This is a genomic window from Lysinibacillus canaveralius, assembly GCF_047301505.1.
In the GTDB taxonomy this organism is placed as follows: domain Bacteria; phylum Bacillota; class Bacilli; order Bacillales_A; family Planococcaceae; genus Lysinibacillus_B.
Genome location: NZ_CP154840.1, coordinates 729,217 through 786,215, shown reverse-complemented (window position 1 = coordinate 786,215; position 56,999 = coordinate 729,217). Strand labels below are relative to the sequence as shown.

67 protein-coding genes and 5 pseudogenes (2 of these 72 only partly in view) are annotated in these 56,999 nt (G+C 38.4%); 9 read left to right on the top strand and 63 right to left on the bottom strand.

The window, feature by feature from the left end; translation table 11 throughout:
- A protein-coding gene (locus AA0Y26_RS03850) for a COX15/CtaA family protein (protein WP_413365273.1) crosses the window boundary here: on the top strand, positions 1-362 show its final stretch. Its footprint begins 556 nt before the window's first position; the window shows 362 of its 918 coding nt (coding positions 557-918); its start codon lies beyond the left edge, outside the window; the stop codon is at positions 360-362.
- Positions 363-390: 28 nt separating this feature from the next.
- Here the strand turns inward: AA0Y26_RS03850 and pyc are convergent, their stop codons facing one another.
- From pyc to AA0Y26_RS03835, 3 genes are read right to left on the bottom strand one after another with little or no spacing between them, the layout of a single operon-like run.
- Positions 391-3,825: a pyruvate carboxylase gene (gene pyc / locus AA0Y26_RS03845; RefSeq protein ID WP_413365271.1), complete on the bottom strand. Its 3,435-nt coding sequence runs from the start codon at positions 3,823-3,825 to the stop codon at positions 391-393.
- Between the two features lie 14 nt (positions 3,826-3,839).
- Positions 3,840-5,021 (bottom strand): FtsW/RodA/SpoVE family cell cycle protein, encoded by a 1,182-nt coding sequence (locus AA0Y26_RS03840; protein ID WP_413365270.1) that lies wholly within the window; start codon positions 5,019-5,021, stop codon positions 3,840-3,842.
- A 58-nt stretch (positions 5,022-5,079) separates the two neighbouring features.
- Positions 5,080-5,361 (bottom strand): DUF1507 family protein, encoded by a 282-nt coding sequence (locus AA0Y26_RS03835; protein WP_413365268.1) that lies wholly within the window; start codon positions 5,359-5,361, stop codon positions 5,080-5,082.
- 172 nt (positions 5,362-5,533) lie between these two features.
- Here AA0Y26_RS03835 and AA0Y26_RS03830 point away from each other — a divergent pair, with 172 nt between their 5' ends.
- Both AA0Y26_RS03830 and AA0Y26_RS03825 read left to right on the top strand, forming a co-directional pair.
- Positions 5,534-6,034, top strand: a complete 501-nt coding sequence (locus AA0Y26_RS03830; RefSeq protein ID WP_413365266.1) for a peptidyl-prolyl cis-trans isomerase — start codon at positions 5,534-5,536, stop codon at positions 6,032-6,034.
- A gap of 11 nt (positions 6,035-6,045) precedes the next feature.
- The gene (locus tag AA0Y26_RS03825; RefSeq protein ID WP_413365264.1) at positions 6,046-6,249 is read left to right on the top strand and encodes a YlaI family protein; all 204 of its coding nucleotides are present in this window, start codon (positions 6,046-6,048) and stop codon (positions 6,247-6,249) included.
- Between the two features lie 173 nt (positions 6,250-6,422).
- Here AA0Y26_RS03825 and AA0Y26_RS03820 read toward each other — a convergent pair whose 3' ends face one another.
- The 3 genes from AA0Y26_RS03820 to AA0Y26_RS03810 are packed head-to-tail and all read right to left on the bottom strand — an operon-like array spanning position 6,423 to position 8,929.
- On the bottom strand, positions 6,423-7,217 hold the full coding sequence (locus AA0Y26_RS03820; RefSeq protein WP_413365262.1) for an ABC transporter permease: 795 nt from the start codon (positions 7,215-7,217) through the stop codon (positions 6,423-6,425).
- The gene (locus AA0Y26_RS03815) at positions 7,195-7,977 is read right to left on the bottom strand and encodes an ABC transporter ATP-binding protein (RefSeq protein ID WP_413365260.1); all 783 of its coding nucleotides are present in this window, start codon (positions 7,975-7,977) and stop codon (positions 7,195-7,197) included. The genes AA0Y26_RS03820 and AA0Y26_RS03815 overlap by 23 nt, the downstream gene beginning before the upstream one ends.
- Before the next feature lies 1 nt (position 7,978).
- Positions 7,979-8,929, bottom strand: coding sequence for an ABC transporter substrate-binding protein (locus AA0Y26_RS03810; protein ID WP_413368035.1), 951 nt, complete (start codon positions 8,927-8,929; stop codon positions 7,979-7,981).
- Positions 8,930-9,535: 606 nt separating this feature from the next.
- On the opposite strand from AA0Y26_RS03810, the gene AA0Y26_RS03805 reads away from it, so the two are divergent.
- Positions 9,536-9,907: a hypothetical protein gene (locus AA0Y26_RS03805; RefSeq protein ID WP_413365258.1), complete on the top strand. Its 372-nt coding sequence runs from the start codon at positions 9,536-9,538 to the stop codon at positions 9,905-9,907.
- Between the two features lie 571 nt (positions 9,908-10,478).
- On the opposite strand, the gene AA0Y26_RS03800 is transcribed toward AA0Y26_RS03805, so the two are convergent.
- Positions 10,479-10,832: a YlaH-like family protein gene (locus AA0Y26_RS03800; RefSeq protein ID WP_413365257.1), complete on the bottom strand. Its 354-nt coding sequence runs from the start codon at positions 10,830-10,832 to the stop codon at positions 10,479-10,481.
- A 40-nt stretch (positions 10,833-10,872) separates the two neighbouring features.
- On the bottom strand, positions 10,873-12,723 hold the full coding sequence (gene typA, locus AA0Y26_RS03795; protein WP_413365255.1) for a translational GTPase TypA: 1,851 nt from the start codon (positions 12,721-12,723) through the stop codon (positions 10,873-10,875).
- Positions 12,724-12,848: 125 nt separating this feature from the next.
- On the opposite strand from typA, the gene AA0Y26_RS03790 reads away from it, so the two are divergent.
- Positions 12,849-13,067, top strand: coding sequence for a hypothetical protein (locus tag AA0Y26_RS03790; protein ID WP_413365253.1), 219 nt, complete (start codon positions 12,849-12,851; stop codon positions 13,065-13,067).
- 51 nt (positions 13,068-13,118) lie between these two features.
- Here the strand turns inward: AA0Y26_RS03790 and AA0Y26_RS03785 are convergent, their stop codons facing one another.
- Positions 13,119-13,916: an inositol monophosphatase family protein gene (locus AA0Y26_RS03785; RefSeq protein ID WP_413365251.1), complete on the bottom strand. Its 798-nt coding sequence runs from the start codon at positions 13,914-13,916 to the stop codon at positions 13,119-13,121.
- Positions 13,917-14,054: 138 nt separating this feature from the next.
- A complete protein-coding gene (locus tag AA0Y26_RS03780; RefSeq protein WP_413365250.1) occupies positions 14,055-14,252 on the bottom strand; it encodes a hypothetical protein in 198 nt (65 codons plus the stop codon).
- Positions 14,253-14,373: 121 nt separating this feature from the next.
- Between AA0Y26_RS03780 and AA0Y26_RS03775 the strand changes: the two genes are divergently transcribed.
- Together AA0Y26_RS03775 and AA0Y26_RS03770 are read left to right on the top strand one after the other, a co-directional pair.
- Positions 14,374-15,000, top strand: a complete 627-nt coding sequence (locus AA0Y26_RS03775; RefSeq protein WP_413365248.1) for a YktB family protein — start codon at positions 14,374-14,376, stop codon at positions 14,998-15,000.
- Positions 15,001-15,134: 134 nt separating this feature from the next.
- Positions 15,135-16,043 carry a ferrochelatase gene (locus AA0Y26_RS03770; RefSeq protein ID WP_413365246.1) on the top strand — a complete coding sequence of 303 codons (909 nt, stop codon included), beginning with the start codon at positions 15,135-15,137 and terminating at the stop codon, positions 16,041-16,043.
- Positions 16,044-16,113: 70 nt separating this feature from the next.
- On the opposite strand, the gene AA0Y26_RS03765 is transcribed toward AA0Y26_RS03770, so the two are convergent.
- Complete coding sequence (locus tag AA0Y26_RS03765) at positions 16,114-16,383, bottom strand: UPF0223 family protein (RefSeq protein WP_413368033.1); 270 nt, start codon at positions 16,381-16,383, stop codon at positions 16,114-16,116.
- A 61-nt stretch (positions 16,384-16,444) separates the two neighbouring features.
- Complete coding sequence (locus AA0Y26_RS03760; protein WP_413365245.1) at positions 16,445-17,404, bottom strand: NAD(P)H-dependent flavin oxidoreductase; 960 nt, start codon at positions 17,402-17,404, stop codon at positions 16,445-16,447.
- Between the two features lie 138 nt (positions 17,405-17,542).
- Here AA0Y26_RS03760 and AA0Y26_RS03755 point away from each other — a divergent pair, with 138 nt between their 5' ends.
- Positions 17,543-19,012, top strand: coding sequence for an aminotransferase class I/II-fold pyridoxal phosphate-dependent enzyme (locus AA0Y26_RS03755; RefSeq protein WP_413365243.1), 1,470 nt, complete (start codon positions 17,543-17,545; stop codon positions 19,010-19,012).
- 27 nt (positions 19,013-19,039) lie between these two features.
- Here AA0Y26_RS03755 and AA0Y26_RS03750 read toward each other — a convergent pair whose 3' ends face one another.
- Both AA0Y26_RS03750 and AA0Y26_RS03745 read right to left on the bottom strand, forming a co-directional pair.
- A complete protein-coding gene (locus AA0Y26_RS03750) occupies positions 19,040-19,717 on the bottom strand; it encodes an LrgB family protein (RefSeq protein WP_413365241.1) in 678 nt (225 codons plus the stop codon).
- Entirely contained in the window at positions 19,692-20,093 is a 402-nt protein-coding gene (locus tag AA0Y26_RS03745; RefSeq protein WP_413365240.1) for a CidA/LrgA family protein, read from the bottom strand. The genes AA0Y26_RS03750 and AA0Y26_RS03745 overlap by 26 nt, the downstream gene beginning before the upstream one ends.
- A 614-nt stretch (positions 20,094-20,707) precedes the next feature.
- Between AA0Y26_RS03745 and AA0Y26_RS03740 the strand changes: the two genes are divergently transcribed.
- Positions 20,708-22,141: a carbon starvation protein A gene (locus AA0Y26_RS03740; protein WP_413365238.1), complete on the top strand. Its 1,434-nt coding sequence runs from the start codon at positions 20,708-20,710 to the stop codon at positions 22,139-22,141.
- A gap of 35 nt (positions 22,142-22,176) precedes the next feature.
- On the opposite strand, the gene AA0Y26_RS03735 is transcribed toward AA0Y26_RS03740, so the two are convergent.
- The 49 genes and pseudogenes from AA0Y26_RS03735 to essC form a co-directional block, all read right to left on the bottom strand.
- The gene (locus AA0Y26_RS03735) at positions 22,177-22,959 is read right to left on the bottom strand and encodes an SDR family NAD(P)-dependent oxidoreductase (protein WP_413365236.1); all 783 of its coding nucleotides are present in this window, start codon (positions 22,957-22,959) and stop codon (positions 22,177-22,179) included.
- 345 nt (positions 22,960-23,304) lie between these two features.
- Positions 23,305-24,006 (bottom strand): endonuclease V, encoded by a 702-nt coding sequence (locus AA0Y26_RS03730; RefSeq protein ID WP_413365234.1) that lies wholly within the window; start codon positions 24,004-24,006, stop codon positions 23,305-23,307.
- A 42-nt stretch (positions 24,007-24,048) separates the two neighbouring features.
- Complete coding sequence (locus AA0Y26_RS03725) at positions 24,049-24,183, bottom strand: hypothetical protein (RefSeq protein WP_413365233.1); 135 nt, start codon at positions 24,181-24,183, stop codon at positions 24,049-24,051.
- A gap of 265 nt (positions 24,184-24,448) precedes the next feature.
- Positions 24,449-24,940: an SMI1/KNR4 family protein gene (locus AA0Y26_RS03720; protein WP_413365231.1), complete on the bottom strand. Its 492-nt coding sequence runs from the start codon at positions 24,938-24,940 to the stop codon at positions 24,449-24,451.
- A gap of 38 nt (positions 24,941-24,978) precedes the next feature.
- Complete coding sequence (locus AA0Y26_RS03715; protein WP_413365229.1) at positions 24,979-25,491, bottom strand: Imm6 family immunity protein; 513 nt, start codon at positions 25,489-25,491, stop codon at positions 24,979-24,981.
- 154 nt (positions 25,492-25,645) lie between these two features.
- Positions 25,646-26,200 carry an SUKH-4 family immunity protein gene (locus AA0Y26_RS03710; protein ID WP_413368031.1) on the bottom strand — a complete coding sequence of 185 codons (555 nt, stop codon included), beginning with the start codon at positions 26,198-26,200 and terminating at the stop codon, positions 25,646-25,648.
- A gap of 105 nt (positions 26,201-26,305) precedes the next feature.
- Positions 26,306-26,671: a hypothetical protein gene (locus tag AA0Y26_RS03705; RefSeq protein ID WP_413365228.1), complete on the bottom strand. Its 366-nt coding sequence runs from the start codon at positions 26,669-26,671 to the stop codon at positions 26,306-26,308.
- A 295-nt stretch (positions 26,672-26,966) separates the two neighbouring features.
- Complete coding sequence (locus tag AA0Y26_RS03700; RefSeq protein WP_413365226.1) at positions 26,967-27,428, bottom strand: SUKH-3 domain-containing protein; 462 nt, start codon at positions 27,426-27,428, stop codon at positions 26,967-26,969.
- A gap of 31 nt (positions 27,429-27,459) precedes the next feature.
- Entirely contained in the window at positions 27,460-27,822 is a 363-nt protein-coding gene (locus AA0Y26_RS03695; RefSeq protein ID WP_413365225.1) for an Imm3 family immunity protein, read from the bottom strand.
- Positions 27,823-28,016: 194 nt separating this feature from the next.
- A complete protein-coding gene (locus AA0Y26_RS03690) occupies positions 28,017-28,658 on the bottom strand; it encodes a hypothetical protein (RefSeq protein ID WP_413365223.1) in 642 nt (213 codons plus the stop codon).
- Between the two features lie 49 nt (positions 28,659-28,707).
- Positions 28,708-29,049, bottom strand: coding sequence for a hypothetical protein (locus AA0Y26_RS03685; protein WP_413365221.1), 342 nt, complete (start codon positions 29,047-29,049; stop codon positions 28,708-28,710).
- 517 nt (positions 29,050-29,566) lie between these two features.
- A complete protein-coding gene (locus AA0Y26_RS03680) occupies positions 29,567-29,824 on the bottom strand; it encodes a hypothetical protein (protein WP_413365220.1) in 258 nt (85 codons plus the stop codon).
- 179 nt (positions 29,825-30,003) lie between these two features.
- On the bottom strand, positions 30,004-30,540 hold the full coding sequence (locus tag AA0Y26_RS03675; RefSeq protein WP_413365218.1) for a SecY-interacting protein Syd: 537 nt from the start codon (positions 30,538-30,540) through the stop codon (positions 30,004-30,006).
- A 268-nt stretch (positions 30,541-30,808) separates the two neighbouring features.
- Positions 30,809-31,312 (bottom strand): Imm6 family immunity protein, encoded by a 504-nt coding sequence (locus AA0Y26_RS03670; RefSeq protein WP_052124899.1) that lies wholly within the window; start codon positions 31,310-31,312, stop codon positions 30,809-30,811.
- Positions 31,313-31,595: 283 nt separating this feature from the next.
- Positions 31,596-32,072: pseudogene (locus AA0Y26_RS03665) on the bottom strand (SMI1/KNR4 family protein).
- 107 nt (positions 32,073-32,179) lie between these two features.
- Positions 32,180-32,338: pseudogene (gene cdiI / locus AA0Y26_RS03660) on the bottom strand (ribonuclease toxin immunity protein CdiI); the annotation flags it as partial.
- 61 nt (positions 32,339-32,399) lie between these two features.
- Positions 32,400-32,953 (bottom strand): annotated as a pseudogene (locus AA0Y26_RS03655) (SUKH-4 family immunity protein).
- 148 nt (positions 32,954-33,101) lie between these two features.
- Positions 33,102-33,569 carry a DUF2004 domain-containing protein gene (locus tag AA0Y26_RS03650; protein WP_413365216.1) on the bottom strand — a complete coding sequence of 156 codons (468 nt, stop codon included), beginning with the start codon at positions 33,567-33,569 and terminating at the stop codon, positions 33,102-33,104.
- A gap of 113 nt (positions 33,570-33,682) precedes the next feature.
- A pseudogene (gene cdiI, locus AA0Y26_RS03645) lies at positions 33,683-33,847 on the bottom strand (ribonuclease toxin immunity protein CdiI); the annotation flags it as partial.
- A 21-nt stretch (positions 33,848-33,868) separates the two neighbouring features.
- Entirely contained in the window at positions 33,869-34,345 is a 477-nt protein-coding gene (locus tag AA0Y26_RS03640) for a DUF6985 domain-containing protein (RefSeq protein ID WP_413365214.1), read from the bottom strand.
- 592 nt (positions 34,346-34,937) lie between these two features.
- Positions 34,938-35,315: a hypothetical protein gene (locus AA0Y26_RS03635; protein ID WP_413365212.1), complete on the bottom strand. Its 378-nt coding sequence runs from the start codon at positions 35,313-35,315 to the stop codon at positions 34,938-34,940.
- A gap of 64 nt (positions 35,316-35,379) precedes the next feature.
- Positions 35,380-35,547 (bottom strand): hypothetical protein, encoded by a 168-nt coding sequence (locus AA0Y26_RS03630; RefSeq protein ID WP_413365210.1) that lies wholly within the window; start codon positions 35,545-35,547, stop codon positions 35,380-35,382.
- A 276-nt stretch (positions 35,548-35,823) separates the two neighbouring features.
- Positions 35,824-36,207 (bottom strand): ribonuclease toxin immunity protein CdiI, encoded by a 384-nt coding sequence (gene cdiI, locus AA0Y26_RS03625; protein WP_413365208.1) that lies wholly within the window; start codon positions 36,205-36,207, stop codon positions 35,824-35,826.
- A 332-nt stretch (positions 36,208-36,539) separates the two neighbouring features.
- Complete coding sequence (locus tag AA0Y26_RS03620) at positions 36,540-36,809, bottom strand: hypothetical protein (protein WP_413365206.1); 270 nt, start codon at positions 36,807-36,809, stop codon at positions 36,540-36,542.
- A gap of 36 nt (positions 36,810-36,845) precedes the next feature.
- On the bottom strand, positions 36,846-37,058 hold the full coding sequence (locus tag AA0Y26_RS03615; protein WP_413365204.1) for a hypothetical protein: 213 nt from the start codon (positions 37,056-37,058) through the stop codon (positions 36,846-36,848).
- 193 nt (positions 37,059-37,251) lie between these two features.
- Positions 37,252-37,608 (bottom strand): ribonuclease toxin immunity protein CdiI, encoded by a 357-nt coding sequence (cdiI, locus tag AA0Y26_RS03610; protein ID WP_413365203.1) that lies wholly within the window; start codon positions 37,606-37,608, stop codon positions 37,252-37,254.
- A 78-nt stretch (positions 37,609-37,686) separates the two neighbouring features.
- Positions 37,687-37,845, bottom strand: a complete 159-nt coding sequence (locus AA0Y26_RS03605) for a hypothetical protein (RefSeq protein WP_413365201.1) — start codon at positions 37,843-37,845, stop codon at positions 37,687-37,689.
- The gene (locus AA0Y26_RS03600; RefSeq protein WP_413365200.1) at positions 37,835-38,137 is read right to left on the bottom strand and encodes a hypothetical protein; all 303 of its coding nucleotides are present in this window, start codon (positions 38,135-38,137) and stop codon (positions 37,835-37,837) included. The genes AA0Y26_RS03605 and AA0Y26_RS03600 overlap by 11 nt, the downstream gene beginning before the upstream one ends.
- A gap of 608 nt (positions 38,138-38,745) precedes the next feature.
- Positions 38,746-39,213, bottom strand: a complete 468-nt coding sequence (locus AA0Y26_RS03595; RefSeq protein ID WP_413365198.1) for a DUF6985 domain-containing protein — start codon at positions 39,211-39,213, stop codon at positions 38,746-38,748.
- Positions 39,214-39,454: 241 nt separating this feature from the next.
- Positions 39,455-39,676: a hypothetical protein gene (locus AA0Y26_RS03590; protein WP_413365196.1), complete on the bottom strand. Its 222-nt coding sequence runs from the start codon at positions 39,674-39,676 to the stop codon at positions 39,455-39,457.
- A gap of 253 nt (positions 39,677-39,929) precedes the next feature.
- Positions 39,930-40,271: a hypothetical protein gene (locus AA0Y26_RS03585; protein WP_413365194.1), complete on the bottom strand. Its 342-nt coding sequence runs from the start codon at positions 40,269-40,271 to the stop codon at positions 39,930-39,932.
- Positions 40,272-40,706: 435 nt separating this feature from the next.
- On the bottom strand, positions 40,707-41,051 hold the full coding sequence (locus AA0Y26_RS03580) for a hypothetical protein (RefSeq protein WP_413365192.1): 345 nt from the start codon (positions 41,049-41,051) through the stop codon (positions 40,707-40,709).
- A 526-nt stretch (positions 41,052-41,577) separates the two neighbouring features.
- Positions 41,578-41,949, bottom strand: a complete 372-nt coding sequence (locus tag AA0Y26_RS03575) for an Imm3 family immunity protein (protein ID WP_413365190.1) — start codon at positions 41,947-41,949, stop codon at positions 41,578-41,580.
- 196 nt (positions 41,950-42,145) lie between these two features.
- The gene (locus AA0Y26_RS03570; protein WP_413365188.1) at positions 42,146-42,550 is read right to left on the bottom strand and encodes a hypothetical protein; all 405 of its coding nucleotides are present in this window, start codon (positions 42,548-42,550) and stop codon (positions 42,146-42,148) included.
- 20 nt (positions 42,551-42,570) lie between these two features.
- Positions 42,571-42,696 carry a deaminase domain-containing protein gene (locus AA0Y26_RS03565; protein ID WP_413365187.1) on the bottom strand — a complete coding sequence of 42 codons (126 nt, stop codon included), beginning with the start codon at positions 42,694-42,696 and terminating at the stop codon, positions 42,571-42,573.
- A gap of 36 nt (positions 42,697-42,732) precedes the next feature.
- Positions 42,733-43,874 (bottom strand): annotated as a pseudogene (locus AA0Y26_RS03560) (IS3 family transposase).
- Positions 43,875-43,977: 103 nt separating this feature from the next.
- A complete protein-coding gene (locus AA0Y26_RS03555) occupies positions 43,978-44,283 on the bottom strand; it encodes a hypothetical protein (protein WP_413365185.1) in 306 nt (101 codons plus the stop codon).
- 257 nt (positions 44,284-44,540) lie between these two features.
- Complete coding sequence (locus AA0Y26_RS03550; protein ID WP_413365183.1) at positions 44,541-45,311, bottom strand: hypothetical protein; 771 nt, start codon at positions 45,309-45,311, stop codon at positions 44,541-44,543.
- A gap of 459 nt (positions 45,312-45,770) precedes the next feature.
- Complete coding sequence (locus AA0Y26_RS03545; RefSeq protein ID WP_413365181.1) at positions 45,771-46,325, bottom strand: SUKH-4 family immunity protein; 555 nt, start codon at positions 46,323-46,325, stop codon at positions 45,771-45,773.
- A 565-nt stretch (positions 46,326-46,890) separates the two neighbouring features.
- Entirely contained in the window at positions 46,891-47,436 is a 546-nt protein-coding gene (locus tag AA0Y26_RS03540) for a SecY-interacting protein Syd (RefSeq protein WP_413365180.1), read from the bottom strand.
- Positions 47,437-47,454: 18 nt separating this feature from the next.
- Positions 47,455-47,757: a hypothetical protein gene (locus AA0Y26_RS03535; protein WP_413365179.1), complete on the bottom strand. Its 303-nt coding sequence runs from the start codon at positions 47,755-47,757 to the stop codon at positions 47,455-47,457.
- A 300-nt stretch (positions 47,758-48,057) separates the two neighbouring features.
- Entirely contained in the window at positions 48,058-48,414 is a 357-nt protein-coding gene (gene cdiI, locus AA0Y26_RS03530; protein WP_413365178.1) for a ribonuclease toxin immunity protein CdiI, read from the bottom strand.
- Between the two features lie 12 nt (positions 48,415-48,426).
- Entirely contained in the window at positions 48,427-49,404 is a 978-nt protein-coding gene (locus tag AA0Y26_RS03525; protein WP_413365176.1) for a CdiA family toxin C-terminal domain-containing protein, read from the bottom strand.
- A 184-nt stretch (positions 49,405-49,588) separates the two neighbouring features.
- Positions 49,589-50,023, bottom strand: coding sequence for an SMI1/KNR4 family protein (locus tag AA0Y26_RS03520; RefSeq protein ID WP_413365175.1), 435 nt, complete (start codon positions 50,021-50,023; stop codon positions 49,589-49,591).
- 11 nt (positions 50,024-50,034) lie between these two features.
- Complete coding sequence (locus AA0Y26_RS03515) at positions 50,035-52,038, bottom strand: T7SS effector LXG polymorphic toxin (protein WP_413365174.1); 2,004 nt, start codon at positions 52,036-52,038, stop codon at positions 50,035-50,037.
- 214 nt (positions 52,039-52,252) lie between these two features.
- Positions 52,253-52,558: a DUF5344 family protein gene (locus AA0Y26_RS03510; RefSeq protein WP_413365172.1), complete on the bottom strand. Its 306-nt coding sequence runs from the start codon at positions 52,556-52,558 to the stop codon at positions 52,253-52,255.
- A gap of 145 nt (positions 52,559-52,703) precedes the next feature.
- Positions 52,704-53,195, bottom strand: a complete 492-nt coding sequence (gene essA, locus AA0Y26_RS03505; RefSeq protein WP_413365170.1) for a type VII secretion protein EssA — start codon at positions 53,193-53,195, stop codon at positions 52,704-52,706.
- Positions 53,170-55,944 (bottom strand): type VII secretion protein EsaA, encoded by a 2,775-nt coding sequence (esaA, locus tag AA0Y26_RS03500; RefSeq protein ID WP_413365168.1) that lies wholly within the window; start codon positions 55,942-55,944, stop codon positions 53,170-53,172. Before esaA ends, essA begins: the two co-directional genes overlap by 26 nt.
- Positions 55,941-56,999, bottom strand: partial view of a type VII secretion protein EssC gene (essC, locus tag AA0Y26_RS03495; RefSeq protein WP_413365166.1) — the 3' end only. 3,420 nt of this gene lie beyond the right edge of the window; 1,059 of the gene's 4,479 nt are visible here — the last part of the coding sequence; its start codon lies beyond the right edge, outside the window — the gene reads right to left on this strand; its stop codon occupies positions 55,941-55,943. Before essC ends, esaA begins: the two co-directional genes overlap by 4 nt.

Sequence of the window (56,999 nt, the reverse complement as noted above, 5' to 3'; positions counted from 1 at the left end):
ATGCGAGCCTTGTTTGTCCCGACTGGCCGTTCTGTCGAAATAATGAACCGTTCGCGCTTCCATACAATATGTATGAATGGGTGCAAATGGGACATCGATTAGCAGTATTGGTCATTTTCCTTTGGATTGCTGCTATTACTTGGCATGTTGTGAAAAACTATAAAGAGCAACGCGTCATTTACTGGGGCTGGATTATTGCCTTTATCATTGTCATCCTGCAAGTATTAGCAGGTATGTTAGTCGTTTTGACAAAGCTGAATTTAGTCGTGGCGCTACTGCACTCTTTATTAATTTCTTTATTGTTCGGCTTATTCTGCTATATGATCTTACTTGTATATCGAAGCAATCAAAATCAAAAATAGAGTGCGAGGGTTTCCTCGCACTCTATTTTTATGTTAATTCAATTAATAGATCACCTGTTGAGATAGCATCGCCTGCTGAAGCATAAACTTCCTTAACAATTCCGTCTTTTGGTGCCTGGACAGTTGTTTCCATCTTCATTGCCTCTGTGATCAATAAATGATCCCCACGTTTAACTGGGCTGCCTTTTGATACGACTACTTTCAGCACAGTACCCGGCATTGTCGCCCCAATTTGATTTGGGTTGGAAGGATCAGCCTTCAATGATAGACTGCCGTCTACTTCTACTGTCATATCCTGAATGACTAGTTCCCTAGATTGTCCGTTGAGTTCAAAGTACATGACACGTGTGCCATCATGCTGCGGCTCACCAATTGATACAAGCTTGACGATCAACGTCTTCCCTTTCTCGATTTCCACTTCAATTTCCTCACCAAGTTTCAGGCCATATAAGAATGTCGGTGTATCGAGAACAGAGATGTCACCAAACTGATTGGCTGTTCTTGAATATTCTTCAAACACCTTTGGGTAAAGTGCATAAGCAAGTAAATCCTGCTTTGTTGGCTGGCATTCTAGCTTCTCTTCTAGTTCCGCTGCTAACTTTTCAAAATTAACCGGCTCTAATAATTCTCCCGGGCGAACTGAAATGGCTTCTCGGTCCTTCAGTACTACTTGCTGCAATTTCTCCGGGAACCCACCATGCGGCTGTCCTAAATAGCCTTGGAAAAATTCAATTACTGATTCAGGAAAATCGATGGACAGTCCGCGCTCGTAAATGTTTTCCTCGTCTAAATCATTTTGTACCATGAATAATGCCATATCCCCAACAACTTTTGAAGATGGTGTCACTTTTACAATATCTCCAAACAGCATATTTACACGGGAATACATTGCCTTTACTTCATCCCAGCGATCTCCAAGTCCTACTGCCTTTGCTTGCTGCTGCAGGTTGCTGTACTGCCCCCCAGGCATTTCATGAACATAGATTTCTGAATGTGGCGCATTCATACCGCTTTCAAAATCCATATAGTATTTACGTACATCCTCCCAATAGTAGGAAAGCTTTTCTAATGAATCGATGTCTGCACGAACCTCGCGCTTACTACCTTTCATCGCATAATAAAGGGAATTTGCACTCGGCTGTGAAGTCAGCCCTGCCATTGAACCAAGCGCTGTATCAATGATATCTACGCCCGCCTCAATTGCTTTGGCATATAAATAAATGCCATTTCCGCTCGTATCATGTGTATGAAGGTGGACTGGCAGATTCGTTGCATCCTTCAGCTCCGAAATTAGCCGGTATGCTGCTTCTGGTTTAAGAAGCCCTGCCATATCTTTAATTGCCAGGATATGTGCGCCGGCCTTTTCCAGCTCTCGAGCCATTTCTTTATAATAATTCACTGTATATTTTGCTCTTGTATCATCTAAAATATCACCTGTATAGCAAATAGCAGCCTCTGCAATTTTCCCGGTATTGCGTGCCTCATCAATCGCCACTTCCATTCCCTTAATCCAGTTAAGGCTATCAAAGATACGGAATACATCAATGCCTGATGCTGCAGACTCTTTAATGAACTCTCGTATTAAATTATCCGGATAGTTCGTATAGCCAACTGCATTCGCCCCGCGAAGAAGCATTTGGAACAATACATTCGGTACTTGCTTACGCAGTTTTTCAAGACGCGCCCACGGATCTTCTTTCAGGAATCGATACGCAACATCGAATGTTGCCCCGCCCCACATTTCCAGTGAGAAATAATTGTGCATTAGACGGCTTGTTGCATCTGCAATTTCAAACATATCATGAGAGCGAACGCGTGTCGCTAAAAGTGACTGATGGGCATCTCGGAATGTTGTATCTGTTAGGAGAACATCTTCCTGGTTCCTGATCCATTCGATTAATCCCTCTGCTCCGCGCTCATCCAAAATTTGCTTTGTTCCAGAAGGAGAAGGTGTCAGCAAATCAACTTTGGGCTGTTCCGGCTGGACAAAGATTGGCTTCGTGCGTTTTTCCACTCCTGGGAATCCATTTAAAGTGACATTCCCGATATAGCTGAGCAGCTTCGTCCCTCGGTCTTTGCGTTCAGGGAACTCAAATAACTCTGGCGTTGTATCAATGAAGCTCGTATCAAATTCCCCTGTTAGAAACTTCTCATGAAGCACGACATTTTCTAAAAATGGAATATTTGTTTTAACACCGCGGATACGGAACTCACGCAGGTTACGGTTCATTTTTGCTGCTGCTTCGTTAAACGTCATACCCCACGTCGAAATTTTTACGAGCAGAGAATCGTAGTAAGGTGTAACGACAGCTCCTTGGAATCCATTTCCAGCATCTAGACGGACACCAAACCCGCCGCTTGAACGGTATACCATAAGTTTTCCTGTATCTGGCATAAAGTCGTTCTTTGGATCTTCCGTCGTAACACGTGATTGGATGGCATATCCGAATAGTGGGATTTTATCTTGAGCAGGAATATTAATCTCCGGTGAGTGCAGGGTATGTCCAGCTGCTACTTTTATTTGTGCATGAACGATATCTATCCCTGTAATCATCTCTGTAATAGTATGTTCTACTTGGATACGCGGATTCACTTCAATGAAATAGAAGTCATCACCTGCAACAAGGAATTCTACTGTTCCGGCATTCATATAGCCTACATTTTTCATCAATTTTACAGCCGCATCACAAATTCGGTTGCGTAAATCGTTCGAAATTGAATTGGACGGTGCAATTTCTACAACTTTTTGATGTCTGCGTTGGATTGAGCAGTCTCTCTCGTATAAATGCACAATATTCCCTGCAGCATCACCGATAATTTGTACTTCAATATGCTTTGGCTTCACAATACATTTTTCTACATATACTTCATCCGAACCAAATGCTGCCTTCGCTTCTGACTTTGCACGCTCATAAGCCGATGCCAATTCCTCTTTTGACTGGACCATACGCATGCCTCGTCCACCGCCGCCAAGTGCAGCTTTGATCATAATTGGGTATCCATAATTTTCTCCGAATGCTTCTACCTCTTGCAGGCTGCTAACGGGACCATCTGTACCCGGGATGACAGGTATACTCGCGACAATTGCCTGTTCACGCGCTTTTACCTTGTCTCCAAACATATCTAAATGCTTCGATGTCGGTCCGATGAATATAATACCTTCTTCTTCACAACGGCGAGCAAATTCTACATTCTCGGATAAAAAACCATAACCGGGATGGATGGCATCTACACCGGCATCCTTAGCAATATCCAAGATGCCTTCGATGTCTAGGTATGCATCAATCGGCTTTTTTCCTTCTCCGACAAGGTACGCCTCATCCGCCTTATAGCGATGGAACGCCCCGCTGTCTTCACGCGAATAGATAGCCACCGTTTCCAAGTGTAATTCCGTACAAGCCCGGAAGATACGAATGGCGATCTCTCCCCTGTTTGCTACTAATACTTTCTTGATTTCTTTCATTTCTCCTCAACCCCTTATGAAAGCTTTTTCTTGTCCCTCTTATAGTACATGGAAACATTGATTAGAATGCCCATCGCTAAAGAAAGCATCATTATAGAAGTACCGCCATAGCTAATGAAAGGTAGCGTTACTCCGGTTAACGGGATTAATCCCGATACACCCCCAAGATTGATAAATGTCTGGAATCCAATCCAACTGCCGATTCCCCCCGCGATCATACGTGCAAGCGGATCTTTTGTTGTCATCGCAATATAGAAACTGCGCAGAACGATGAGACCAATACCGATGAGAACAATCACCACACCCATGATCCCTAATTCTTCCGCAATAATTGCCATTATGAAGTCATTTTGCGGTTCCGGTAAATACCCAAGCTTTTGAATCGATTGGCCGAGTCCTTTCCCTTCAAGACCGCCCTGGCCGATTGCTAAATAGCCGTTAATGATTTGATAGCCTGAGCCTTCCGCATATTCAAACGGGTTCGACCATACCTTCAGTCGTCCGGCTCGGCTTTCGTTAAAAATCGTATCGTACTTAAATAACAGCAGAACAGCGGATAAAAGGCCCCCTACACCGCCTAGCACAACAAAGAATTTACCTAGCGATTTTCCTTGAATTCCACTCAGCCACGCAACAGAAATGGCAATAAAGAAAATAATAATAAATGCCCCTAAATCGGTTTCCGTCCCAACCCCAGCTAAAATAAGCAGCCAAATAAGAATCGGGTTAAGAATGTCATTAGGCGTCACATGTTGAATCGATGAATATTTAAGGCTCTTTTTATAAAAGGAGCCGCCAAGATATAAAATTATAAATAGTTTCGCAAATTCAGACGGCTGAAATGACATACCAAACAGCCTGATCCAGCTTTGGGAACCTGTTTCTTCGAGACCCGTCCCGCCTACCTTTACCCAGACTAGCAAGATGATCATGATGAACATACCGAACATCATTACCGGTTTACTGCTATAGTGCTTGTATGGGAAAAAGGCCCCGAGACAGAACACAGCTGCCCCAACGGTCAGATTCATTACCTGTTTACGGTAGAAGTAATCCGGAGTCCCATCTTCATACATGATACCGACCATCATACCTGCACTATAAATCATCACTAGTCCAAACAAACATAGAAATATGTATGTAAAGAATAGTAGATAGTCGAAGTTTCGTAAATATGTTACAAAATATTTTTTCATACTAAAACCTCATCTTAGAAAAAAAACTCAAACGCACTCGGCGGTTTGAGTTTTTCTATTATTTGTCTGTATAAGCATCGTGCAGTAAGGATAACTCTTTTTCTAAAGCATCCAGAATTTCCTTGCCCCGCTCGCGCTCAATCAAGCCCAGCTTCACAGCGAAATCAATTTCGCGTGATAAACCGAACATTTGTGTATCCAGCACTTCCTCATATAGAGGACATTGTGGCATTGTTAAATTGTCCATTTGCACCTTGATCAATTGAGCAATTTTATCAGCATCTGTTTGTAACAGTTCTATTGCTTTCTCCTGGAAGGAAGCTTGTGATTTCGTATCCATGAGGACGCCCCCATCATCTGATATTTCTTCGATTCTATCTTAATAAAGTTTATCTTTTCGAAAGTAAAATTGCAAGTGTCTTTCCATAGAGAGTCGAATTTCATTTAAATGTTTCTTATTTTATAGAAAAGGCGGTATACTGTATTAGGATATTAGTAAAGGAGGATTCTTGATGAACTCAATTATTCCTATTAAAGGTGCAGTTACGTATACTCTCACACTCGATCCAACTGTTTGGATTTTTGATGACCGACGTTTGGACTTAACTACTTATTTTTCAACAGAGAAAGCCCCTGATGATTCAGAGGAAAAATATTTAGCCGACATGGGCGCCCATTGGTCACGTGAAATTATGGAAGGTGCGGTATTCCCTCCGACATTAAAGACGGAGCGTAAATTTGACCGAAAAGGCATGATGACAGGAACATTCGGGATGGAGTTAGGCCCATTCCTGAAAAATGCTGAAATCAAACCTGAAGCGACTGAAGCAGTATTTGAATGTGAAAATGGCGATGAGCATGTCTTCCCGCTTGAAGAGGCCAAAAACCTCGTCTTTAAATTCAGCCAGGATGGCAAGCCAATTACGGAAGGCGGACCTGTCCATCTTTTATTCGCGGACGGTTCTAATGTAGACAACCCAATTAAAGGGGTACTGGCAATCCGCATTCAATAAGGAGGTATAGCATGCGCGTCAAATGTGTTATTTGTGATGCAATCCACCAACTACCTGACGATCTGCCGTTAGCTAAAAAATTGCGCAATCGTCCTATTCACACGTATATGTGCGATACTTGCAATGAGCGAATTGCAGAAAAGACAGAGGAGCGTATTGCAACAGGCCACTTTAAGTTTTACCGTACATCTTCACAGATTGATGAAGATTTTTAGCAGTTATATGATTTTCATAAAAAGAGTGCTGCTGGAAAGTTATTTAGAGACATGCTCTTTATACCGAAAATGGCGGCATTTTGGTGCACCACTGCAGGAGCAATATTTTATAACGAATATTTATAAAAAAAGAGCTGCTCGGAAAGTTTCCACTTTCTGAACAGCTCCTTTTTTTATCCATTTTTCAGCAATGCCTTCTCAAGCAGCTCTACCAGCTGATACATAATCGTCGCGAAAACCGCGATAATCACAAGTGATAAAAGGACGAGGTTGAAATTGAATACTTGGAATCCATAGATGATTAGATAACCGAGTCCCTGTGATGATACAAGGAATTCTCCAACAATTACCCCTACCCACGATAAACCGACATTTACCTTTAGTGTCGAAATGATCGTTGGTATACACGCCGGTAAAATGGCCTCCTTGAACATTTGAAGCCGGGTAGCATTGAATGTCTGCAATACCTTCAAATAATTCGGGTCCACACCTTTAAACGCTGTGTAGATAACAATGGTCGAGATAATGACCGAAATGATTGCCCCCATCGTAATGATAGAAGTCATTCCAGGCCCCATTATGACAATCAAAATTGGTCCCAGCGCTACTTTTGGCATCGCATTTAAAATGACAAGATACGGATCGAGTATCCTTGATAAAAAAGGTGACCACCAAAGGATGGCAGCAAGGATCGTACCGGCCAAAGTTCCGAGAATGAACCCTAAAACTGTTTCAAACAGCGTATAGCCGATATGTGTCAAGAGTGTACCGTCATTAATCTTTTCAATGAATAGCACTGCAATTTTTGACGGGGCACTAAAAATAAGCTCATCGATCCAGTGAAATTGAGAGGCTGCCTCCCATAAGGAGATAAAACTGAGTAAGATCAATAGTTGAAAAAAACGAGTCCATCGTTTTTCTTTTACTAATGATTTTTTATATTCCTCATGTAGTTTTTGTATGTTCAAGGCTCTCAAGCTCCTTCCAAATCATTTGGAATAGAGTGGAATACTGTGGATGAGCACGTGCTTCGAACGGTGTCAGCTTCCTTATTTCGTCCGGCACCTCGAATGTTTTATACAGCTTCCCTGGGAGCGGGGAAAATAAGAAAATCCGATCGCTCATAGCAATTGCTTCTCCCAGATCATGGGTAACAAGGATAGCAGTCTTGCCAAACTCCTTCAACATTTGAGAAACAAGGTCCTCAAGCTTCAATTTAGACTGATAATCCAGCGCAGAAAACGGTTCATCCAGCAATAGAATAGTCGGATCAACTGCAAGCGTCCTTGCGAGCGCTACCCGCTGCCGCATCCCTCCGGAAAGTTCCTTTGGATACTTTCTCTCTATATTAGGCAGCCCGACAGCACTAAGAAGTCTCGAGGTAACCTCCTGCCCCTGCTCCCGATCTTTATTTAAAATATTCAATCCAAGTGTAATATTCTCCTCAATCGTTTTCCAAGGGAATAAATAGTCCTGCTGAAGCATGTAGCCGATCGATAGATGCTCATTTCCGAAAACCGACTGCCCTTCAATCGAGACTGTTCCAACTGTTGGGGGGAATAGTCCAGCAATAATGGATAAAAGTGTTGTCTTTCCACAGCCACTCGGCCCGATAAATGATATGAACTCACCTTTGTCGATGGATAGATGGATATCCTGCAAAGCTTCAGTTGCCGTCTCTTTTGAAAAATACGTGTGATGGACGTTGCTGACTGTTAAAAATCCCATATCACTTCGTTACTTTCTCTGCAAAAGAAGTGTCAACAAGCTCCCCATAATCCATCCGTTTCGGCAATTCGCCCGCTTCTTCCATCACATCCTGCAGGTTATTCCATTCTTCCTCATCCAATATCGGGTCCTTAGCAAAGGATTCCTGTTGCTTATAACGATCTATTACCGTAGCAATGAGCTCTGCTTCCGTGTCTTCGAAGAAAGGCTGAATCACTTTAGCCACATCCTCCGCGCTGTTGGCATAGACCCAGTCCTGTGCTTTTTTGATAGCTCTCGTAAACTTTTCCACAGTTTCAGGATCACTGTCGATAAAGCTTTCCTTCGTCATGAACGTCGTATACGGCAAGTGCCCCGACTCCGTCCCAAAGGAAGCCACAATATGACCTACTCCCTCTGCTTCAAACACGCTGGCTGTCGGCTCGAACAGCTGAACATAGTCTCCTGTACCCGATGCAAAGGCTGTCGAGATATTGGCAAACTCAATATTTTGTATAAGGTTTAAATCATTATGAGGATCAATACCGTGCTTTTTCAATACAAATTCCCCTGCCATTTGCGGCATACCGCCCTTCCGCTGGCCAAGGAAGGTAGAACCCTTTAGCATTTCCCAGGAAAAGTTATCAATCTGTTCACGTGCTACCAAAAAAGTACCATCCGTCTGTGTCAACTGTGCGAAATTCTTAATCGGATCATTCGCCCCCTGAGCAGTTACATAAATGGACGTCTCAGAACCGACGAGCGCTACATCTATACCGCCGGATAATAGGGCAGTCATTGTCTTATCGCCCCCAGCGATTGTCTTTAAATCCACTTTTAACCCCTCTTCCTCAAAAAAGCCCTTTTCAATGGCTACATATTGCGGGGCATAAAAGATGGAACGTGTTACTTCTCCCACTTTAACTTCCTGAAGCTCTTCCTTGCCGCAAGATGCAAGAACGAGGAGTGTCATAAATGCTACTGCAACGAGAAAGCTCGATCTTACCAATCTTTTCAACGCTATCCTCCTCTGACATATATTCTATTATCTAGAATAGGGTATGCAGCATTGCCTAAAATGTGCTTCAGCAGGAGACCGGCGTTTACTTATGAAGTGTGAAAAATTTGTTGTCTCATTGCGCTTAACAGATGATTTTTAAAACGCCAATAATATTAGCCTTTTATAGATACACACTAGCTATTATCATTTAGACTCTTTCTCTGTAGTTAAAAACACACCTTATATATCTGAGTGAATTTCCGGAAAATACAGAATAATATATCCAATGGCAATTTTGTAACTTCCTACACTTAAAATAAAGAGGTTTTGTGATAGAGAATTCCTAAAATTGCGGGACTAACATTTATGAGAATAGAGTGATTCTATCTTTATATATAATATTGGATAATATTATTTGAAAGATAATTATTGAGTTTATTAAACCCTGTTATTGCAAGAGGAATATTGACAGTCGACAATTAAGGGGGAATTTTCATACCGGGGCAGACAATTCAAAAAGGTGCATAATTTAAAAACTCAATACTTTTAAAACAAAAGCTGTTAAAGGAGAGAATCTAAGTGAAAAAAGCATTAAAGTATCTAGTCCCATTCTTGCTTATGATTTCTATTTGGGGTTATAACCAAGGAAGCGCATCAGCTACAACATCTGAATCTGTTCTTTTAGGATCAAATGGTTTTGCTCAATCAAAGTATATTAATGCTTCCTCAAAAGTTTTGGTAATGCTTAAGAATCACGGCTCAGTACCTATCACATGGATTGTTGTTGGTCCGAATAATTACGCAGAAATGGATACCGCTCAAACACTTCAACCAGGTGCTGCCAAGGCTGTATGGGTAACAACAAGAAGCAATACAAAACACGCTTTAAATTTATATTGCGCTGGTGATGTAAACAAATGTAGTGCGACAGGAAATATTTCATTAAATTAACCTTCTACTTTCTAGGGCTTTCAATCTGCTCCGTAAATTTATAAACCAATGATCATCTTTAGTACTATATATTTATCAAAAATAATTACATGTCCGTATTTTTTTCTATGACCTGAGTAAACTTACTTACTTGGGTCATTCTCCTCTACTAATCTTCTTTTTAAATATATATCTTCTGAAAATAAAAAAAGCACCCATGATAGGAACAGTCGCAGAAAGAATAGTATTCAACCATTCTCCATATTTAGGTTTCCCCATCTTTTTTGAAAATGGGGTCATTTATTCTTAAGAAAAGGTCAAGTGTTCAAAAATCATTTTTTCCATCCAGGAATGAAAGGATTCCTAAAGTATTTGATCATTTAATCAAAACCTCATACGCATTGAATAACAATGACAATAAATGTATGGAAGAAAAATAAAAACGAGTCCGGGACAACACCGGACTCGTTTTAACCAAACTGCCTATTCAGTTGAGTAGCTAACTCGCCAGGGGAAATTCATCTTGAGATTTTTCGTAGGTCTCCTACAGCCCCTGTATTTCCTGCTCATTATTCGTTATTAACTATTTAAGCTATTCCGCTTGCTTTTCACGTGATAAGCGAAGTTTATAAATCCCTAAAAACAATGCTGCTACGATTAGCCCCTCTATCATTGGCAAAGATAGCGCAAAGAATGTCAGAACAATACATCCTAAAAACAAAAAGCAATATATAATAACGTTTTGCCATAGCTTCAATTTTCTTGCAAAGCCTAATTGATAAACAATGGCACATAAAATAAATACAGAAAAGAACACTATATATCCTGCGGTTGTATAGTTAGGAGCATTTTCATAAATAAAGTGGCTAATGCCTGTTAAATCATTTAATACTTCTGCTTCTGTACCTACTCTGACCTCAGATGCTTGAACAAAGTTAAGTGCCAAACTCAGCAACACCCTTCATCCTTTCTCCCTTACGTGAAACTTACTTTTCTGTTTCAGCGTATTTTTTCTTTTTCGCAATTCGTTCGCGCTCATTTTTATCTAGAATTTGCTTACGCAGACGAATTGATTCCGGCGTTACTTCTAAATATTCATCGTCACTTAAATATTCTAATGATTCTTCAAGCGTCATAATACGCGGCTTTTTAATAACGTTCGTTTGATCTTTATTAGCTGAACGAATATTTGTTTTTTGCTTCATTTTTGTGATGTTAACTGTAATATCGTTTTCACGTGTGTTCTCACCAACGATCATGCCTTCATAAACTTCTGTACCCGGCTCTACAAAGAGTGTACCACGGTCTTCGACACCCATCATACCGTAAGTTGTTGCTTTACCGTTCTCCATCGATACAAGAACACCTTGGTGACGTCCACCGACTTTACCAGGAACAACTGGTTGATAAGACTCAAACGTATGGTTAATAATACCGAAGCCTTTTGTTAAGGACATAAACTCTGTTGTATAGCCGATTAAACCGCGGGCTGGTACATTGAAGATAATACGTACTTGACCGTTGCCGTTATTAATCATATCCACCATTTCGCCTTTACGCATACCTAGTGATTCGATAATTGAACCAACGCTGTCTTCCGGTACGTCTACTTGCACACGTTCCACCGGCTCACATTTCACACCATCAACTTCTTTAATAATTACTTGTGGTTTCGATACTTGTAATTCAAAACCTTCACGGCGCATGTTTTCAATTAAAATGGATAAGTGAAGTTCACCGCGTCCTGAAACTGTCCAGGCATCCGGAGAATCAGTATCTTCTACACGTAAAGAAACATCCGTTTGTAATTGAGAACGCAGGCGCTCTTCAATTTTCGATGAAGTCACCCATTTCCCTTCACGGCCAGCAAACGGTGAATTGTTTACTAAGAACGTCATTTGTAATGTTGGTTCATCAATACGTAATGGCGTCAATGCTTCCTGATGCTCAATAGGACACACTGTTTCTCCTACGTTAATGTCTTCCATCCCGGAAACGGCGATTAAATCACCAGCTTTTGCCGTTTGGACTTCTTCACGCTTCAGACCGAAGAAACCGAAGATTTTTGTTACACGGAAGTTTTTCACCTTACCGTCCAGTTTCATTAATGCTACCTGCTGCCCAACAGAAATTGTTCCGCGGAACACACGGCCAATACCAATACGGCCAACAAAATCGTTATAGTCAAGTAATGCTACCTGGAATTGCAACGGCTCTTCTGAGTTATCTACTGGTGCAGGAATATGCTCGATAATTTGTTCGAATAAGCATTTCATATCTGCTTCCTGGTTTGCAGGATTTGGATCTAATGATGCTGTACCGTTTACCCCTGAAGCATATACAACCGGGAAATCAAGCTGATCATCGTTTGCATCCAGCTCAATTAGCAGCTCTAGTACTTCGTCCACTACTTCTTCAGGACGAGCTGAATCTTTATCTACTTTATTTACAACAACGATTGGTGTTAAATTTTGCTCTAGTGCTTTCTTTAACACGAAGCGTGTTTGCGGCATACAGCCTTCATAAGCGTCTACAACTAATAGAACGCCATCTACCATTTTTAGAATACGCTCTACTTCTCCACCGAAGTCTGCGTGTCCTGGTGTATCTAAAATATTAATGCGAGTACCGTTATAGTTAACCGCCGTATTTTTTGCTAAAATAGTAATACCACGCTCACGCTCAATATCATTTGAGTCCATTGCGCGTTCTTCTACTTGCTCATTCGAACGGAAAGTTCCAGATTGTTTTAATAATTGGTCTACTAGTGTCGTTTTACCATGGTCAACGTGCGCGATAATTGCGATGTTACGTAAATCTTGACGTAAATTTGTCATTATTCCACTCCATATTCTTTTTTCAGTTGTTTAACTGTGATATTATAGCACATGTAGGCGCAAATGTCTTTTCGGAAAATTGAGCATTATGTTTTCACATAAGATTTGATAGAGGAGGATTTCTCGTGAATAAAGCAAAAGTTGTTATGTTTATCTACTCATTAGCTGCCCTGTTATCAATGATAGGAATCGGCTTCTCAGTATCCCTTGTCTTTATGGCAGGAACAGATGAGTACGATACAGCGGGTATTATCGGCATTCTAGCTTGTATCATCGCTGTGTGTCTTATTTTTATGACCGGCATGAAACAAAAGAAAAAATTCATCGAAGCAGGCTTATTATAAGCTTTTCTCATAAAACAACCGCCCGGCATCTAACATGCAGGGCGGTATTTTTTATTTTTCTTCAATGTAATTGTCTAAAATTAATTGATGAATATGCGGATTAGCGATTAAAAAAGTATCCGAACCAACTAAATCGGGAGCTTGTCCATGTAAATTTGTTGCAATAGCTCCTACTTCTTTCGCAATAATAATCCCCCCGCCGATATCCCATGGCGCGAGTCGCATAGAAATATAAGCATCCAGCTTGCCGCTTACCACAAAGGCGATTTCCATAGCGGCTGAGCCGTAAGAGCGTGTTCCTCGCACGGTATTAATAAGATCAATCAACTTTTCATGATTAATTTTCGCATTTGGGGTTACCCAGCTTGCATTAATCCCAATCACTGCTTCATCTATCGTCAACGGCTGCAGCTTACGCAGTGGAGAATCATTGTACCAGGCACCTTCTCCGGCAATGGCGTAAAACAGGTCCCCCCGCATGACATCATATATGTAACCGAGTTTGCCGACTCCATCAATATAGATGCCAAGCGTAATCATGAAGTGGCGATGCTGCTTAACAAAATTCATCGTTCCGTCGATTGGGTCAATAATCCACACAACGCCCTCCATCGAATCTGGATGTTCTCCCATACCCTCTTCGCCGAGAATTTTATGTGAAGGATCGAATTTGTGAATTTGCTCGATGAAAAACAATTCCGTTTCGCGGTCAATATTTGTCACCAAATCATTGGGACTGGACTTCGTTTCTACTTCCACTTTCAAATCATATGAAAACGAGGCACAAATCCGCTTTCCCGCTTCAATGATTATTTCCTTCGCAAAGGTATCCAACTGCTTTAAATCCATAGTACAACCACCTTTCGCTTCCCGTTTCAATATGTAACATACATAACGCTGGATTCACATTATATAGTTAGTATAACAAAAATCACCTGCTGTCCGAACATTCAGCAAGTGATTTTTTACTTAGGTATAAAATTTTTATTACGCATATGCATGTAGACCTTCTAATTCTCCGTGAATTTCTTTTAATCGCTTTTTCGATTTTTCCATTTCGTCCTTGTTACTGTTCTTCATTGCTGCATATAAGGAAGCCAGCTCATAATCCAATTCTAATCGCAGGATTTGCTCGTATTGCTTTTCAATGTCAACTTTGCGTATAATTTTAACCATCTGTTTCATTCTCCATCACTTCCTTAGTATTTTTTTGAAAAAACCTTTGACTTTCTCTAAAGTTTTTGTTATAAGATTTTTTCCCAAAATCTTAACAAAATAAACATAAAATCGAAAGGAGTTACTAATTTTGAGTAATGTACAATGGAAAACTGAGGACTTTCATGTTTTCCTGATCAATGGATTAGACGAAAGAATGGAAGCACTGACGCAAATCGTCCGTCCGAAGTTTCAAACCCTAGGTGAATTCTTTTCAGCTTACTTCAGTGCAAATACAGGAGATGAGTTCTTTCCGCATGTTGCAAAGCATGCACGCAGAACCGTAAACCCTCCAAAAGATTCCTGGGTTGCCTTTGCTCCATACAAGCGTGGGTATAAAGCATTGCCTCATTTCCAGATTGGCCTATGGGAAAGCCATTTATTCATCGTTGTGGGAATTATTTATGAAGCGCCGCAGAAAGCAGAAATGGCTGATCGCCTGCTTCAGCATATAAATATTTTTGACCAATTGAGTGAAAATTTCGTCATTTCAGGAGACCATATGTCCCCTCTTGCCATTCCTTTAAGCGAAGCTCGTGATGAACAGCTTAAACAGCTGCTTGTGCGCGTCCGAGATGTGAAAAAAGGCGAATTTTTAGTCGGTCGCCATATTCCAGCGGAGGAAGCGATTAAGCTTTCTTCTGATGAGTTTATGCAATTGGCAGAAGAAACATTCGATGATTTGCTCCCAATTTACAATCTCATGGTGGGAAAATAGCTCTGTTAGTAACAGATGTGTGAAAGTTGCACATCTGTTATTTTTCACCCCTCTTTCATTGAAAATGATTATCACTTCCAATATAATTGAATTTATATTTCTTATACTACCAATTGAGGGGAGTTTTTAAACATATGATCGGTATTATCCATTATGCTTACGGCGCACCAACATCCATTGATGATATCGCTAGTTACTTCAGCCACATTCTTAGCGGAAAACCCGTACCTGGTCCTATGCTGAATAATATTGCAGCCTCCTTTAAGAAGCCTGGTTTCCCTGACTTCATTGCTTCTTCTACACAACGAATTGCACAAGGCTTAGAAATAGTGTTGAATGAGCGTCTAGAAGAACCCGTGAAAGTTTATAATGCTTACAAGCATACAGCGCCATTCATCAAAGATGCTGTTGAAAATGCTTTAGCTGATGGTGTGAATACGATTATAACGTTACCGATTAACCCTATTTCTTCACCCTCAGGTGGTGGTGCTGTACATAAAGAGGTAGCAGACTTGATTGCCGGTCAAGACCTTTTGCATATCCCAATAAGAGATTGGCATACGAATGAGGGAATCGTCCATGTTTATGCAGAACGCGTCAAACGTGCATACAAGTGGCTGCCGGTAGCTGCTCAGGAGAATGCGCATGTACTGTTTACGGTTCATAGCCAGCCGTTGGACCCAGAGCGTAATGCCATTTACGTAAAGCAATTTATAGAAATGGCGATAGCCATTGCTGACGCAGCAGGTATTCAAAATTTCCATACGACATACCGTTCATCTAGAGGAAAAGCCAACTGGCTGGAGCCTGATGTAAAGGATAAGATTCGAGAATTACATGCCGCAGGTGGTACAGGTTTTGTCACTTGCGAGCTACTTGCCCTCACTGCTGATGTAGAATCCTACTTTGAAATTGGGGAAGAGTGCCGGGAATTATGCGACGAGTTAGGTGTTCCCTTCGCTCTTTCAGAGTTCCCTGGCGACAGCTTTGACACAGTATATGCGCTCGCTGCCTTAGTGACAACGTACATTCAACCAGCCTAAATAAAAAAGTTGCAGAACCTCTTTTTTGGTTCTGCAACTTTTTTTTTATTTCTCGTTAACGGGTGATGAATTATAAGCGTATTATTTGTCCATCTGTTGATTCCTTGGCCATTTTCACCGCTTTATAGCTCACATAGCCGCTTGCTTGCTCAAATTGCCGGAAAATCGTTTTCTCCTCTGCCTGTGAGGGCACAACTTCTTTAAAACGGCGATACTTTGCCATGAATACTTCTCGTTTAATGCCTTTTTCATAAGCAGCTTCCACTGCTTCAAAGAATTGGACGACATCTACCATTTCCTGCGTAGTCCAATCCGTCGATAATGGGTATGAATATTCCATGCTGTTCCCTGCCTTTATCGGATATAGGGCAATCACGTCAGGCGCAGTTGCCATTTCTTCATTACTGCCCCCATTTTAAACGGATTTCTTCCGCTTGTACAACCATTCGCTCGATTAGCTCCGCTACAGTCGGAACATCGGAAATCATACCTGTTACCTGCCCAGCCCAGCCATACCCTTGAGAAGCGTCTCCATCATAAATATAACGCTTATTAGCCTTACCGCTGATATAGTCTTTCAGCGCCTCATAGGTTGGTGTTTCGCCTTCAATCTTAAGGATTTTTTCAGTAAAATCATTGCGTAGAGCGCGTGCCGGGGCGCCTAAAGACCGTTTGATCACTGTTGTATCATTTTCAGTACTCGCAAGCAGTGCTTCTTTATAAGCTTCAGATGCATGCACACATTCCTTCGTTGCAATGAAGCGCGTTCCCATCTCAATTCCTTCTGCTCCCAGTGCATGCGCTGCCATCCAGCCGCGTCCATCTCCAATACCACCTGATGCGATTACGGGAATGGAAACACTATCTACTACCTGCGGAACGAGTACCATTGTACCGATGTCATCTCTCCCTAAATGGCCTCCACCCTCTTGTCCAACAACCATAACAGCATCTGCCCCTAATTGTTCTGCCTTTTGTGCTTGACGACGCGCTGCAACTAACACCAGCTTTTTACAATCACTATCTTGTAAAATATCGAAAATAGGAGCCGGATTCCCTCCAGTCATTGTCACGACAGGAACATTCATCTCTTTCGCTATTTCGACCATTGGTTCGTATCCTTTGCCATGTTGTCCAATGGCAAAATTCACGCCAAACGGCTTGTCCGTGAGGGCCCTTACTTTTTCTATCTCCGCACGCAATGCTTCTGGCGAAGGCAGACTCATCGCCGTAATTTGACCAAGTCCTCCTGCATTTGATACGGCCGCTGCAAGATCGGCATAAGCCAAATAGGCAAGCCCTCCCTGGATAATTGGATACTCAATATTTAATAATTTTGTTATACGTGTTTCCCACTTCATAGATTTCCCTCCGTTTTCTTTGAAATATACGCTATTTATCGTTATAGTGAAATTTATAATTTTTTTATAGTCACACTGGTTAATAGGTGCTATAATTCTTTTGTTTTCAAATTTCAATTAAGCGAGGTGGTACCTGCGTTGTCACAGTTAGAGACTCCATTGTTCGACGTTTTACTTAAACACCGAAACAGACATCCTGTCCAGTTCCATATTCCCGGTCATAAAAAGGGCTCAGGTATGGACCCAGCGTTTCGAGAATTCGTCGGCGACAACGTTTTATCAATTGATTTAATTAATATTGCTCCACTAGATGATTTACACTCTCCAAAAGCGGCGATTAAAGAAGCGCAAAGCTTAGCTGCCGAGGCTTTTGGTGCTGATCATACATTCTTTTCCGTTCAAGGTACTAGTGGTGCAATCCAGACAATGATTCTGACAGTCGTTGGTCCGGGTGACAAAATTCTAGTACCACGGAATGTTCATAAATCGATTATGTCGGCTATTGTATTTGCGGGGGCTATTCCTATTTTCATTCACCCAGAAGTAGATCCAGAATTAGGTATTTCCCACGGCATCTCTCCAGAATCAGTAGAGAAAGCCTTACAAAAATATCCAGATGCAAAAGCAGTTTTAGTGATTAATCCGACTTACTTCGGCTTTGCAGCTGATTTGAAGAGAATTGTAGAAATCGTCCATTCACATGATATACCCGTCGTCGTGGATGAGGCTCATGGTGTACACATCAAATTTCATGATGAACTGCCTTTATCCGCCATGCAGGCCGGTGCAGATATGGCAGCTACAAGTGTGCATAAATTAGGAGGATCGATGACGGGGACATCGATTTTAAATGTCCGGGAAGGGCTAGTATCAGCTAAGCGCGCTCAGGCGTTCTTCTCCATGCTGACAACAACGTCCACATCCTATCCGCTGCTTGCCTCTCTTGACTGTGCACGACGCCAGTTGGCAATTAATGGACATGATTTGCTTGATGAAGCGATTCGTTTAGCGAAAGATACACGCAAGCGTATTAATGCAATCCCTCACTTGACATGTGTCGGCCGCGAAAAGCTGCATTCTTCAGCAACGTTTGACATGGATCCTTGCAAACTATTGATTAGTGTGAAGGATTTAGGCATTACGGGCCATGATGCGGAAGAGTGGCTGCGCCACAACGCCAATATTGAAGTCGAGCTATCCGACCTTTATAATATTTTGTGTTTAGTGACATTAGGCGATACTAAAAAGGAAATGAACATTCTCGTCAATGCCTTAATACGCATGTCGCAAGCATTCAATTCAGAAGCAAGTGTGACTGTTCCGAATGTAAAAGTTCCGGAAATTCCGGCTCTTGCTATGTCTCCACGTGATGCATTTTATGCAGAGACAGAAGTGATTCCGCTTTCTGAAGCACACGATCGCATTTCTGCAGAATTCATCATGGTATATCCTCCAGGTATCCCAATCTTCATCCCTGGCGAAGTCATTACCGAAGACAATATCAAATACATTCAAATGAACATTGAAGCTGGTCTTCCTGTACAGGGACCAGAAGATGCTACATTGCAAAATATCCGCGTCATTAAAGAACGACGCGCAATCTACTAAACTTGAGGGAGGTTTCCCTCAAGTTTTTTATATGATGAAAAGGGCAAAAATAGGACACATAAATGCGCCAAGTACTGCACTCAAACCCATCGATAATGAACCGATCGATAAAGCTTCCTCTCCATACTCTTTCAATTTCGAAATCCCTACACCGTGACTCGCACTACCCATTGCTACACCACGGCTGATCGCTGTATCAATATGGGCGATTTTATACAGTAATGGACCAAATATTGCACCCGTAAATCCTGCAACCATTACTAGCACCGCTGTAAGAGGAGGAATCCCTCCGACCGTCTCACTTACCTGCATAGCAACAGGCGTTGTTAAAGACTTGGGAAGAGCTGTTAAAATAAAGGAGTCGCTTGCTTGGAAAAGCTTTAAAAACACATAGATACTTATAAGACCGGAAAGCATAGAGACAATGAGGCCGGACAATATCGAGTATTTATATTTAAAAATCAATTCCCGCTGGTTATACAATGGATAGGCCAGTGCCACAACGGCCGGGCCAAGCATTTTTTGAATCCATTCTCCCCCTTCCATATATGTACTGTATGGAATCTTAAAAACAATTAATATAACAACAGTAATAAATGTAGTTGTCAGTAACGGAAGGAGAAAAGGATTATTAACCTTTACATAAAGCTTCTGGAGAAGAAGGAATAATAGTATCGTACTAACTATGATGATGAGTGCTAACATGTCCCGTCTCCTCCTTCATTGCCTGCTCCTTGCGCTCCATATATTGACTCAACTTTCCTGCTATAATAATTGTCACAACTGTACTTAAAAATACAGCAAGTACCAGTAATAAGCCAGAAACCGTTAACAGCTCTGGATAGTCTACTACCCCTACTGTCGCAGGGATAAAGAACAGCGTTAAAAAGGCGATCAAGAAACTAGCACCCTCTTGAATAAATTTGACATTTATTACATTCAACATCAACAGTCCCCATAATAAAACAAGACCAATGATACTTGGTGGAATGAAGATTCCCGTCCACTCTACAATTAATACACCAATGAAATAAAACAACCATAGAATACCTACTTGGGCAATAATACGTATGATTTTCATCTAGCAGCCCCCTCTCTATATGGTTTTCATTTTACGACTTAGGAAATTTCCTGTCTATTATTTCGAGATAATTACTGACAAAATTTCATCATAAAATACAAAAAAACTGCACAACATCTACTGATTGTTTCAGTAGCTAGACAGTCTTCTATATACACTTGCCACTATATAGTTGCCTTGCTTGGCTCTATGTTCCAGTAAAATGCATCTACTATCCAACATTTTGTAGAGGCAGCAGGATTTTGGTACCTGCATTATATTCTAAAATTTCTGTTCCATTAAAGACGTTCAACCAGTTTAAAGAACATCTTCCTGTAATTCCCTTCCTATGGATAGATTGATAATATAGACTATCAGGAAATCAGCCCTAACACATCCTATAACAATATGAGATATTTATATCAATATTGAACTTCTTACTTTTCTGCTTAACTTAATTATAACGAAATTTCCTGTGTTCTCCGCAGATTTTTTCTATGTAACCGTTTTATTCATTTATTTCATCATACCAATTATCCAAAAATATTAAATTTTCTAAAAACTAATTGATTTACCTATCCCTCGCTACTATAATCTTACTTATCAGAAAATAATAAAAATTTAGGGGAGTTTTTATGTTTACATTATTAGGAGCTATTATTTTATTGATTTTAGGTTATGTTGCGTATGGTAAATTCGTGGAGCGTGTCTTTATTGTGAATGATGCTACACCTACTCCTGCTTATACAAAAGCAGATAATATGGATTACGTGCCGATGCCAGCATGGAAGGGATGGGTTATCCAGCTATTAAATATCGCAGGGCTGGGTCCGATTTACGGTGCTATTTCTGGTGCTTTATACGGCCCTGTTGCGATGATATGGATTGTCCTTGGCTGTATTTTTGCTGGTGGAGTTCATGATTACTTCGCCGGGATGCTTTCTCTACGCCACGGCGGCGAGCAGTTTCCTTCACTCGTACAGCGCTATTTAGGAAAAGTTATGCGCGTTTTCACCGACTGTGTATCAGTCGTTTTGATGATTTTGGTTGCTGCAGCCTTTACCGCCGGGCCAGCTGCTGTTATCTCTGCAAAGACAGGTATTACATTCATGGTAGCGATTATTATTATCTTTGCTTATTTCTTCCTAGCAGCCATTTTACCGATTAATAAGATCATCGGACGTATCTATCCTATATTCGGGGCCGTATTGATGATCATGGCGGGAGCTGTATTGGTTTCTCTATTATTCTCAGATATCCGTGTACCAGAGCTTTCATTCTCTAACATGCATCCTGGGGAACTGCCGATTTGGCCAATGCTCATGATTACCATTTCATGCGGAGCAATTTCAGGGTTCCATTCCACACAGAGTCCAATCATTTCCCGTACATTGAAAAAGGAAACAGAAGGACGAATGGTATTTTACGGTGCCATGATCGGGGAGGGCATCATCGCCCTTATCTGGTGTGCAGCTGGCATGAGCTTCTATGGCGGCACTGAATCACTGGCTTCTGCCGTTACAGCAATCGGCGCAGGCGGTGTAGTAGACGAAATTTCCATTGCCCTTCTTGGAACATTTGGCAGTATTTTAGCCATTCTTGGCATTATCATTCTGCCAATTACAACTGGGGATACATCCTTGCGTTCAGCACGTATGATTGTCCTTGATTTCCTCGGTTCTCGTATCGGGAAGAACAGCAAGGCACCGGCAGTTATAGCGACAATCGCCGTGACACTGCCTGCATTCTATCTATCTACGATTGACTATCAGTTTTTATGGCGCTATGTAGGAATGTCCAACCAAATGGTAGCTGCAGTCATGCTATGGGTTGCAACCTCCTATCTATTAAAGGAAGGGAAATTCCACTGGATTGCCGGCCTTCCTGCCTTATTTATGACATCCGTTGTTTTCGTCTACTTGATGGTAGCACCGGAAGGTTTCGGACTGGCATATGATACATCCATCATCATCGGCCTATCATTAACGATTATTGTGGGGCTTATGTATGTATATCAAATCTTCCGCTACAAGGCATTTAATAACCCAGTATTTTTAAAGGAAAACTAACAAAAAGGCTCGTACGTTTTGTACGAGCCTTTCTTTTATAGTGCCTCTCCTGAACCGCCATCAATGTTAATAGCTGTTCCCGATACATACGATGCTGCATCGGACGCCAAAAAGGTAATCACATTTGCCGCTTCTTCCGTATCTCCAATACGCCCCAAAGGAATTGACTGGCCTACCTGCTCGGAATATTCCTGCCAGGATAAATCAGGTGCCTGCGACTTCCATCGTTTTTCAATCTGATCACTTCGAATAAGCCCAATACATACAGTATTTACCCGTATATTATATTGACCTAAATCCTTACTCATTGCCTTTGTCAGAGCAAGTCCTGCTGCGCGGCTTACTGTAGTAGGCAGCGAATTAGCCGGTGGTGTCTTTGCCAGTACAGCTGTCACATTGACAATAGAACCTCCTCCTGATTTTTTCATATAAGGAACTGCATACTTGGCACAATGAACAGCACCAAATAATTTCAAGTCAAGATCAGCCTGCCATAGCTCCGTAGCTACCTGTTCAAAAGAATTAGCAGAAGAAGTCCCTGCATTATTCACCAAAATATCGATTCTGCCAAATTTAGCTGCTGCCTTTTCAATAATATCTCTGCAATCCTGCTCCTTCATAATATCAGCAGGAACAACCAATACATCTGCTCCCGTCAGCTGCTTGATACTCGCTGCTGCTACTTCCAAGTGCTTTTCACCACGCGCACAAATAACGACATGGGCCCCTTCTTTCGCGAGCTGCAGCGCCGTACAAAAGCCAATCCCCTTGCTTGCTCCTGTAACGATCGCTACTTTTCCTTGTAATTGTAGATCCATCCCCTATTCCCCCTTTTGCTGATGTACTTTTATTATACCGTGAAGATTTTTGGAAATGAATCACCAGCCCCGTGAAATTTCCCTTACCACTTCTTCTCTTCTAAGCTACAAAAAATCTCCCGCAGTTTTTCCATCTCTAAAAACCTACCGCTCTATGTATTCAACAGAAGCGATAAAATTAAACCCGCCTGCTGATTTGATAATCTGCTGGTAGCCCAAATAACAAATGAGCATCTTCGCGTTATAGGTTAGTTAAAGAGATTTCCCGCTCGATTACCGGAATGATACTTTCTTTGTAGGAATAGCCCTGAAGGGGGCCCACAATGTTCTGCTTTCCATTCACCCTCACTCTTCTTGCTGATTAGTATGATATGCCCTCACACGATGTGTTTCTAAATCTGCCAGCCTGACAGGAATCGGCAGACGACTCTCTCGATTGATACAGCTCATCACAAACTTCGTGCTCGTCTCTAAATCAATGCTGTTTCCGCAAGAGATAAAGATTGGCTTAACATTCGATGTTGTCCGCAATGCTCTTCCATACACCTCATTATGAATAACGATATCTGTATATGCTCCCGCTATATTTTCAGGCATCTGAAAATCTACATTCTCGATTCGTAAATAGCTCTTGGCTACCCCAATCGTCGGCTTTTGCAAATACAGAGAAGCGTGAGTAGCAATGCCCATATGGCGGGCATGCAAGTATCCGTTTCCATCAAACATATAAAGGTCAGGCTCATTCGATAACTTCTTTGCGGCTTCGAGCACAAGCGGCAGCTCTCTAAATGCTAGAAAACCTGATATATAAGGAACCTGTATCTCCCCATGGCTATTTACTTTTTCGACAACTTTCTTCGTATGATAATCGATGACTACAATACAGCACGTACCATACGCCTTCCCATCCTTATCCCAATAAGCTAGATCCACTCCTGCAATCAACTGGATATCTTCCCTCCGAAAGCTATTTTCCAGCTTCACCAATGGCAGCAGCTCATTTTGCAGTGCCGTAAACTCCTGTTTCATCTTTTCAATTTTCTCCATGTGAATCCCTTCCTGAAAGTTTATTTCTAGTTAGCCGGAACCTCACTTTTTCATGGATTCCATTAACTGTGACGTCCCGCTGAAAATAATATCACGTATAATCTCATAATACTTTGAATAATCCCCGCTATTAGCCATCAGAATATCCAGTACTTGCTTGAATTGCCCGTCAATCATAATCGTAATCCCTTCTATCTCTTCTCCCGTTTCACTATTTACAAATCTTTCATTTAATAATTTTAATTTATTATCCTGGTCAAAATGGATTGATTCCCTTTCTGCATGCCAGTTTTTTTAGCAGATAATGGGATCAATTTCTTTACCTCTAAAATAGCCGTTCCGTCCTTATAACATTTCTTCGTTAAGAAGAAAAAACCTGTTGCCAATGGACAATCAGGTACTTGGAAGTATGTATATTTTTGTATTTTGCATATTTTTTGTTTCAATCATGCAGTTTGTCAAGGAATGCCGTAAATGTGGCCGCTACATACAATAGGTTTTCTCTTGCACACTCTTCGACCTGCTCGTCTGTTAATCCTTCATTATACATCAGCGTTTCCTTCTCCAATGCATTTTCATGTTCCAAAAAAACTACCACTGGTTTCTCCTGCTGATCTTTATAATCAAAACACAGTAAGTTCCCGGCCGGGTCAGTAGCAATCGGTAAAATGTCCCTCGGAAGCGACGAATTGTATAATTCATACTTTTTAACGATGTACTGACTGCTTTGCTCATCAAAGCTGAATAAACTTCCAAAGCAGCGTTCTACACCTTCCACATTAAATTCCTCCGGTAATACACTAGCTCCCCCGTTTACTTTTACACACTCTATATAATCCTGCGGTAAATAAAAACCTAATTGGGCTCCGATTTCCTTCACCCTCGCTTTTGATACTTCTGCGTCCGCGTATTCCCACTCTAAGTCTTTTCTCACCTAATATCCGCTCCCTTCATTCAGTTCCCGCAAGGTAATCAATCCAGGATGTGCAGCTCTGTTAAAATTTTGTTCCGCCTATCACTTATCATCTTCGGATTTGGATACTCATCTAACATAGAGACAATCTGCTGAATATAAAGTGGTGCATCCACTATAATCCTTTTAAAACATTCAATAAAATGATTTACCAATGTGTCATCAACTAAAGCAATTGGTTCCGGATAATACATTGCACCCTCTCTATCGAAAGCTTTTCGGCTTGTATAAGCAGCTGCGTCAATAATGCAGTTCCACGCAGTCGCCTCTACTTCATCGGCTGCCATCTCCTGGATGATAGTTATACCGTTCTCTTCATTATCCAATAAATCATATAGAGTCCCGCCTCTGTTGTCTTTCTCTTCTAACCACTCCCAACATTGCTCTATTACATATTGAGCAGCAGACCGGTCCTCCGTTTGAGAAAATACCGACAATACTTTTTCTGAAAGCCCAAGAAGAAAAAGTACTTTATTGTCATCCGGAAAATTATTGAAGTTTATAGTAACCACCTTCCTGCTCCCAAACTCATATATCAATCTATATTACCTTTGCATTCCCCGCTGCCAGCAAATGATGAAGAGCAATTTTCATGCTGCCAATCTGCTCTGCGGTAAGAAAGCCAGCTTCCACTGCACTGTTCAAGAAAATATAGTAGAGCGTTTATCATGATCCGTATAAACTCTCTACTTCATCGCACCAGAAATTTCCGTTTTCCAAACATTTAGAATCAATACGCTCAAACTCTCCCCTTAACCAATCAATTATGGATGCCGGAATATCCAAATCTATAAAAGCATCTTCCCCATTTTTCTCGATTACCTTGTCAATCATTTGCGCATATACAAGCAAGCAGTGTGCAAATTGTTTGATTGAAGAATTTATAAATACTTCTTGAAAGTTATTCCCATTGTCGAGGTACACTATATAATCTTGTTGTTCAATTATACATATCGGATTGCCAGAACCAGTCGTCCCTAGAAAATAGTACTTCCCAAACTCTCCAGGCATATTAAAAACATGGATGATCGGTTTCAAGAAGGAAGACATAGAAGTGAATTCAAAGTATGGAGCCGGTGTTTCAGGCAAGCCGCCTATAGACAAAAAGCCCTTCACTTCTTCTGAAAAGGGAGCGCTGTTCAAACTTTCTTTATCAATTTTAATTAACGGCCCATTCTTGTCAGCATCCCATCTTTTACGAAACTCCTCAGGTAACATGATTGTTTCACCTTCCTATTAAAAAACATTTCTTACCTATTTATTCTTTCATTATTCTATTTAGCTACTTTTTTACAATACACACATCTTAAAGCTTCTACAAAATTACTATTCATCTATTAGAATGAATCGGCCATTTTGAAAATAAAACTTTTTAGTACATACCTTTGTTTCCACTTCTTCAAGATATAAAGGTTTAATATAATCAAAGTTCTCACAAAGTATTTTCATTTTTTTTTCTGGATCATTCAATCGGTTTAGTTCCAGTAACAATGGATACTCTTTAAATTCCTTTTCCTGCCAATCGTCATCTATATAATTATAGGTGATTTTAATCCTCCCTGTTTCAGTAAGGTTCAGTATCTTATATTCTCCCCAATAACTGCTTTCATGCTCTTCAACCTTTACATTTAATATGTTTTCCAAATCTGTCGTCACATTTTCCATATCATTCTTCATAATTCCAAGTCTCATATATTTATTAATCATGCAGTCACTAATAAAATTAGCCGTTTAAAAGTCTGTCCATCGTTTTCATTAAACATAACACTAATGGGGCGGCCGGTCTCCTTTAGCTTTTTCTATAAGTTCTAACAAACCACATCTTCAAGTTAATTTTCTTACGATTTTCAAGACAACTGAGAATAAATCATCTTATTAACAGTCAAGACTCTTGCTTTCTAGTTCAGGAAGATTACCATTCTAACTCTTGCTAATATAATCAGATTGATTAAGTTATTTGTCTCTGTAAAGAGGTACTCTCCATTATTTACTGAAACCCCCATAGCTGTGCTCCAGCTCCACTAATTAAATTTCCCCAAGCTTCGATTGCATTGTTCCCCAATTTACCTGTATTGCAGTATATCTTGCCACTTTCTGAAACCAATAATATCAAGTATTCGCTATCAATCTTTCCAACGGGAATTAACTTTTCTTTGGCAAACTTCTCTTCTGTTATAAACGCTCCGTTTGCATAATAGTCAGTGAATTTTACGTTAGTACGATGAATTTCATCATTTATAGTATCTTCTATCACCAAGTCCCCAAACTCTTTTAAAAAGTTTTCTGCCTGTGGAAAAACCATGTAGCCTAGCTGTTTTAAATTCTCTTTCATTTCACTAGTATCAATACTTCTTCCTTCATACCATCCGGAAGTTCTTAAAATTTCTAAAGCTTTATCCTCAGTTTCATTTCTCTTTGATAAAGTTTCGGCAGTTTCTCTTTTCTTCATAATCATTCCTTTCCTTCTCACTCCAATTCTTTTATTGCAGTTCTGCTGAAGGGTTATAATCTACTTCTACTTTTTTCAGCCCTTCTATTACTTTAGTGATCCGTCTTGATAAGTCCTTTATCTCCTCTTCTGTTAATTCCCCTTCTGCTTCCCGGGGATTAAACATGCTTAATCTCCTTGTGATGCCTTCGATGCACCCGATAAAAACTTTTTCATGCGTTATTGCAATTTCTCCGATAGCGGTATCGGCAATGACATCCTCTATCTTCCCTAACCTATCAAACTCATCCGCCAGCCTTGCTATAGCGTACCTATATCCTCTGCCTGTCTCTAAAAACTCTTCATATGTTTCCTGAATTACATCAAATAATTCGTTATACTCCCAATCTCTCATAGGTCTCTCCTTATATATATAAATGATTCTTTCTAATAACTATAAAATAATAAACAAATGCCCTAATATCCAAGCAGTGAATAAAGATTATTAAAATAGACTGTGTAAATATACGAAGTCATCACTCTTCGAATTTCGCTTCCTATTCTTTAGGGCATTTTATTTTCCGGGAAATTCAGTTGAGCAGATATTGTTTAGTTGCTATTTAGTTTATTGATCAGCTTTATGACCTTCTCACCAGTACTTGGAATAATGTACACCTGCTTTGTATTTTGGATAATTTCTTTATAGAACGTTTCACCTGCAGGATAATTCCCGTCCCACCGTAAAGGAACATTGTATACATTAATTGTGCCATCACCATTCCCGCTGTAAGTTATTGAACCATCCACTAAGCGGGAGCCTGATAACTGGATTACATCTTCCGGATAGCTGCCGCTAGTAGTATCACTCGGATTAAGTGGTGTACCCGCTGAAATATGATGCACAATTAGTTCATCTATATCCTGGTTCGGTCCAAGCTGCAACCAAATGCGGGCGTACTCGATTTCCTGAGAAGAATATGTAGATAATGAGTTCTCTTTCTTTTCAGTTGTTTCTTCGAATGAATCTGAAATAGAACCCTTTGCATCGGGAGAGTCATTATTAGAACTTAATCCTGTCGATTCAGATGGAGAATCCGTCCCATCTATCTCCTTTTCCGATTGAGAAGCAGACTTATCTCCTGCATTTTCAGCGGTTGAAGACTCCTTCGTATCATCCGTACATCCAACCAGGAATAGAACAAGCAATAATAAAGCAACATTACAATAAAATACCTTTATTAGTTTCTTCATTTATACGTCCCCTTTCTTTTCAATAACCTATTATCAATTTTAAAAAGTATCATGTATACCATTCTTCATCAGTATATTTTTCTATCAAATCCATACTACCTGAATCATTTTCAGTGCAAAAATGCAGGATTTCACCAATTAATAATTCTACCTCATCTTGATTTACTTCAAAGCCCCTATGTTCATTCCAGTCACTATTGATTATCACATTAAAATTATTATATTCTCCCATATTATCTAAAAACTCGCATATAATCATTGGGAAAGCTATATTGCAGCCTTTATAATTAACCCAAACAACAATATTCCCGCTATCTAGCCTGCTAGCTTTAAAAGAATACTCTCCATAACTATACCAAACAGTCTGTTCGTTTCTTTTTTCTACCCGCATAATGAATTACCCCCATACATTATCATCCCCGGATTACTTCTCTTACCGAGATATAACCACTTCCTTGCGTACCATACCTTTCAAATAATTAATCAAGGCAGGCTGAGTGCTTTCTATATTATGAATATTATCAAAACCTTGCTGCAGTTTCCTAATTACTGTTCTCCCGACACTTGCGAGGAGGTCTTCAGAAATTCCATCCCACTGGACAGTTGGAGCATTTAAACAAGAAAAAAGCCTGCCAGAGATTATTCTGTGACAGACCTGCTTTACCCCGTTTATAAAATACATTCTTATCTCATCAATATAATATCCGGTACCTAAACTTTTATTTATCCACGTTCGTTAATTAATTTCATGCCTTCTATAAAGCTTTGTAATGTTTCCTTATTCTTTAGAGCATTATTACTTAAATATAACAAAACATCGACTTCTTCAGGGTCTGCATCATAATATATGATGCCAGGATCAATAAACGGTTCATAGACAATCCTGCAAATTTCCTGTTCCTCGATTGTTACACGAAAACACCTTTTTGCAGCAATATACTCATTCGTACATATTTAATTATCCGGGTTAGATAAATAGGAAATCCCTTTATAAAAAAATATAACTTTTCATCCTTTACATAAATACCAACTACTTCGCCATTGTCGCTTACCCCTCCTACTCCATTCCTTTCTTTATTTTTCTCCATACCTTCAACGATTGTATAATGATTATTGCCAATTAAAATAAAGGATCCTAATTTCGAGTAATTTCGTAACCTTATCATCTCGTATCCTTCTTTCTGAACTTGTTCCCAACTAAACGCTTACTTATGCTTTAATCTCCATAAAATATTCAGCACATCACCGCTTTTCATAGGGCTTTTAATGATTGATCCATCCTTGAGGATTCAAGCCCCTCTTTTATTGCTTCCTCAAATAATCTTTATCCTATTTACTTATTCTTTTACATTTGTTCCTTAAAACCTAATCCCTGGATAAGTTGATCTAAACTCTTCGATAACGGCTTATACTCATTTAATTCGAAATCCTCAATAAAAATTTCACCTGTATTATTGTCTAAAACTATTAACATTCCATTTGATTCAAAACCGATTGGAATATACTTTAAGATATCATGTTGAGATTCTACATAATCTTTTAAGATTGAAATAAAATAATCCGGTTCAACTCCTGGGGTAACAGGGTGCAAATTAATATGGTATGAAGAAAAATATCCGGTTAATTCTAAAAACCAGTATGAATTAAAATATTGTTTTATTGAATTGTGCAATTGAACATTACATTGACTTTCAACTTCATCGAAATTAAATAATTCCCTTTTCTCTTTGGGTTTCCAGAAAACATACCCATATTCATCTTCTTTACTTTCATACATAAATTCGTCCACTTCTTCATTAAAAGAAATTTGGGGTAAAGAATTATTATATTCTCTCCATTTATCCAGAAGCTTCCCGAAATAGATATTGAATGCTTGCTTCATTTTCTGACTCATTCCTTATCTTTGATATGCTTAATATCTTTTTAGAATTACTGTCATATCAGAGCTCGTCATTTTTAGCCCTTCACAACTTCTGTCTGCAGAATCTCTTTTAGTTTAAAGAATTCAATCGCAACACAAATATAGTAAATAAATTATAGTCCAGCTCTGAACAAATCAGCTATGTATTCACCATTCAAGCTTAGATTTTATTGTTTTGGGATGTTTTTGAGATCTTTATATTGCGACAAGTATTACATTAAAATTTATCTCATAACAACCCTTTTAAAAAGTGCATAATATCATCTTTGTTTAGCAGCGTTGTAGGATCCTTTAAATAATTAATGAACGCTTTAGCTACTGCCGTGTTTATTGATTTTATTTCGTAAAAGCTCTCTAGAAACTGCTGCAATATGCTTTCATCTACATTTTCAATCGGGGCAGGTAAATACTCTTCCTTATCAAATTGATAAGCTCTCCAATTAGTAAAAGATACTGCATCTACAATGCAATCCCAAACGAATTCTTTTAAAGAGTCATTCTCCTCTTGCATTTGCATAAAAAGCCCTGTAAATTCCGTCCCATCGTCTAACAGGGAGTATATTTCATCTCCTGAATACCGCTTATTTTCTAGCCATTCCCAACAGATTGCCATTGCTTTCGTTATCTCCTTATATGCTGGAGAGGAAATTAACAAATCAACAACTGTTTCACTTAACCCTAACAAAAACGCAACTTGTTTATCTAATTCTAATTGTTCAAATGTATCTAACATACTATCCCTCATTTACTCAACTAATTTTCCACTTCTCAAAATAATAATAAAAAATCAGGATAAATTTAAAGGCATGAGCACATTAAATACTGAACTCATGCCTAAAAAGATAATTATACTTAACATTTCGATTGTTGCACAATTGGTTGCGTGTTTCTTACTATCCCAAAAACGACAGTCAGTGCCAAATTTAAATAGATACTGCTATTCTAAACCTGAATATGGTTTATCAAAGGTTCCATCTAATTCATTTATTGTTTTATCTATTAATTTTCTAACATTATCACTTAGAATGAAGCATTCCTATAAATTCCTCGAAGGTATCTGCAATATGATAACTTACTGGTTCGAGTTCAGCAGAGTTCTCATGGTCCCACACACAAACTTTAGGGTTATTTCTTGATTCTCTAAAATCTAAACATAAAAAATCACCTGCGGATAATACAGCGATTGGTAATAAAGCTGCTCCCAGTAAATCTCCATCATCCGTGAGTCTCTCATCCAGCTGAGTTCATGTTACATCAATATCAAACATACCTATTTCAATGTTTTCTGCGGCTTCAAGAATACATAAAAACCTGACAATCATATAGCTACGGTTATTACACACAAAAGACTTCTTTTCTGGGGAACCACCATTATTAACTTTTATAAAACTCTTATAATCTATCGGTAGTAGAACTCTCCAAAATTCTTCTTTCCTTAAAATTAAACTATCAGATGGTAACGGATAAATTACTGATTCTTTTTTTATTTTCATAAACATATTTTACTTTTAATCTTTCTCCCTATTGGTAAGAATATCAGGATGGGTGTGCCTATTTCACATTATATTTTGCTTTAATCTTGGATAAGTAGCACTCGACTTCATTTTTTGTTCAGGGTACTTAGCAATATAAAATTCACATCTACTTCTAGATAGCTACACAATTCTTCATCCGTAACAATGTCTTCAAAGTCGTCTTTTGCTATGGAGCAATAAAATAAAATGTTGTTTCCCCAAAAATATCCTTCATCACTTGGAACATATGTATCTGATCATTGTTTCCTCTCAACAAGTAGAGGACCTTTGATATTTAATAGTATTTTATTTACTAAAGTTAATAAGTTCTTCTTCCCAAAAACTACCTTGAATTAAAGAAGCAGCGTCAATTTGATAAAGACTCGCGAAAATCCAATCTAACAGCTCTCCAGTGGCATTCTTTTGAATATAAGCCCTTCTCTCGTTTTCAGCTTTAATCTTTTTAATGAATTCTACATAGACAAGTAGAGACTCTGCGAACGTTGCTATTGAAGAATTTATTAATACGCTTTTATTTTCATTATCATAATCAATATATACAATCTGAGAATTGCATTCATTAATACACACTGGATTTCCACTGCCTGTATATCCTAAATATATAAAGCGATCGTATAATTCCCCTAAACTATTGTTTTTTCAGCCAATCTTATTGCCCCTCCATTGGTTGAAGATTCAAATGTTAGAAAGGGCGGAGCAGATTCAGGTAACCCTGTTTTAATTAAAAAATCCTTAGTTTGATTATCTAAGGAGAATGAGTTAATAACAGATTCCTCATAATTAACCAAACCATAGGTGTCACTATTCCATTTGTTTAAAGATTCCTCTGGTGAAATCATATTTTACGCCTCCACTGCTTAGCTCATGTCTAACTTTTTGGATTACCATAATTTTATAATCAAGTACCTCTATAAATCAAAATCCATGTTCAAAATCTATATCATATAAATCAATCCATTAAGCTCGTACTTCTTTTACTATTCTATTTTAAATAGCCACATCCTGGTAACCTACTTCAGCTACTCGTTCGTTTAATAAACGAATCCCTAGTCCATTTTCTATATCCCATGTACAATCAAAGGTTATCCCAATATCTCGCTCTTCATAAATATCACCATATGGAACAACAATTCCAACTAAATTTATCATCTCAAGTAATTGATCAGTTGATTCAATTTGCGGATAATTTTCATTAACTTCAATATCATATCCTAGTTCTTGACGCTCTTGTTTGTAATAGTCTAATATTGCTTGTAAAAAACCTTGCTGTAACTGTTCCCAATTTTGCATTAGTGATTTATAAGCAATATATTGTTCTTCATCAAACTTTCCGTCTTCTTCACCTTTAACCATCAATGCTATTTCAGCTTCTTTTCCACAAAATTCTATGGTGGTGTACCTAACCCATCCATAACTATATTCAAGCTCACCAAAAACCGCATCATTTATTATCATTTTCAGATACTCCTTTTTATTTATTGGCAAACCCAAGTGCTGTTTTTGTTTGTGTTGTTCAATATACAACATCCAATAATTTACAGGTCCCTATGTGAAAGCTTGTCTATTCATTACACATCTATATTTTCCCACATATTGTCTAAGTACTTTTCAATTTCTTGCTCATGCTGTGGATTCTTTTCAATATACTTTTCTCCTGCTATTTTAAAGTAATGATAGAGGAGTTCATAACTAATAATTTTTGACTCATTCCCGAGTTCAATTTCAATACCATTAAAACTCTCTTCATAATATAGTTATAAGACAATATCCTGAAACCCTACTTCAATTATTTCCTCATCCTCAACCTTAACTCCGACTCCATGCTCAGCTTCCCAAGTACAATCAAATAGCATTCCTACTCTTCTTAAACCATTCTTTCGAACCCTTCTAATAATCAATTGCGTCGGACTCACCAATTTAGCCAGCTCCCTCTTATCATTAATAATTGGTACCAGCCTATCTACCTCTTTTTTATCAAATATCGCTCTATAATCCATGAAAACTTTCTGATAATAATCAAAAAGTGCATCTTCAACTTTTTTCATTATATCGTTCATGTTATGAAAAAATTTTTTATACGCATCTTTTTGAATTTCATGAAACTCCCCTTCTTCATTTCCATCAATGCTTAAAACAATCGTTTTCTCTTGGCCAAAAAACTTTATTTTTTGTTCCCCACGCCAATATAAATCATACGAAATTTCACCAAATACATCATGATTAATCGGCATATCATTCATCTCCTGATTTTTCTTTCACTTTATTTTCTCCCAGTCCGCAAGTATGAATAAATGTTCCACAAATTCTAATTCTCACTGATTTCATATCTTTTTCGGATATTCTCATTAATGGCTTCTTTACCAGATTTACTTTTGCAGAAATCCTCTTCCTGCTATATTTTCCCCTGCCGTGGTATACACAGTAAAGTAATGACTACTTGTACTGTATTTTTTATTGCAAGCGGTTTTATGCTACACCTGAAATATACTACAATTTGTTTTTCCTTATTTAATAATATATCTCAATATCCTGCCTTCCCAAAAAGCAAAATAGATTAGCATTGAAAGATATATAATAAACGTAATAAGGTAACTTAAAAGGCATGAGTACAGTAAAATACTGAACTCATGCCTAACAAATTAATGTTGCTTCACTTTTTAGATTACTGCATGACTAGTTACTTAAAACATTTTTCATTACTGATTCAAAACAACAGTCAGTGCTAACCTGATCAAGGTTTTTAGTTACATTATTATTAAAAAGTGCTTCTATAATTCACTTCCCGACTATAAGTGCGAGTAACTAAATGCATTAACAATCATCCTATTTTGTTATGTCATATTCTGAATTTTTCTCGTCCCACATAAGATCATGATCATCAGCATGTACATGCCATTCAGCGGCTTCTATGACATTTCGAATATCCGTTAACAATGAAGCCCAATGATCCACTCCATCAAACATTGCTTCTTCACTATTATCAGGTAATTCAGTTGCCCCTTCAAAAATTACATCGGGTGCTGTTGGACTCTCTGGGTCATAAACATAAAAACTTGTCCAATTATGACCTTCTCCAGTCTTTACGTACTCTTCTATTTCCTCATCAACGGAGTACCGTTCCATTAATTGATTAATTACCTCTTGTTCAGCTTCGGTAAGTTTTTGTTTGCGTTTCGCTGTGTAATAAATGGAAACACTCATCTTGAAACTCCTCTCTACTCTAAAAATTCGGTAATAGTGACTTAAGAGAATAAATTCCAATTAATTATGGAATCGAAAAGTATATATCCTTATTCTTCACTTCCCCAACAATAAAAAACTTTTCTTTCTTCATATAACGTGCTTTATAACCAAATATTTCAAAAATATCTATTACTTTTTCATTTTCATATTCACTTAGTTTATTTTCCTTATTTGAAAATTTATCTGCCAATGCTTTATATCTTTTGCCAACCTATTATATTCATCTTGTTGATGGAAGGTTTTTTTAATGCTGTTTTGATCTTTGTCCTTATACAATCAATTGGAAGTAATTTAGGTCCTTTTCACATAATTATCTATAGTTTTATGATAGCCCCAACCCCCTAATATAGAAAAACACCTCCATATTAGCTTCTTGATTTAAATGCCTATTTTTCTATGTAAGGTGTTTGTAGATTGTTTCTTTTATTGAATCAGTGCTGCCTTTATCCTGATGTGCTTTTACTTATTAAACATCAAATTTATCTTTAACTTTCAACAATAACTTTTCAATAACCTCTTTCTTTTCAGGATTTTTTCCTATATAAAATTCACATGCAGTACTTAAATACTTGTACAATTCCTCATAATTTACGATATCATGGTCATCTTCACCGTCTCCAGAATAAAATAATACTTTATTTTGTCCAAAATACTCCTCATCATCTTGTTCATATTCATCTGAATAAATTACCCCATTATATTCCCGACGCTCACCCTCTTTATTTTTAAAATCTTCTAAGTGCTGTTGAAAGTTACGTCCGTTTACATATATATTTAAAACATCAATAACTGCAGCTTTATTCAAAGCATTTTGTTTCATTATCTCAATAAATTCTTCATATCCGTTCATACTAATCCCCTCCTTCTAATAGTAGAATCGTTTTTTCTACCCATTCCCAACAGGATAGCACTGCTTTATTTAACTTCTTATATAATGGAAAAAGAAATTAATAAATCGACAACTGCTTAACTTAAACTTTCCAAAACTGCAACTTATCTATCCAAATCTAATTGTTTAGATGGATATAACATAGTATCTCTCATTTACTCAATTAGCTTTCATTTTTTACAAATAGTAATCAACAAATGCGGGTAACTTAAAAAGCATGAGTATAGTAATATACTGAACTCATGCCTAAAACATACTTACACTTAAATAATTATTTATATCTTGAAAATATCTTAAAAATCTAGTTTACCTAAATCATTATGTTTTATAAAACGAGCTATTTCCATTTCCAAATCAGTTCTATTAATATTTTTATCAAAAACAAATCCCATTTTACCATTATATTTTTTTAATTTAGTTGGTATATCCCAATACTCCATCTCATTTTCAAACTCATATAATCCAAAAGTAAAACACATATTTAACCCGTCTTTTTCGAAAAAAAGAATGATGCTGTCTTTATCAAAGTCCTCATAAATAATATTTATTTTAGAGTTAATCATTCCCGTACACCTTCCCAAGTAGTATTCTCGCTACATCTATTGCTTCGTCTGGGTCCAATACTTTAGTTGTATCTTTTTCCGTCCTCTCAGTCCATTCCCATCAAACCGCTGAGAGTTTAGGTTTGTATTTTTCATCTCAATAAGCCAGCCAGAATAACCTGACGCTCCTACCAGCACCAGACCATTATTTAATCCAAGAAAATTCGCTGTTTGCTCTCCCATTTCCTTCAATACAGCTTGCACCTTCATTATGTCCTCATACGTTTTACTACCTAAAATTCAATCTTCACTCATTTGGGGACCATCTTTTGTATTGGAAAGTTGCTCAGTATTATACTTCGCCTCTGCTATTACATACTTGGGTGAAGGTTTTCCGTTTTTTAATTAGATTACTAGTTACAATTTTTAGTTCACCTTTTACAAGAGTGTCATCTATATCCTTTTACTCTAAAGATAGCTTATAAGCTACTTTGTTCAACAGACGTTGAACGGTCCCTCTATCTTGTGGAAAATCCATTAAATACTCCTTGCAAGTATTCTTTAATAAATAATAAAATTCTTCTTCATCAAGCACTATTCCATTGTCATCCAATACTCTAAATCGCACTCCTTCAAATGGCCCTTCCTCTTCTTCAATATCTCCTGGAAACTCACAATGTAGGTAATCTAAGCTAGTTCCAATACCTTTCGACATATTCTCTAAGACTCTCAAGAATGTTATATCAGGTATAGAGTACAAATAAAATTTCGCGGTATAATATTCATCATTTGTGTCAGGTGCTGTACGTGACTTGCCCATAGGTTTATTCTCCCCTCTCAAAATTCCCGTTTAAAACAGGATGAAAATTATGGATCAAACCTTTATTATCAATATAAATTAACAATTTAAGCCCATTTTTTGAATGCCTCCTATAGGAATATTCTTATTATCTATTAATCCAGATGGAGTCTGTAATCGTCCTGCCTCCTGAGCTTCCTCGTCAGCTTCTTGCTTCCATTCTAACATTTGTTCATTCGGTATTACCTTAGGATCCATACACAGTTTTACTAAACTCCTTTTCTCTCCAACCAACTGGCTCAGTTGATTTACTATCATATGCAGACATCTTATACGTAATCTGTTTAATTCCATCTATAGATGGATGATCATTAACTTGTACTTCCAAGACTTTTGGAGCAGCATTTTTCCATTCATCTAAATTATGTGCACCTGTAATACCGTTCTTTTTTGATGACTTAATTTCCTGGTACATTAAATGTGTATCATAACCATCTTTAAATTTACATGGCATTGTACGGAAGCGCTTTATCGGCCTAGGAAGCAGCATTGCCGACTTTCCCCGCTTTGCCGAGCTTGTCGACTCCTTTTAGACCGACTACTGAGATTACTGTATAAGAGAAAAAGAATACACAGCAGCGAACATCGCTCCTGAGAATGTTACGCCTTAATGTTGCATTGCCGTATTCTAATACCCCAACTATATAAAATTCACGAAATGCCTATGGGTTGATTGAGTGCTTAAAATGGCACTACATAAGATAAAAGCTGCCAGGGATTATTCCCTGACAGCCTTCCTTCTTTTCAGTTACAACTTTTTCGTCTAAACCCATCAGATAAAGTACCTAATATTTGAATAACCCTTAGAAGTTTACGATTTATGAACATAAAAAGGCTTCTTATTAATGTATATAAGTACTTTAGCTCATCTCTTTTTAAGTAACATAATTTTGAAATAATGGTATGCCACCATGGATATACTGTAATACTACTAGGATATAGCACCTTGGTTTATAGAGATTCTTTCGTTTAACATGCACTCAAAATGTTTATATTTGTCTAAGATAAAAATACTTTTTCCTGAGTTCGTACTTTTTTCTATTCTATTATTCTCCAACCTATTCTTACAGACATAAGTCTCTTTTTTAACAGCCTATTCTAAATAGCGACATCTTGATAACCTACTTCTTCTACCTTTTCATTTATAAGACGAATTCCTAAACCGTTTTCCTCATCCCATGAACAATCGAATGAGATTCCAATATCACGTCCGTCGCGAAGGAAATCATAAGGAACCGAAATACCTACTAGTGTTATATGTTCTATTAAATGATCGACTGTTTCAATTAATGGATAGTCTTCATTAACTAAAATGTCATAACCAAGCTCATGCCGTTTTTCTTTATAATAATCTAGGATTGGTTGCAGTATACTATATTGAAATTTCCCCCAATTATCCATTAATGAATTATAGGCCGCATATTGCCCTTCATCAAATTTCCCGTCTTCTGTACCTCCTACTAACAATGCTATCTCTGTATTGTTTCCTAAAAATTTTATAGTTCTGTATCCTACCCATTTATACTGGTAATCCAGTTCTCCAAAAATTTTATCGTTTATTGTCATTTTAAAAACCCCTTAGTATTTATTCAAAAATGAACTGATCCCGGTCAATTAGACAGTAGAAATAATAAAAATCCTCTATGCGGCTTGAGCCCTGGATTCTAGAGGGCCGAGGTCTTTTCCTCTTTCTTAGTAACGTTCGTTGTTATAGGGTATGATATACATATCACTTGCTGTTTTTAAAGCTTCAGATATCTCGTATTTTTAAAATAAATAATATCCTCTACTTTGAATGCATCCTAAACTATTTTAACCGGTCCATTCCTTTACCCGAATCTTCTAATTCATTGTGTCTAGTATAGAGTTTTAGCCACTTTTTGAAGACTAATAAATCACTAATCCTATAATTCGAAAGTGCTTCAAGCATCTTATAGTTACCTGATAGATAGTCTTTAACGACCGTTTGGTTATTTTCTTCTAAATAAGATTTATTTCCTTTTGAGCGAGAGCGCTCCAACGCCACCATCCTGCTATTTAGTACGCCTAATACTTAAAGTAATTTTACTAATAGAAATGTCCGGCAGACTTCGGTTATGAGGTGTTGGCCTTCTTCTAAAAAGCGATCGTTAATAATTTTCTTTCAGTTGTAAACCTCTTTTTTTAAACAGAAAAACTCCCTACTAAATAAACAGATTTTTTTAATCTGTCTACCTATCACGGAGTATATCAAATTACAGATTTTCTTTAATGAATAGCCTGTCACTAATTAGTGAAAAACATTATATATACCATTCTTCATCAGTATATCTTTTTATCAAATTCATACTATCAGGGTCATTTTCAGTGCAAAAGTACAAAATTTCGCCAATTAATAATTCTACCTCATCTTGATTTACTTCAAAACCTTGGTGTTCATTCCAGTCACTATTGATTATTACATTGAAATTGTTATATTCCTCCATATCATATAAAAAATCATATATAATTAGCGAGAAAACTATATTGTAACCTTTGTAATTAACCCATACAGCAATCTTTCCACTATCAAGCTTACTTGCTTTAAAAGAATAATCTCCATAACTATACCAAACAGTATGTTCATTTCTTTTTTCCACTTGCATAATTATCTGCCCCCATATATAGCATATAGATCTGCCAGAACATCCATCTCTGGATTACTTCTTGCACTGAAATGGAAGCTCTTCTCACGAACCATTCATTATTTTTTATCGAACATTATATTTCTAATATTTCGAAAGCATTTCTTATCAAAACTCTAGATAGATTAACCTTGAAAGGTATGTACAATACTATAATAATAACAAACGAATCAAGGTAAATTAAAAGGCATGAGCACAGTAAAATACTGAGTTTATACCTAACAAAATAATTATGCTTAACATTTTGATTGCTACCCAACTAGGTACTTAAAAGTTGTTTTCTCACTGTCTCGAAAAGGGGAATCCGCGCTAACCCAAGTGCTGTTTTTTGTTTGTGTTATTCAAAATACAACAACCAATAATTTATAGCTTCCTATATGAAAGCTTTTCTAATTATTACCCATCTATATTGTTCCTCATATTGTCTAAGTACATTTCAATTTCTTGCTCGTACTGTGGATTCTTCTCAATATACCTTTCTCCTACTATACTCAGGATTATTGACTCATTCCCAAGTTCAATTTCAATATCATCAAATTTTTCTTTATAAAGAGACTTATCATATTTATCTAAGTCACTCCAAAAAGTAAATCCACCAAAATCTATTCCAAAACCAATCTTATTACTCAAACATCTTGCAGCGTCTTTAAATGCCCCGACAACATAATATGCATTAATTAAATTTTCCACTAGTGAGTGTTCCAGGCTAATTAAATCATTGGCATCTAATACTTTATCCATTCATCTTCCTCCTATGGTGGTGGTAGCCTTTGTAATAGCTTCTGAATTCTTCACTGCCTCAAGCGTCTTATTAATAGCTTCTCTAGTAAATCTATTTTATGAGGAGTACTAGCTCATCTATTTAAGTATGTTAGAACATCTTGAATTGGTCTAGCATTATTTAATTTAAATATATTACCTACCTTCCTCATCCATTATGATGGTGAAATAAGACTCTTCATTTAAACTGTCAAGACCTGAGAGGTTGGTAAGATATCCGCAGTTGCCTTGGCAGCCTTTCAAAAATATTGTTGATTACATTCCTAACAACTTGGAGCTCTATTCTATAAAATAATTATATAACAGGGGAATTTTAATGAAAAAAATCCTGCCAGGGATTATTCTTCAGCAAGCTTACTTTCCTCACTTTATGAAACATCTCCCTTCATAACATCAATTTAGATGGGAGGCCTACGCTATAAAGGTTACAGATGCTCAATCTCTATTTTTTATCAAGAACAGATTTAGCACTAAGTTATATTCATCATTAATAATTATCAGTGCTAGGATCATAATCTAGCACTACTTCATTAATTCTATTACTAACATTATTTATTCTTTTCAAGAGATCCTTTATTTCTTCAGTTGACAATTCCTCTTCTAAATATTCTATGTTTATGTTTCCAATCTCTTTTTTAATAGCATCAACTGCCCCTACAAAAACTTTAGAATGTTTTAATATAATTTCTCCCATAGCTAAGTGAACTAATAAATTTTCTGTTTCACCTTCATTGCATACAGTTTCAAATTCATAAAACGTTCTTGCAACAGCATATTTATATCCTTTTTTCTCATTCAATAAGTTCCCATACATCTCGTTAACACTCTCAAACAATTCATTGTATTTCCAATCCTCCATATATCATATCCTCCTTTTTAAATCTAGGGATTTATCCTGTTTCCGTTATTATGCTACTATGAGTTATATCCTAAAGTCATATTATTTTAATCATCACAAAAAACCTTGAGTGGCAATTGGCCAATCAAGGTTCAAGTACTTGATAATGTTTATAAATGACTTCAAGTGTAATACCTAAATAATTACTATGGTTTAACTACGGCTTCAAACTAAGAATATATTCGATTCTTGATTTAGCGCCAAAGCTTGATTTAATAACCTTATAATCTCCATTTTCCATTAATTGTATACAGTTATTTATATCTTGTGATAATAATTCTATCTCTTTTTCATTAGCCTCATTTTTATATCCATCACCATTAATATAGAATTCTAAATTTTCGTATATAAAATCTGGTATTTCCTTAAGTTTAAAACACTCAATTGCAACACAAATATAATATGCAGTCCTTGTAAAAGTATCATAATTTAAATCTCTCCAATCTTCTTCAAATACTTTTGCTGCAGATTGTGGTGCTGTAAATCCATCCTCTTCAATATATTCTTCAAAACTGTATACAACAGAATCTTTGATACTTTCATAATCAACATTATTATTCATAGCACATTCCCCCTTAATCCTTATGGAATTACTGTATCATTTGTAAAGACATTCAACTGTATATTAGGATATTTTTCTCTAAATTCTAATATAACAATTGTACAACTTTGAAAAGTATTTAACTCTGAGAAAAGATTAATCGGCACTGAGTGTCGTTTTTGAGACAGTAAGAAAACACCTTATTAATCTGCCAGTTGACGGTATTTTACCGGCGACTGGTTGTTTAATTTCGTTTGAATCCGGATATTGTTATAATAGGTAATATAGGTTTCGACGATTTGTTTTACGTGCGCATTTGTCGTACTGTAAATGTCGTCGAGATAGAACGTTTCTGACTTTAGCGAGGAGTGAAACGTTTCGATCGGGGAATTATCAGCGGGCGTGCCCTTATGGGACATGCTTATGGTAATTCCTTTTTCTTTTACGGCTTTCTGATAGGCATAGGATGTATAGACAGATCCTTGATCACTATGCAATAAACAATCTTTTCACAAGTTATCTAGCTGATGAAGTGTATCTAATACAAGGGTAATATCTTGGGCAGAACCAATCGTATAGGCAATGATTTCACCATTATAAAGATCCATTATGCTTGAAAGATACATCATAGATTGACCAAAAGGCAAGTACGTAATATCTGTCACGAGTTTCTGACATGACTTCGATGCGCCAAAGGCGCGTGCTAATTGATTTTCAGCCACATGCGTTGGCTGCCCTGTTCGCTTTCTCTTTTTTACTTTTACCCGGCAAGACCAACCGTATTTTTGCATGATGCGTTGGACTGTTTTTTCACTGATTCCTGGGAATAGTGCTGCGATTTTACGATAGCCATATCGGAATTTATGCTCGGCGCACACCTTCCCAATTGCTTGGTCACGTTCATTCTTCTTGGAAAGGCACTGTGCCTCTTTTCTCCAGCGGTAATAGGAGGAACGGGCTACACCTAAATGCACGCACACTGTTTGAATCGGCATGATTTCCTTCAATTCATCTACTAATTCTACAATGATTTTCCCAACCACTTCCTCTCGAATTCGGCGTACTTTTTTAATACTTCAATCTGTTGTTTCAAATAGCGGTTCTCAACTTGTAGTCGCGCTTCTTCTGAATCATATTCCGGCCCTTTACCAAAGGTATATTGCTTACCTACTGGTTGATGGAAACGATGCATTTCTCCGTTTTTGTACCATTTCATCCAAGTCATTAATTGTGTTTTATTTTTGATATTCAATTCCTGCATTACCTGTTTAACCGAAATGCCTGCTAGTCTCATTTCGATTGCTTTCATTTTAACTTCAGCCGGATAACTTACTCTTTTACCCATAAAAAAACACCTCCACATTGATTTTCTGGTATTCAATACCCGTTTTCAACGTAAGGTGTTTTTAAATTGTCTCATTTATTTAGGTCAGTGCAGCTTTTCATTACTAGAGGTTATTGATTTTGTCTTTAAAAACTTTTAAAATTGTTGTGTTTAAATCACTGATTTCTGAGAAATGCCATTCAAACGTCGTTAGAATTCTATGAAGTTCAAATAACATTTTCTCTATTTCATCACCATCGTTCTTATCCAATGAACCAAAATTGTTTAATATAATATCTAAATCTCTAGTTAACACCCTAAAATCCTCAAGGTTCTCGTACTGTTCATCTAAATCTTCTTTATTTACAATATTAATACTTGAATTAAGTTTATCTAGTATGTCCAGTATTCCTTCTAACTTTTTATCCATATAAATTCCTCCACTATTATTTCCACCCCTTAACTACTCGTCCAAGTGCTTTCTTAGTCTTGTCAGGGTTTAAAGTACCATCTAAATTCAATAGTATTTCACATTTCCCGTCTTATCTATTACTTCTAAATGGTCTTTGTGTAATGCGTCAAGATAAACTCCATAACCCTTTTTCAGATATTGGTTATCAGTTTTCTTTTCCACCTTATAAATTGATTGTCCATCGTACTTTACTTTTGATTTTGATAAGGAATTACTTATTTTTTTCCAAATTCCATATCAAAAAACTCATTCATATTTGAAACAGGTTTAACAATACCCTTAGTTCGTTCCCCTCCACCATCTCGCTTCCCAACAGCCTGCATCACCGTGTCCTTCGCGGCTTCTATTCCTTCCCGCACGGTCATGTTCGTTGTGGGACCAAGAGGAATAGGGGCTAATCCAAAATTATGTAAAGGCATGTCAAGCAGTTGTTCCTTCTTTGCCTTCAATGCCGCCTGCGTTTTCGCAATCGGTGTCTTCACCACGTCATCATACGTTTTAGCAGCGGCCGCCTTGATATTGGCTGGATCAAGGGTATTCTTAGCTTTTGTAATAATCGCTGAATTTTTCACGGCCTCAATGGTCTTATTGATCGCTTCTTTACTGAAGTTGCTTTTCCAGAAATCCGCTGCCTGCTGGGTTTTCTGCTGGACCGTGGCATAGACATTTGTCTTGAGGGTTTCCTTCAGCTTATCGGTCTTCATGGCATTGTACGGAAGCGTGTTATCGGCCTTGGAAGCGGCCTTGCCGACTTTCCCTGCCTTGCCTAGCTTGTCGACTCCTTTTAGGCCGACTACTGAGACGACTGCATAAGAGAAGAACTCCGCACGGCTGCGGGCGTCGCCGTTCACAACATCACGTTCCCATGCCGCCTCTACCGCTCCCCACATCTGTTTTGCGGTATCGATCGGGTTCATGATCGCTGTCGCAAGACCGCCAAAGAAGCCGACAGGATCTGTGAACAGGTTTTTTAATAGGTCGAACAAGCCTGTAAAAATATCCGCGATGGCCTGCTGGCTTCTTCGAAAAAGCTGATGATATAATCTCTATTCTATAAAATGATTATATAACGAGGAAATTTGAATAAAAGAAAAAGCCTGCCAAAGATTACTCTCTGACAAACTTGCTTCACTTAATTTATAAAGTACTGGATAGGCGTATGCCTATTTATCAACTATTTCAATCGTAAAACTGTTCCATAATATGCGAGTCTATGGAACACTGGGCTATTTAACACATGAGGAATTCAAGCAACATCCCCTATAATTTTTGTCCAGTTTATTATTGACATTCCAATTCTATAAAATAACTATATAAAGAGGGAATTTGAATAAAGGAAAAGTCTGCTAAAGATTTCTCTCTAACAGACATCATTTTCTCAGTTCTTACAATACTTTGTCTCCTCTTAGCAAATAGAAGACCCTTAATATTATTTATTATATATTTTATTCACTAAAGCTAATAAGTTCTTCTTCCCAAAAACTATCTTGAATTAAAGAAACAGCGTCAATTTGATAAAGACTCATGGAAAGCCAATCTAATAGCTCTTTAGGGGCATCCTTTTGAATATAAGCCCTTCTCCCGTTTTCAGCTTTAATCTTTTTAACAAATTCTACATAGATAAGTAGTGACTCTACCAAAGTTGCTATTGAAGAATTTATTAATACGCTTTTATTTTCATTATCATAATCAATATATACAATCTGAGAGTTACATTCATTAATACACATTGGATTTCCACTGCCTGTATATCCTAAATATATAAAGCGATCGTATAATTCCCCTAAACTATTGTGTTTTTCAGTCAATCTTATTGCCCCTCCATTGGTTGAAGATTCAAATGTTAGAAAGGGCGGAGCAGATTCAGGTAACCCTGCTTTAATTAAAAAATCCTTAGTTTGATTATTTAAAGAGAAAGAATTAATAACAGATTCCTCATAATTAACCAAACCATATGTGTCACTATTCCATTTGTTTAAAAATCCCTCTGGTGAAATCATATTTTACGCCTCCGCTGCTTAATAATTCACTTTGATTGGATGTTAAGTAGGTCCGAGATGTATTCTACCCTTGTTTTAGTAAAATTTGTAGTTGCTATGATCGTATAATGATTTTCAGTAAGAGCTTTTTACATAATTGGATATCTTACAGCAATTGTTGAACGTCTTTTTTATCTATTATTTCTTCAAATTTAGCATTATCTAAAATATTCACTACCCTCGAAGTAAATAAAATCATCAATTTCATTAAATTTCAAGCTTTCCAATGCCAAAGATATGTAGTAGAGAGTTATGGTGTATGGAATTAACATTTACTCTTTTTCTAATATTTTTGCTGAAACTTGGGCAACACTTAGTTCCCCTCTTCTACATATTCCTCAAATCCACATACTATTGTAGAACAAAATAAAACGGCTTGAATCCTCTGTAAATTAGAAGGCAAGCCGTTTAAAATATTAAATTTCACCCGCTATCTTTGGCTAATTAATATAAATTCCAATTCCTATACATGTAGTTACATTTTACTGACCCAGAAGAATTGATAAATAAAGGATAGTAATACAACTTAAGCTTTCAATTCAGCTACTAAACTAATTATCAACTCAGCAAGTGAATTAGCAAGTAATTCGTTCTCCTCAGTTTCAAAATCCTCTACTAGTATTTCTCCTGTTTCATTATCAAAAAGAATTGCCATATCTTCTGGAGAGATGAATCCTATTTGTATATATCTAAGCTTCCTTCCGTTATTCTCTTCATATTGTTGCATCCCCTGAAAAAAGCATAATATAGATTTACCTGGTTCTACAGGTTCAAGATTAACTAACCTTGATCTATAAAATCCTTGTAAGTTCAAGAACCAATAAGAGTTAAAGTATTCTTTAATGTTATGATGAAGTTTCATACTAAGTTTTTTTTCAATTTCTGCAAAATTCTCTATATCTGTTTTTTCAATAGGTTTCCAATATACATATTCCTCTTCATCAGGGTCACTTAAGTACAATCGAGAATCAATATCTTCATCCCATGGTGCTTTAGGATATGTGCCATATTTCGTCCTCCATACATTTATAAGTTCATCAAAATAGTGTTTTAACGCATTTTTTATTTCCATATTAACCCTCCTGCTATATTACCTAATAAATACTTGAAGACGTTCAGCATTTTCCTGATCTTTCCCCCATATACCTACTTGTTTCTCGATATTATGGATTCCCCCGCTCCCTGGTTGTAATGGTTGTGGAATAGCCATTGCCTGCCCTCCACCTCCAATATGATGATGAACTAAGGGCTTTCCTTTTAACCCTACAATATCATATTGAGGGAAATTTCCCCTAAAAGTAGCATCGTTAACAATAGACCAACCATTGTTAAGATTCTTAATATTAGCATCACTAAAATATTCAGGATGTAATTTATACGGATCATCAAACATGCTTGCCAGCAAACCCTAGAATTACAAGGGGTATCTCTACTTACTAAGTAACAAGTGTTTTATCCCGCACTAGGTAGCCCCTCACAGAAAGAAACCTTGAAAAGCATCAATGCCTTTCAAGGTTTCAAAATGATGTATTTCTCTTCGCTACCGTCGCGTGAATTTTAGTTGAATTTTCTGTTTCTCCACCTTCTCCTTTGGGAAGAAAAATGAAAACACGCAAGCAAAGGTAGAAAACCTCCATTTTTTACTGTAATCTTTAACGAGCAAACCAGAAATTTGAAAACCTTTGATATAAAACTATTTCAATATGTGTAACATTTCTTTGATTTTCTCTAATCGCTCTTCAACTTCATTTTTATCATTTGGATGATTTAATAAATACTTTGCACTTGCCTCTTTTAAATAATTATAGAATGTAGGGTAATCCAATACTATAGTTTGGTCTTCCTCTACAGCAGGGTAATCAAAAAAATAGCAAACCCCTTCCTTTCCAAAGTAGCCTTCCTCCCACTCCTCTAGTTCACCTGCAAATAAACACCAAATATGTTCATTACCAAACCCTTGTCTATTACAATACCTATTCAACGCTTTAAGAAAATTCCCGTCTCCAATAGCAAAATAATAAAGTTCCATTAGCTTACTTTCATTTGACATATGATTATCCTCCTATTTCCCTTCAAAAGAAGGATGAAAATTTTTAATCTTCCCATGCTCATCAAGATAGCCAGTAAATCTAAGTCCATTAGATGAATACCCAGTCACTAACCTCCCATTAACTACTCCATTCCCCATAGCCTCTTTCCCCCACACAATCATTTGGTCATTTGAAAGTACATTGGTATCATATACAGTTTTTGGCTGAGGAATATTTTTATATTGACCAGGCACAATCTTCAATTCCCTATCTAATGTAGGGAGTCTATATTCTATTTCATAAACTCCTTCGGCTGTAGGGTGCGGAGTCCTTGAAACAATGACGTCATCTAGCTTCCAACCTTGATCCTTTAAGATTTTTTCAAAGCTTTCTAAACTATGACCTCCCACAACACCTTTATTCCCTCTTCGAACAATTTTTTGGGCATTTATCATATGGTCAGCAAAACTATCAACATACTCAAAGTTATGCTTTATCCCTGATGTGGAATTACCCGTACCCTTATTCCGTTCCCCTCCACCATCTTGCTTCCCAACAACCTGCATCACCGTGTCCTTCGCGGCTTCTATTCCTTCCCGCACGGTCATGTTCGTTGTAGGACCAAGAGGAATTGGGGATAATCCAAAATTAGGTAAAGGCATGTCAAGCAGTTGTTCCTTCTTCGCCTTCAATGCCGCCTGCGTCTTCGCAATCGGTGTCTTCACCACATTCTCATACGTTTTAGCAGCGGCCGCCTTGATATTGGCTGGATCAAGGGTATTCTTAGCTTTTGTAATAATCGCCGAATTTTTCACGGCCTCAATGGTCTTATTGATCGCTTCTTTACTGAAGTTGCTTTTCCAGAAATCCGCTGCCTGCTGGGTTTTCTGCTGGATCGTGGCGTAGACATTTGTCTTGAGAGTTTCCTTCAGCTTATCGGTCTTCATTGCATTAGGTATACTAGTAGATAAACCATGATAGTACAACCATCTTGAAAGTTCTATTTTCAATCCAATTATTTAAAATTTCCCCACGAGAATATTTGTTGATTTAATATAAATTAAATTAAAAAACCTTGAAAGGCATTTAGCCAATCAAGGAATAAGTGATATTTTCGCTATTTAGAAAACACCATAAATATTCATTTCTGTATGATCCTCTCGAATCAAGATAAAGCTATTTTGATTCGAGAAATTATTGCTCATCATATAAACTATCAAGAAATTCTTTAAAATTTTTAGCTAGGAAATACATATTTTCCATTTCGTCATGTTCCTCATCATGTACCCAATGATATATTTGTCCAAAGTACTCTTTGTTTATTCCAATGCATATTTGATTCCCACTTGGATCATCTGCTATTGGAATAAAACCTATTTCTAATATTTCATCAAAAATATCGATTTTTTTCTCTAAATTGTCATACATATTACCAATTCCATAAAAAATATTTAAAATACTTTCACCTAACTCATCAGATATTTTATAAGTTCCTGGGCTAGGATATCCTCCATTATATTCTATTAAAAAATCTCTATAATCTCTAGGAAGTGTAATATTATAATTATGCTCAAAACTTTCTAAATCTCCTATAGGTAAACTCTCATGTATCTTTTCAATTTTCACCATAGTCTCACTCCTTATTCTCTATTTTTTCCATTTACTTTTGATTGCCCGCCTATATGCTTAAATTCATCATGAATATCTTTAACTACAAGAAGCATGGTTTCCCCATCTTGATGATGATGCCAAGTATATCCTATAGGCGGTCGCCTTATATCAAAAATTGGAGGGTCAGTATCTTTACTTAGTTTAGCTTCTATATTTGCATTTTCAAAATCTTTTGGATTATTTTTAGGGGAATGGACTTTAATTTTTACCGGTTTAACATTCGGATGCATAAACGGTGTAAAATCTGGGTAACCATCTGGATAACTTACAGAAACTCCAGACTTGTTAGTATAAGTCCAAGTTCCGTCATTATCTATAGAGATTTCCCCACCTTTATCATACCACTTTTTAGGTATCCGTGAGTTCATCGGTTTTGTCTCCAAAATTTCTTTAGTGAAATCTTCTAATTTTAATGGAGTACCATTCCCCTTGATTTTAACCCGCTCTCCCCCACCATCTTGCTTCCCAACAACCTGCATCACCGTGTCCTTCGCGGCTTCTATTCCTTCCCGCACGGTCATGTTCGTTGTAGGACCAAGAGGAACTGGGGATAATCCAAAATTAGGTAAAGGCATATCAAGCAGTTGTTCCTTCTTTGCTTTCAATGCCGCCTGCGTCTTGGCAATCGGTGTCTTCACCACATTCTGATAAGTTTTAGCAGCTGCCGCCTTGATATTGGCTGGCTCGATAACGTTCTTAGCCTTGGTGATAACTGCTGAATTCTTCGCAGCCTCGATCGTCTTATTGATCGCTTCTTTACTGAAGTTGCTTTTCCAGAAATCCGCTGCCTGCTGGGCTTTCTGCTGAACCGTGGCGTAGACATTTGTCTTGAGGGTTTCCTTCAGCTTATCGGTCTTCATGGCATTGTACGGAAGCGCGTTATCTGCTTTAGAAGCTGCATTGCCGACTTTCCCTGCCTTGCCGAGCTTGTCGACTCCTTTTAGGCCGACTACTGAGACGACTGCATAAGAGAAGAACTCCGCACGGCTGCGTGCATCGCCGTTTACAACATCGCGTTCCCATGCCGCCTCGACCGCCCCCCACATCTGTTTTGCAGTATCGATCGGGTTCATGATCGCTGTCGCAAGACCGCCAAAGAAGCCGACAGGATCTGTGAACAGGTTTTTTAATAGGTCGAACAAGCCTGTAAAAATATCCGCGATTGCTTTGGCAACCCCTTCAGCAATTCCTACAAGCACATCTCCTACAACCTTATACCACGCCTTATCTTCCTTCACATCTGTTTCGACGGGACGTTCGCATGCGAGCATCTCCTGCGAGTCAATTCCGTTCTCTACACCCATGGCAGACAGGCTCATCGCAATCGCACTGTTACCCGTGATGCTCGACCACTTATCGGTCGGGAAGTTGACATCCGTCAGTCCTTCTTGGAAGAGACCTTCGATGTTTTGTACCCACTCCTTCATCGACTGGATACTTGATTCAATCGGTACGAGCTGCGTTGTTTGGGTACTGTCAAATGTATGAAGTGCCTCTACCGTGTCATCCCGCTTTGTCTTGGCATCTGCAACACTTTCCTGAACAAGCGTATCGTCAAGCTTCGGCAGGCCGACGATATCCGAGACTTCATCCATGATGGCATTCGCCTCGTCTGTCAGGGTTGCAGTAATCGTGGCGCTTTCTGTGAGTCCTTCTTCGACCTTCGTCTCCAGGAATTCCTCTACAATATGACCGGCATCGACCGGCTCCAGTGAGACAAGTGCCTGCTGAGCCTGCTGGAGGACTGTATTGAATTCCTCTTTAAATGACAGGAAATACTGTAGAAAGGGCAGATGGCAGGATGTATAGAAGTCACGAATTGCTTGGCCGCCCTCTCCTTTTAGCGCTTCCTCCATGGCTGTAAGTTCCGATACGGCCTTTTGAATCGCGGTAATTTCCTTTTCCAGCCGGTTCATCCTGTTAATATTGCGGATCAATCCATCATGCAGAAGATCGACATCCAATACTTTCATTATATCACCCACTTTAATTTAATTAGAAACATTTCTAAACCAAAGTGCTAAAGTGCCGGGTAGCTCCGACAAGCGCTAAGGCTGTAAAACTAACTATCACTTTAAGTAGTCTCAACCTCGATGTAATCGTTCCATTATATAAATCTCCAGGCCTTCACACCGAAAAAAACAGCCAAGCTTCTGATAGAAGCCTGACAGGTTATTGCAAAAAAGGTTAGGAGTACGCCACATACGGCTTATTCAATACCGCCCCGTTAATGGCAGCAGAAATTTTTTCATCCTGTTCTTTCATATATTGAACGGAGTTTTTCGATGCCTGGACATTGTTCAGCAGCAGCGTTTGATAGGTTGTTAAAAGGGTCTCGAGCTCTTTTGCTACACTATTTAATTTTGTTGCTACCTCTAATACGTTGCCTGTAATCTCTGGCTCCGCCTTCGGATTTAATCCATTGGCTTCCGTTTCCATTACACCTAGCTGCTCTTCTGCTTCTGCATAAATCATTTTGATTTCAGTTGTCATGCAATCATCTCCTCTTTACGCCTTTGATTTTAGATAAGTGCCGGATAGGAAATCATCAACTAGAAAAAATTAATACCTTTTCAGCTATAAGCCCTTCCTCAGACCGAAGAAGGGCTTATGCTGAAGTAAAGAGCTGGCTGGCTTTTCAAGTACCTTCCTTTGTACCGCGGATGAACCGTGGCAGCAAGAACAAGAATGTCAGAAGCAGCAAACCCAGTAATATGCCGATATAGAAGGTTTTAATGCCTGTCGTATCCGCTATACGGCTAACTTCTCCACCCTCGGTCTTCACCTCCTTTTCACTATTCGTGAAAAGGAGGAGCTTGGTAGATTCATAGGCAGTCGTTTTGTGTTCTTCAAAGCCTTCCTGAAACAGCTGGTTTTTCATTTCCTCCTCGGCATCGTAATCCTTTGGGAGAAAGTCCAGCAGTTTTTGCTCCTCGGGTAAGTTCTCTCTTCTCTCCAATAACGGATCATTATGAAGATATTCCGTATTGTCTTTAAACTGTTTATCCTTATACTCATTCGGATTCAGCTCCTCCAGACTTGGACTGGCAAGGATCAAATCGGGCTCCAGCACGATCCAGAAGAAAACAATGGCTAATAGAACACTATACTTCCATGGATGCTTCATCATCTAATGGAACAGACTCCTTTTTCAAACGTTTTACAAGCGCCGGAATGGCAGCTGCAAATACCAAAATAGCAGCCAGCACGACTACTGCCGTCATGAGAAGTGATTCCGGACCATATTGAATGGATAGATAAACTTTTGACATTGGGTCTTCATAATCAATATTCGTAGCAAGCAGTGCAAGCATTGGTGTGACGAAGAATACAATGACTGCAATCGTTACAAACCAGCCAACCAAACTATTAATAGAGAAGCCGGCAAAGATTACAGCAGAGACTGTTGTCAGCAGCAGTACTGTGAAAATCGTCCATTCAATGGCGCTTTGTTCGCTTAATGGATAAATATCCAAGCCGTAGATGCTGATAATTAGCCCAACAATGATATTCAGCAGAACGAATAATGCCATGCGGACAAGTACTTTATCTTGCTTGAAGTAATAGCAGAAGTATCCGATCATCAAGCCGCTGATCAGCACGATCGCTAGTATAATGACTGGCGGCATTTTATTTTCCTGCTCGATAGTCGGATTCAGGCTGCTTGTCGCAAGCGGTGTTGCTAAATACTCATAGATTTGCCCGTTCTTCTGTCCATCCACGAACGCCCCATTTAGAATTGCATGGATATCATTTCGATAGAGCTCCGTCGTTCTGACATTTTCATTCCACTTATTATTAAGGATAGAAGTATCTGCATTGACGTTCTGTGCCTTTGTTTGTAACTCGCTTGTTACAGCCATCAGATTCGCCTGATTGTCTGTCACCATATCCATGGAAGCTCTAATGAATTCCAGCTCCTGGCTGAGCGACTGCTGCCCCGATACAAGACCCGTACCCTGCATATCACCGGCAGAGACTGGCGTGTCTGACAACAGGACATTCATTTGTGTTCGTGCATTATTTGCGCTTTGCTCAACCTGATCCATCTGCTCGTTCATTTCGACATAGTCTGCCTCCAATGTGACAAGCTGTGCGAAGAAGAATGAGTTGATATCATCTTTTAATGTAGCAAGCTGCTTTTGAGCAGCAGGCATACCCGTATTTAACTCGTCAAAGCCTGCTTGTTCCTGTTCTGCAATATCCAGAATGTCGTTAGCCTTCGAGTCAATCAAGTGATTGTTTTCATCCAGTAACTGCGTATTGATCACTGATTCATACTTCACTAATGTTTCAAAATAGGAAAGCAGGAGAGTTTCCCTGACATTTGGCAGAGGAGCTTGGAATACTTTAAGCAGTCTATTTCTTTTTCCATCTGTCACTTGCTCTGACTGAAGGATTTCTGACTCCTTTTGCTCGATTTTCTCAGCAATGGAAAGTTCCTCTTCTACCTCTTCTTCTGTACCTTCCTCTTGATCAGTCACAAGGTCGGATTGTGCATTACCGAGCTGCTGCTGCAGCTGGCTTTCCTGCTGCTGAATTAACTTAATATTTGCCTCGATTTCTGCAAGCTGCGCTGTCACATTCGTTAACAGTGCCTCAAGCTCACTTGACGTTCCTTCTGTGGCAGCCGCCGGATCAGTCCCTGCCTGGTTCTGACTCTGGTTCTTCATATTCGTTATTTCTTGAAGGACTGCCTGCAATTTTCCTCGTTCAGCTTCTAATGCTGAAATCTTGGAGGAAGCAAGATATTCATCCACATTCGTAGAAGTTACAGGCGGCTTTTTGTCCGTAGTAGGTTTCACAGGGATAACAGGTGCAGAATCCACCTTATTTCTCATGGCAATCACTTCGTTTTCATATTCAACGACGAGTTCACCCTCTATTTCCTTTAGCAGATCCCAAATTTCCTCCTGCTGATCGGACGCATAATTCCTTAACTCTACAAATGTTTTTTGATTCGAAGCCAGCTGGCCTTCTAATAGCTCTACATTCGTAGAGAATGCTTCACTTGCTTTGTCTAATTGTTCCTTCATCGCCATGAAGCGGGGCTCCTGCTCCGTTTTCGCCTTCACAACTAATTCCACATTCTCATCCTGCATCGTCTGCAGCAGCTGCTGGTTGGCAACCTGGAAGTCCTTATACTGCTCTACAAACGTAACGAATTCAAGGAGCCCGGATTCAAATTGCTTCGCTTGATCTGCGCTGTTTCCAACTGAAGCCCCCTGCCCCTCTACGGCTGTATGCAGATTTTCCAGCATACCCTTTTGGTTTTCAATTGCCTGTACGACTGTTGCCAGATTCGGCTGATAGTAAGCAGAGATTGTATCTAGGAACTCCATTTCCTTATCAAGAATCGTATCAAATTGGTCACGCACCTTTTGCAGGTCCTGTGATACATAGCTCCAGTAAAGAGTCCCAACTTTTCCATTCACTCGCGAGGTTGCTTTGTTAATTTCACGCAGGATTTTTTCACGGTTGATCGCATTCAATTGGTCGGAAATCGTATATTTGAATTCCGCCTTTACCGGCTGCTGCTCTTCATAGGTCATGATATTTTCGGAAAAATCGGAAGGGATATAGACAACTGCGTCATACTCCCGGTCCTGCAAGCCTTTTTCCGTCGTACTTCTGCTGGCAACGACCCATTCATAATCTGAATCGCCCGACAGGATCGGTACCATTTCCTTCCCAAAATCGAAAAGCTGTTCTTTCTTCTCTGTCCCCCCGTCTTCATTGACGATGGCGATTTTTTTAATCCCATTGGAACGATCGAAAAAAGGGTTTTCGCCAATTCCCAGGAAGAACAGGAATGGCGTCGCAATAATCAAAATCATCACAGAGATAATGGTGATCGTTAATTTTGTCTTTTTTGTCACGTGTAAATCCTTCTTTCTATTTCGCATAATGGAATTTGTATTTTTACTGCATTTCCATTCAATACATAGTAGCCGAAGCCTGTCATGACCTCGTCCTCTTTGCGGTCATATGGCAGGGTAAACAGCGTCTGCTCTGATTTTTTCACAAGAAGGATCGCTTGGCGTATCTGTTTAATTTCACCTGTTAATGCATCGTACCCTTTTGTTACCTCGCTGCTGTTGCCGGCGACAATTATGCTGAAACCCAAATGGCTGTAATTTTTCATCAGCTTGCCAACCCGGTCTTGTAAACTGCTATCAAGCTTAGCCAGGAATCTTGGATAATCGTCGATGATAAACAGGATTGGATCAAACGAATGACTCGCTCTTTCCATCGCATTCATTGCCATATACTGCTGTTCACGACCGGCAAGCTTTCCTTCTGCCGTTGTCAGCCATTCTGCGATTTGTTCCTTCACTTCCAGCATGACAACTGTTTGTGAGTCAGCAATGTTTGCTAGTCCTCCCTCGACAGAATCATGTACTGCAATATCCTCTATGCCATATTCGAGTGCAGTTGTTAACATATTTTTCAGGATATTTGTCTTGCCTTTTTGTGCCTGGCCGAGGATAAGACAATGTTTATTGCTTTGTAAGTTCACACTGATTGGCTGTACAAATTCCTCTTCAAGACCGATTGGGAACAGCGCCCGTGATGTACTTGTCTGCTTGATATATTCTTTAAAGCTTCGGGCCGTCAATTGCGCAGGCAGCATTGGAATCGGTGAAGGAAGTTTCGCCTCTTTATATCTTTCCTTCATGACCTGCACCTGCTCTTTTATTCCTTCCAGCACATCAAAATCAGTAGCACCGTCGACAGGCAGGAATATCTGTGCAAAGGCAGCTTCATCTGTTTTGATGATGGCCCTGCCCGGAATAGGCTCAGGCTTTAATGTCGTCTTGCCTAAAACCGTATAAGCTTCACTTTGGTCAAATAAATAATGGACAACCTTTGTTTTCAGGTTGTTCATCACCGCCTGGCGGATTGTAGAAATCCTTGTAGCCGTGAAGATCAT

What these genes read in the sequence shown, in the direction of transcription:
- pyc (WP_413365271.1), bottom strand. Translation starts at nt 3,825, where the DNA reads ATGAAAGAAATCAAGAAAGTATTAGTAGCAAACAGGGGAGAGATCGCC.
- AA0Y26_RS03840 (WP_413365270.1), bottom strand. Translation starts at nt 5,021, where the DNA reads ATGAAAAAATATTTTGTAACATATTTACGAAACTTCGACTATCTACTA.
- AA0Y26_RS03835 (WP_413365268.1), bottom strand. Translation starts at nt 5,361, where the DNA reads ATGGATACGAAATCACAAGCTTCCTTCCAGGAGAAAGCAATAGAACTG.
- AA0Y26_RS03830 (WP_413365266.1), top strand. Translation starts at nt 5,534, where the DNA reads ATGAACTCAATTATTCCTATTAAAGGTGCAGTTACGTATACTCTCACA.
- AA0Y26_RS03825 (WP_413365264.1), top strand. Translation starts at nt 6,046, where the DNA reads ATGCGCGTCAAATGTGTTATTTGTGATGCAATCCACCAACTACCTGAC.
- AA0Y26_RS03815 (WP_413365260.1), bottom strand. Translation starts at nt 7,977, where the DNA reads ATGGGATTTTTAACAGTCAGCAACGTCCATCACACGTATTTTTCAAAA.
- AA0Y26_RS03810 (WP_413368035.1), bottom strand. Translation starts at nt 8,929, where the DNA reads ATGACACTCCTCGTTCTTGCATCTTGCGGCAAGGAAGAGCTTCAGGAA.
- typA (WP_413365255.1), bottom strand. Translation starts at nt 12,723, where the DNA reads ATGACAAATTTACGTCAAGATTTACGTAACATCGCAATTATCGCGCAC.
- AA0Y26_RS03785 (WP_413365251.1), bottom strand. Translation starts at nt 13,916, where the DNA reads ATGGATTTAAAGCAGTTGGATACCTTTGCGAAGGAAATAATCATTGAA.
- AA0Y26_RS03780 (WP_413365250.1), bottom strand. Translation starts at nt 14,252, where the DNA reads ATGAAACAGATGGTTAAAATTATACGCAAAGTTGACATTGAAAAGCAA.
- AA0Y26_RS03770 (WP_413365246.1), top strand. Translation starts at nt 15,135, where the DNA reads ATGATCGGTATTATCCATTATGCTTACGGCGCACCAACATCCATTGAT.
- AA0Y26_RS03765 (WP_413368033.1), bottom strand. Translation starts at nt 16,383, where the DNA reads ATGGAATATTCATACCCATTATCGACGGATTGGACTACGCAGGAAATG.
- AA0Y26_RS03760 (WP_413365245.1), bottom strand. Translation starts at nt 17,404, where the DNA reads ATGAAGTGGGAAACACGTATAACAAAATTATTAAATATTGAGTATCCA.
- AA0Y26_RS03750 (WP_413365241.1), bottom strand. Translation starts at nt 19,717, where the DNA reads ATGTTAGCACTCATCATCATAGTTAGTACGATACTATTATTCCTTCTT.
- AA0Y26_RS03745 (WP_413365240.1), bottom strand. Translation starts at nt 20,093, where the DNA reads ATGAAAATCATACGTATTATTGCCCAAGTAGGTATTCTATGGTTGTTT.
- AA0Y26_RS03740 (WP_413365238.1), top strand. Translation starts at nt 20,708, where the DNA reads ATGTTTACATTATTAGGAGCTATTATTTTATTGATTTTAGGTTATGTT.
- AA0Y26_RS03735 (WP_413365236.1), bottom strand. Translation starts at nt 22,959, where the DNA reads ATGGATCTACAATTACAAGGAAAAGTAGCGATCGTTACAGGAGCAAGC.
- AA0Y26_RS03730 (WP_413365234.1), bottom strand. Translation starts at nt 24,006, where the DNA reads ATGGAGAAAATTGAAAAGATGAAACAGGAGTTTACGGCACTGCAAAAT.
- AA0Y26_RS03725 (WP_413365233.1), bottom strand. Translation starts at nt 24,183, where the DNA reads ATGATTGACGGGCAATTCAAGCAAGTACTGGATATTCTGATGGCTAAT.
- AA0Y26_RS03705 (WP_413365228.1), bottom strand. Translation starts at nt 26,671, where the DNA reads ATGAGACTTGGAATTATGAAGAATGATATGGAAAATGTGACGACAGAT.
- AA0Y26_RS03700 (WP_413365226.1), bottom strand. Translation starts at nt 27,428, where the DNA reads ATGAAGAAAAGAGAAACTGCCGAAACTTTATCAAAGAGAAATGAAACT.
- AA0Y26_RS03695 (WP_413365225.1), bottom strand. Translation starts at nt 27,822, where the DNA reads ATGAGAGATTGGGAGTATAACGAATTATTTGATGTAATTCAGGAAACA.
- AA0Y26_RS03690 (WP_413365223.1), bottom strand. Translation starts at nt 28,658, where the DNA reads ATGAAGAAACTAATAAAGGTATTTTATTGTAATGTTGCTTTATTATTG.
- AA0Y26_RS03685 (WP_413365221.1), bottom strand. Translation starts at nt 29,049, where the DNA reads ATGCGGGTAGAAAAAAGAAACGAACAGACTGTTTGGTATAGTTATGGA.
- AA0Y26_RS03680 (WP_413365220.1), bottom strand. Translation starts at nt 29,824, where the DNA reads ATGATAAGGTTACGAAATTACTCGAAATTAGGATCCTTTATTTTAATT.
- AA0Y26_RS03675 (WP_413365218.1), bottom strand. Translation starts at nt 30,540, where the DNA reads ATGAAGCAAGCATTCAATATCTATTTCGGGAAGCTTCTGGATAAATGG.
- AA0Y26_RS03670 (WP_052124899.1), bottom strand. Translation starts at nt 31,312, where the DNA reads ATGTTAGATACATTTGAACAATTAGAATTAGATAAACAAGTTGCGTTT.
- AA0Y26_RS03650 (WP_413365216.1), bottom strand. Translation starts at nt 33,569, where the DNA reads ATGATAATAAATGATGCGGTTTTTGGTGAGCTTGAATATAGTTATGGA.
- AA0Y26_RS03640 (WP_413365214.1), bottom strand. Translation starts at nt 34,345, where the DNA reads ATGCCGATTAATCATGATGTATTTGGTGAAATTTCGTATGATTTATAT.
- AA0Y26_RS03635 (WP_413365212.1), bottom strand. Translation starts at nt 35,315, where the DNA reads ATGAGTGTTTCCATTTATTACACAGCGAAACGCAAACAAAAACTTACC.
- cdiI (WP_413365208.1), bottom strand. Translation starts at nt 36,207, where the DNA reads ATGAACGGATATGAAGAATTTATTGAGATAATGAAACAAAATGCTTTG.
- AA0Y26_RS03620 (WP_413365206.1), bottom strand. Translation starts at nt 36,809, where the DNA reads ATGATTAACTCTAAAATAAATATTATTTATGAGGACTTTGATAAAGAC.
- AA0Y26_RS03615 (WP_413365204.1), bottom strand. Translation starts at nt 37,058, where the DNA reads ATGAAGGTGCAAGCTGTATTGAAGGAAATGGGAGAGCAAACAGCGAAT.
- cdiI (WP_413365203.1), bottom strand. Translation starts at nt 37,608, where the DNA reads ATGGGCAAGTCACGTACAGCACCTGACACAAATGATGAATATTATACC.
- AA0Y26_RS03605 (WP_413365201.1), bottom strand. Translation starts at nt 37,845, where the DNA reads ATGGATCCTAAGGTAATACCGAATGAACAAATGTTAGAATGGAAGCAA.
- AA0Y26_RS03600 (WP_413365200.1), bottom strand. Translation starts at nt 38,137, where the DNA reads ATGCTGCTTCCTAGGCCGATAAAGCGCTTCCGTACAATGCCATGTAAA.
- AA0Y26_RS03595 (WP_413365198.1), bottom strand. Translation starts at nt 39,213, where the DNA reads ATGACAATAAACGATAAAATTTTTGGAGAACTGGATTACCAGTATAAA.
- AA0Y26_RS03590 (WP_413365196.1), bottom strand. Translation starts at nt 39,676, where the DNA reads ATGGTGGCGTTGGAGCGCTCTCGCTCAAAAGGAAATAAATCTTATTTA.
- AA0Y26_RS03585 (WP_413365194.1), bottom strand. Translation starts at nt 40,271, where the DNA reads ATGCAAGTGGAAAAAAGAAATGAACATACTGTTTGGTATAGTTATGGA.
- AA0Y26_RS03580 (WP_413365192.1), bottom strand. Translation starts at nt 41,051, where the DNA reads ATGGATAAAGTATTAGATGCCAATGATTTAATTAGCCTGGAACACTCA.
- AA0Y26_RS03575 (WP_413365190.1), bottom strand. Translation starts at nt 41,949, where the DNA reads ATGGAGGATTGGAAATACAATGAATTGTTTGAGAGTGTTAACGAGATG.
- AA0Y26_RS03570 (WP_413365188.1), bottom strand. Translation starts at nt 42,550, where the DNA reads ATGAATAATAATGTTGATTATGAAAGTATCAAAGATTCTGTTGTATAC.
- AA0Y26_RS03555 (WP_413365185.1), bottom strand. Translation starts at nt 44,283, where the DNA reads ATGGATAAAAAGTTAGAAGGAATACTGGACATACTAGATAAACTTAAT.
- AA0Y26_RS03545 (WP_413365181.1), bottom strand. Translation starts at nt 46,325, where the DNA reads ATGATTTCACCAGAGGGATTTTTAAACAAATGGAATAGTGACACATAT.
- AA0Y26_RS03540 (WP_413365180.1), bottom strand. Translation starts at nt 47,436, where the DNA reads ATGGAAATAAAAAATGCGTTAAAACACTATTTTGATGAACTTATAAAT.
- AA0Y26_RS03535 (WP_413365179.1), bottom strand. Translation starts at nt 47,757, where the DNA reads ATGTTTGATGATCCGTATAAATTACATCCTGAATATTTTAGTGATGCT.
- cdiI (WP_413365178.1), bottom strand. Translation starts at nt 48,414, where the DNA reads ATGTCAAATGAAAGTAAGCTAATGGAACTTTATTATTTTGCTATTGGA.
- AA0Y26_RS03520 (WP_413365175.1), bottom strand. Translation starts at nt 50,023, where the DNA reads ATGGTGAAAATTGAAAAGATACATGAGAGTTTACCTATAGGAGATTTA.
- AA0Y26_RS03515 (WP_413365174.1), bottom strand. Translation starts at nt 52,038, where the DNA reads ATGAAAGTATTGGATGTCGATCTTCTGCATGATGGATTGATCCGCAAT.
- AA0Y26_RS03510 (WP_413365172.1), bottom strand. Translation starts at nt 52,558, where the DNA reads ATGACAACTGAAATCAAAATGATTTATGCAGAAGCAGAAGAGCAGCTA.
- essA (WP_413365170.1), bottom strand. Translation starts at nt 53,195, where the DNA reads ATGATGAAGCATCCATGGAAGTATAGTGTTCTATTAGCCATTGTTTTC.